This is a genomic window from Arthrobacter sp. MYb229, from assembly GCF_002975405.1.
In the GTDB taxonomy this organism is placed as follows: domain Bacteria; phylum Actinomycetota; class Actinomycetes; order Actinomycetales; family Micrococcaceae; genus Glutamicibacter.
The window spans coordinates 1-57,671 of record NZ_PCPS01000001.1; the positions used below are offsets into that span (position 1 = coordinate 1).

Below are 57,671 nucleotides of genomic sequence, written 5' to 3' on the forward strand. Positions count from 1 at the left end.
GCTGATGGTAATGCTGGTGTGTTGCCGGAGTTGAAGCAGCGTGTGCTGGATCTGGCGCAGGCTCACCCGCTCTACCCGGAACTCGCGAAGGTTTCCGAGTAGCAGCTTTTAAGTAAGGAAGGCCCGGAAAGCAAAAACATCGCGTTCCGGGCCTTTCGTCTCTTGTGCGAATGCCAAACAGGCCACTATCGTGCATCACCGGGGACGGGGATCATCCTATTCTCTGCCTCACCACACACATTAGGTGTGAGCATCACCTATTGCCCCAAGTTCTAAGGATGTGAACCGTCATGGCGGTTAGCGTATTCGATCTTTTCTCGGTTGGTATCGGACCTTCCTCCAGCCACACCGTGGGACCAATGCGTGCGGCGCACGCATTCATTGCCCAGGTAATTCGCGAGGGGAAGATTGAGGCACTCGAATCCCTGCGCATCGACGTGTACGGTTCGCTTGCAGCGACCGGACGCGGGCACGGGACCTTCACCGCAATCATGCTCGGGCTGGAGGGCTTCGAACCTGAAGCCATTCTCCCGGCACAGGTAGATGAGCGTCTGGCACAGATGGAATCCACCGGTATTCTTCGTCTCGGGTCTCAGCTGGAGGTGCGCAAGGACCTGAATTACAAGGTCAGTGACATGATTCAGCACCCATTGACCGTCCTGCCCCGGCACACCAATGGCGTGAAGTTCATAGCCTTGGATGCAGCAGGTGCAGAACTGCTCAACGAAACGTTCTTCTCCGTCGGCGGCGGTTTCATTGTCCGCGAAGGCACCGAAGAACGTATCGAGAAGAATATCGAAAAGAAGGTCAAGCAGCAGCCGTATCCCTTTACTACTGCTGCGCGCTTGATGGAACATACGCAGGATACCGGCAAGTCGATCGCCGAGATCATGATGGCCAATGAGGAGACCTTCCGTACCCGGGAGGAAATCCGCTCCGGCCTCGTCCATATCTACGAGGTCATGGAACAGTGCAAGGACGCGTCGCTCGAACGCACCGGCGTGCTTCCCGGAGGATTGAAGGTTCGCCGCCGCGCACCAGAATGGCACGAACGCTTGCGCAAGGAAGACAAGGATCGTGATCCGGTCTACTGGCAGGAATGGATCAACCTCGTGGCGCTGGCCGTCAATGAAGAAAACGCTTCGGGCGGTCGCGTCGTGACGGCTCCAACCAACGGCGCCGCGGGCATCATCCCTGCCGTCCTGTTCTACGCAACCCACTACGCACCAGGGGCCAAGTACTGGAACGAAGAGGAAAAGAACGACGCCGTGGTTCGCTTCCTGCTCACCGCCGGTGCCGTTGGCGTGCTGTACAAGGAACAGGCCTCGATCTCCGGTGCCGAGGTCGGCTGCCAGGGCGAAGTTGGTTCGGCTTCGTCGATGGCGGCCGGTGGGCTAGCCGAAATTCTTGGCGGTACCCCAGCCCAGGTTGAAAACGCCGCGGAAATCGCCATGGAACATAACCTTGGACTCACCTGCGACCCGATCGGCGGCCTCGTGCAGATTCCATGTATTGAACGCAACGCGATTGCCGCTTCCAAGGCGGTGAACGCGGCCAAGATGGCGTTGATGGGCGACGGCGAACACCACGTCACCTTGGACGAAGTCATCATCACCATGCGCGAGACGGGCAAGGATATGAGCGACAAGTACAAGGAAACCGCAATGGGCGGCCTGGCCGTCAACGTGGTTGAATGCTAATTCAGCACCCCGAAAAAGCGTGCGGCGGGCTCTTGCCCGCCGCACGCTTTTTCATCTGACGGATGTGATCTTGTCGCCTACGTGGCAACTATTGCCCAAGATGATGATAGAACTAAGGAGAAGGTTCTCGGGCGCACGCCCGAACGGATTCCAGGAGGTGAGCTACATGGACGACGGCTCTAGTCGATCTATGTCCACGCGACCTCCGCAAATCAGCCGCTGAGCTACACGACAATTCCTATGCAGCGGTGAGTGAGCTTTGGAGAGCCGCGCTTCAAGTCCCTCCTCCACGCATGATTCCCGCCAACGATCACTGTTGGACTTTTCACCTAGATTTCGCTAGGTGAACGCCTGCCGGTGATTCGCCCGCACCTCTGGAATGATGCGCCAATACACCGTTTGGGCTGATGACCTTGCACATTTCCAAAGAAGTAGACTTCTCTACTATTTCAACGCTGATCCAGGAGCATCTCGGCTCACCGGATTTCAACGAGCTTGCCTTCCTGCTGCGCGGGCTGAGCTTGCAGCAAACCCTCCAGCAGCTGCACCGGCTGCCGGCCAAAGACATGGCAATCGTCTACCGGCTGCTCGCCAAGGATCAAGCCCTTGGTGTTTTCCAACGCCTGGATCCTGCCATCCAGGCCGAACTTGTTGGCAGCTTGCAGCAAGACGCGGTCAGCGAAACCTTTGCCGGGATGGCAACCGATGATCGCGTGGCGCTGCTCGATGAACTACCGGCGCAGCTTGCGGCGAAACTGCTGCGAGGCCTAGCCCCGGAGCAGCGCGAGGCGGTCAACGTCCTGCTCGGGTATCGCGCTGGGGTGGTGGGGCATCTGATGAATCCTTACTTTGTCACGACCCGCCCAGAGCTGAGCGTTGCCGAAAGCTTGCAACGGGTACGAGGCCAATTGGATAGTGCAGAGAGTATCTACACGCTGGTAGTGACCGATGAAACGCGTCGCTTGCTCGGGGTAGTTTCACTGCGCGCACTGATGGCCGCCGACGAAGAACAGCGGGTATCGGAGCTGCTCACCGTTGGAGTAGGTCTGCGCGCCGAGCAGCCCGCAACCGAGGCGGCTCGCCAAGTGGTGCTTAGCAAGGAACTGCTGATCCCGGTGGTGGATTCCGAACAGCGGGTCGTCGGAGTCTTTAGCTCCACCGACGCGATCTCGATTCTGGCCGCAGCCGATGAGGAACGCGCTGCGCGCGGTTCCGGTGCCGAACCTCTGCGGCGTCCCTACCTGAGCACCGCGGTTGGTTCTCTGGTAAAAAGCCGCATTGTATGGCTGCTGGTGCTTGCCGTCGGGGCAAGCCTCACGGTCCAGGTGCTTTCGAGTTTCGAAGAAACCCTCGAGTCGATGGTGGTGCTCAGCTTATTCATTCCACTGATCGTCGGCATCGGCGGCAACACCGGAAACCAGGCGGCGACCACGGTCACCCGAGCAATTGCGATGGGCGATGTTCGCGTCGGGGACCTCGGGCGGGTCATGCTGCGTGAGCTCTGTGTGGGGCTCATCCTCGGATTATGCCTGGGAACCCTCGGATTTGCGCTGGCCGGATTCATCTTCGGCGGATCCATTGCGCTGATTATCGGGATCACGCTGGTGGCACTGTGCACGATAGCGGCAGGAGTCGGCGGCATCATGCCGATTATCGGCAAATGGCTGAAAGTCGATCCTGCGGTCTTCTCGAATCCATTCATCTCAACTTTTGTGGATGCCGCCGGGCTGATCGTGTACTTCAGCGTGGCAGTTGCCGTACTCGCAAACTAGCATGCCCCAGCTCATGGCAACTTGCCTGTTGGAATAATATCCGGGGCTACAGCGTCACACTAGATATGCCTCTAAGTAAATTGTTCACCCCAGTCACCATCCCTACGCGCAGCGGAGCGGGCCTGATGCTGCGCAACCGGGTCGTGCTGCCACCTATGTGCCAGTACGCCGTTGACAAGACAGACGGCGTGCCCACGGACTGGCAGCTAGTTCACCTCGGCTCGATGGCCCATGGCGGTTTTTCGCTGATCGTCACCGAAGCTTCGGCGGTGGTACCCGAAGGCCGGATCTCGGATCGTGACGCCGGAATCTGGAACGAGGAGCAGGTCCAATCATGGGCACGCGTCAACGAATACGTGCACGCGCACGGTGCCGCAACGGCCATCCAGCTGGCTCACGCCGGGGCGAAGGCCTCGACCTATAGCTGGCTCCAGGAGCTCGAAGCAGAGCAGAAGACCGGAAGCCTCGCCGTGTCCGAGGGAGGGTGGGACACCGTCACCTCCACGCCGAGCGAAATTTACGGTCTGAAACCAGCGAGCGGAATGACTCAAGAGCAGATCGCTGACTCCGTCCAAGCCTGGGCCGCGGCGGCGAAGCGTGCCGATGCTGCAGGTTTTGACATGATACAAATCCATGCGGCCCATGGATATTTGATTCACCAGTTCCTCTCGCCATTGTCGAATAAGCGAACCGATGAGTATGGCGGAAGCTGGGAAAACCGCACACGCTACCTTCGCGAGATCGTGCATGCGGTCGCGGCCAGCTGGCCCGAGAACAAGGCCCTGGGCATTCGCTTCTCTGGAGACGATTGGGTCGAAGCCGGCTGGCGCATCGCTGACACCATTAAATTGGCCGAGGAGCTCTACGCGGCAGGAGTGCGGGCCTTTGACCTTTCCAGCGCCGGAATCGGTGCCTTCCATGGCCCCAGCGGTCCCGGATACCAAGTCCCATTGGCCCAGGCGGTTAAGCAGGCACTGCCAGATGACGCCTTTGTGACCGCCGTGGGCGGAATTACCGAAGCCCATCAGGCCGAGCAGATATTGGTGACCGGACAGGCCGACGGCGTATGCATCGGACGGGCGGCATTGGGCGACCCGCAGTGGCCAAACCGCGCCGCGCAGGTCTTGGGGGCCAGTAAGTCGCACCCCTCGCATTACTGGCGTGGACGCTGGTAAAAAACTTAGGTCGGGTGGCTATTTGGGCTTTGCCCATGCGATCTTTTCGCTTTGCTCTTCCAGCTATCGACGCGCGGTGTTAGGTTAGTCACACGGAGCTAGTCGCACGGCGGCCAGGGGTCGCGTGCGGAAGGGAGTCAGCATGGCACTACGCGCGGATTCTAATGGAATCGACGCTTCGCTTTATCGGGAAAATGGTTCGTGGTGCACCGCTTTGGTGGATGCATCATTGGGAACCACCGCGGCGCACGAAGCAGCTGACCGATTGCCGGGGGAAGTGGCCAAACTACTGAAAAGCCAGCAGGCCAGCTCCAATGATATTGAAGCTGTGACCGGGGCTTTGGAACCGGCGAAGGGGCTTCGTGCACCGGTAGCTCGATTCATCGCAGTCCATGACGGGACGGTGGTACTCAACGAACTCATTCCCGGATTGAAGGTCGAATCCGCCGCCGTGGATGCGGGGCCATTTCCGAATTTCACCGCCCTAGCCAGGGCGCGGGGTGGGGCATTTTCCTATCTTGTGGCCGAGGTCGGGCGCGATGGCGGAGAGGTGCACCTGTACAACACCACGTCCCCGGAGCGAGTGGGCAGCCGCGGGATCGTGGGCTCACCGGAAGAAACCCACCATGCACGCAAGGTGCCAGGCGAGTATGACCAGCCGAAGAATCAGTCCGCGGCCGATGAGATGGCGCGACGCAACGCCGAGGAAGTTGCGGAACTGATCACCGAAATGTGCAAGGACACCTATATCAGGCTCATTGTGCTTTCCGGTGACGTGAAATCGCGAGAGGCCATCGCTGGGATGCTTCCGGTGGCGCTCAAGCCGTATGTCGAGGTCTTGGATGCGCACACGCGCACCGGCGGCGCGGATACCAAGCAGGTTGATGACCGCATTTCGCAGTTAGTCTCCGATACGCACGCCGAAGCGATAGCGGAGCTTGAGCAGCGGGTGTCGGCTCAGGCTGGCAACGGTCGCGCGCAACTGGCCGTAGGCCTCGCCGAGGTGGTGACAGCGCTTCAATCCGCTCAGGCAGAAGTGGTGCTCGTTGGACAGTATCAAGATGAACACACCCTGCGGGCGCTATCCGCCGAACCTTGGGTGGCCCATGAAGAGGGCGATGATCATTCGGACCTGGTCATGGGGCAGTGGCCGGCTCCAGAGGTGCTGCTTCGAGCGACGGCGTTGACGGATGCCACAATCCGTTACGTTCCCGACTCGATTCTTCCCGATGGCGTGGGCATCGCAGCCTTGCTGCGCTGGGCCAAGTCCTAAAACCGAGAAAGCTTCGCCGGTGAGAGCGCATGATGCGTGCTCACCGGCGAAGCTTTTTAGCGCCACCCTAGCTACGGGTTAGGTGCGTTATGGTCGTGGGGGTTCGCGTCCGGCTGGCTGGGATTGGGGTAGCCTTCCAGCGGTGGCTGCGCCGGAGGGTAGGCCGAACCGCTCTGCGGGGCGGGCGGAGCCCAATACGCCGGTGCCGGCGGAACCGCAGGATAGGCCGCCGGCCAAGGCTGCAACAGCTGTGGGGCACGGCGCTGCGGTGCCGGCCCGGCCGTTCTCTCGATATGCCGCCGCTTGGCCACCCAAAGCAGGATGTAGGTCACCAGCGCGGTGAATCCTATCGAAGTAAGCAGGCTAGAGAGCGACGATTGCGTGGCGTTGATATCGACCGCTCCGACGGCGGCCAGCAGGAACAAGCCCACATTGTTGATCACGTGTATTGCGATGGCCGCTTCCAAGCCGCCGGTGCGCCAGGTGAGGAATCCTGCGGCTATGGCGAAGAACGCCACATCAAGCAGCCCGTAAATATCGTATAAGTGGCCAAAGGTGAATAGCGGCACCGGAAGCAATATCGCGAACAACGGGTGTTTAAGCCAGCTGCCAATGGTTTGCATGAGCATCCCGCGGAATACGATTTCCTCCGCCGCTGCCTGGAACGGCACCAGCAGCACCACGAGCAAGGCGAAGAAGAGCGGATTCGCGGGGAGGTTCTCTGCGGGGACATTCGTCGGAGCCACGAGGCCGGCGGCCTCGATGCCTAAACTAATCCCAAAATAAATTGCGTAGAGCACGACCGCGATCCCGGTGCACAGGCCCAGCCATTTCCAGCGAATCCTGCCGGCCACGGAGATCAAGAGCCCCAGTGGTTTGGGGCCGAGCAGCAGGTAGGCGAAATACGCTACCGGGATCAATACGATCAGCGAGAGCATGGTGAAGAGGAAGACCGCAGGGTCGGCCATGTTCATGCTGTCGAAAGCCATCATCACCGGATCGGTCGGCTCGTCAAGCCGCGTCCCCAGCGAGCTGAAGAGCACGATCATGAGGCCTATGAGCAAGATGACAATTGCCACCAGGTAGAAACCCGTGGCCGTTCCCAGCAATGCCAACGGGCGCCACCACGCATATTTCGGATCCCGGCGCATCAGACGATGGAACTCGTATCGAGGTTCATCGGCGCTTGCTGCATTGGGTGTAGGCCCATTTATCTCTGGCTTGCTCATAATACAATTTTCGCCCCGAACAGGTTCTTTAGGTATGAACCTTGCGGAGGATTTGTTGGATCATCCTTTAGGGGTGTTCATTACCGGGTGTACAGGTTGGCTGACTAGACTTGGGCGCGACGAGTTCTGAAAATTCCTTTGAGGAGTACACCGCACGTGGGGCATCACCATCACGATCAGCCGATTTTGCAAGACCCGAGCCGCAGGCGCCGCGCTTCAATCATTCTGTGGGCCCTGCTCGCCCCCGTCGGGGCGCTCGCTTTGATCATGGTCATCGCGCTCTGGCCGCAGGGCAACTATGATCGCTTTGCCCTGAATGGCGCAATGGAGACAACCGGTGGCGCGAGCATGCAGGTCGGCACCGTGACCAGATCGGCGATTGAGGACTGCCCCTCGAGCATCGGGCTTGAAGATGTCGGAGGCAAGACGCTGGAATGCAACGTCACCTACCTGATGCCAGATAGTGGCGGCGCCGAAATTCAGCTGGAGATTCCGCCGGAGACGCTGCATTCCCGCGAAGCGCGTTCCGGTGACCAGATTCGATATTTGGACCTGTCAAGCGTTGACTCGGGCAGCGGCAGCCCCTATGTCTTTGTGGATTTCGTGCGCACCTTGCCGATGGCCCTGCTGGCGGTGGCTTATGGCCTGGTGGTGGTACTGGTAGCTGGCTGGCGTGGTGCTCGCGCGGTCATTGGGCTCGTTGGCGGCATCGCGTTCATGATCATCTTCATGGTGCCGGCGTTGTTGGAGGGCGGGAATCCCGTGCTGATTGCGCTGACGGGTTCGACCGCGATCATGTTCGTGGCGTTGTATTTCGCCCATGGGCTCAACGCGAAAACGTCCACCGCACTGCTCGGAACGCTCTTTGGCTTGGCGGTGACAGCCGGTTTGGCGGTGTGGCTGACCGACGCCGCGGCGCTCACCGGCGCCAATGATGAACATGCGATGACGCTCTCCACCGTGGTGCCGCAAATATCCCTGCCCGGCCTGCTGATCTGTGGCCTGCTGGTGGGCGGCATGGGTGTGTTGAACGACGTCACCATCACCCAGTCCGCAACGGTCTGGGAGTTGGCGGAGACCGCTCCGCATGCTTCGGCCAGGGAGTTGTTCTTCAAGGGCATGCGCATCGGTCGCGACCATATCGCCTCGACCGTGTATACGATTGCCTTCGCCTATGCCGGTGCGGCACTGCCGATCTTGGCCATCGCGGCATTGAGCGATCAAAGCTTCGGGACCACCCTGAGCTCGGGCTCGATGGCGGAGGAAGTCATCCGAATCCTCATAGGCTCCATCGGCTTGGTCCTCGCGATCCCGGTCACCACGGCTATCGCCGTGGTTGTCGTGAAGGCGACTGGTACCGGCGGTGCACACGGTAAAAGCAGTGTGCCGCTCGGACGGCGAGCAGCGCTAAGTGCGAATGGTTCTCAAAACTAATGTAGAATAGTTCTCAATAGCGTGATGGGTGAATGGAGACTAATAGATGAAAAACCGTGGAATGCTGGCCTCATTGGTGACGATCCCACTGACCGGCTTACTGCTGGCAGGATGCTCGGCAAATACAACCGCCGAGGCGCAGGGCACCGAGGAGCCAGCTGCCGGTGGCAAGGTTGAGGTTGTCACAACGATGAATGTGTACGGGCAGATTGCCCGGGCTGTCGGCGGCGAGCATGTAGAAGTCACCGAAATTATCACCTCCACGGCGCAGGATCCGCACTCTTACGAGCCAACCGCCCGGGACAAGCTCACCGTGTCCAAGGCCTCGATCGTCTTGGCCAACGGCGGCGGCTATGACCAATTCATGGACTCGCTGGTTTCCTCGTTGCCTGCCGAGCAAGCTGAACAGGTGCAGCTGATCCACGCTGTGGACTCCTCTCCGGTAGCGGCAGAGCACGAAGAAGGCGAAGCGCATGCCGAGCATGAGGGCGAGGAGCACGCCGAGCATGAGCATGAGGGCGAGGAGCATGCCGAGCACGAGCATGCAGAAGAAGCAGCCGATGACCATGCTGGACATGATCACGCGGAATACAACGAACATATTTGGTATGACCTGGATTCAATGGAAGCCCTCGCAGCCAGTTTGGCTACCGAGCTTGGCGAATCCGACCCAGAAAACGCCGAGACCTTCAAAGCCAACGCTGCAAGCTTCGCGGAGGGGATCGGTGGATTGCAGGAGCAGCTCGCATCCGCGAAGCTTGGCAAGCGCAGCTACGCCATGACCGAGCCGGTGCCATTCCATCTGCTCGAGGATGCAGGAATGGAAAATAAGACTCCCGCTGGACTGAGCGAAGCCGTCGAAGCCGGCGAAGGGATCGCGCCGCTGACGCTCAAGTCATTGAGCGACACACTGGATGCAGGCGAACTGGATGTGCTGGCTTATAACGTGCAGACCGAAGGGCCTGAAACTACGGCACTTCGTGCGAGCGCCGAATCCGGCAAGGTGGCGGTAGTGGACTTCCGCGAAACCATCACCGACGACTCCAGCTACCTTGAATGGATGGAGAAAAATATTAGCTCCTTGGCTTCCGCGATTGGCGAGTAGTTAAAACGTAGACTAGAGGCATGTCTCTGATTACCTCCCAAGTCAATCAAGTCGCAGGCCGTGCAAGGTCAATTTTCGCTGAACGTGCGGTGCGAACGCAGATTGCCGAGGCCAAGCAAGACTTGGATAAGGCGGAGAATGTCCTCTTTTTCGCCGAGGGTCCCGGACAGTTCTACCAACTTGGGGTTTGGCTGGAAACCTTCGAACGGTTGGCGGCGCAGGGGCAATCTGCCGGCGTAGTGGTCATGGATGCATTGACTGCCCGCGAAGTGCTCAAGGTCAGCAAATTGCCGGTTTACTTCACGCGGTCCATTGAGCAGATCGAGCGAAAGCTTACCGAGTTGGGAACCAGGACCATTTGCTACGTGAATAATTCACAGCGCAATTTCACCATGCTCCGTTTTAATGGACCGGCGCATATTCACCTGAACCACGGGGAGAGCGAAAAGGCCTCCATGGTTTCAAACCAGCTCAAGGCCTATGACTATGCCTGCGTTGCCGGCCCGGCCGCCGTGGCACGTATTTCCGAGTCAATAGCTCGTTTCGATATCAAGCACCTGGTGCAGATAGGCCGACCGCAACTGGACGCGTTGACTCCTGAAAGCCCGTCGACAAAAATTCGAGTGCTCTACGCGCCGACGTGGGAGGGCGACTCGGAGGCGATGGATTATTCCTCGGTGGTGCAGTTGGGTGAAAGCATCCTGACCCAGTTCGAGGGCGACCGCCGCTTCGAGGTGCGATTCCGTCCACATCCCAAAACCGGTGACAATTCTGCAGCGACCAAACGCGAAATCGCGGCACTACGCACCCGATTTGCCGCGGAACTTGATCCGCTGGCCGACCCGGGACAGTCATTGGTTTGGGCAGACGTCGCGATCTGCGACACCTCGGCGATGGCCTACGACGCGGTGGCGTTAAACGTTCCGCTGTTCCTGACCGGAAAACGCCCCTCGCAATTGCGTGATCGCCTACCGCAGGAGCAGCTATTGGGCTCGGCAAACGGGCTGGCGCAGCGTGTGGCCGAACTGGCCAAGGCCGGCGTATCTGGGCGACAAAAGCAACTGGCCCAGTATTTCTTCGCCACCACCTCTCCGGGAGACGCTACGAAAAAGTTGGGCCAGTTGCTGGGTTCCGTCTAGCGCTGCAGGAACACGGTATTCTGCCATTCGCGGTGAGTATCCGTGTCGTGCGAGATCAACACATGCTTGACGTTGGTGTATTCATCAAATGAATACTGGCTCATGTCCTTGCCCATGCCGGAGGACTTGTAGCCGCCGTGAGGCATCTCGGAGACGATGATGATGTGTTCATTGATCCACACGCATCCGGCCTGAATCTGCGCACTGGCACGCATGGCCCGGTTAAGGTCCTTAGTCCAAGCGCTGGCAGCCAGGCCGTACGGAGTATCGTTGGCTAGCTCGATCGCTTCCTCATCGGTTTCGAAAGGCAAGGCCACCAGCACCGGGCCAAAGACCTCGTGCTGTACGATCTCGGAATCTTGGCTGGCCCCAACAAGCAGCGTAGGACGATAGAAGTTCCCCGGGCCTTCGAGCCGGCGTCCACCGGCCAGGACGCTGGCACCGGAGCCAACCGCGCCCTGCACCATCGAGGAGACCTTCTGCAGATGGGCCGCGCTGATCAGTGCTCCCATATCGGTGTTCGGATCCTGCGGGTCACCGACCACCATGGCGTCCATCAGCTGGGCAACCCGCCGGGTGAATTTCTCGAATACCGACGAATGCACATAGGCGCGCGTGGCGGCGGTGCAGTCCTGCCCCGCATTGATCGTTGAACCGGCAACCGCCCCATGGGCTGCCGCCTCGATGTCCGCGTCGTCGAAGACCACAAATGGAGCCTTGCCACCGAGCTCCAGATGCACACGCTTTCCGGTCTCGGCCGCCATCGTCATGATCTTCAGGCCGACTTGGGTGGAACCGGTAAAGGAAGTCATGCGAACCTGCTTGTGCCTGACCAATGCCTCACCGACGCTTGCGCCGCTGCCAACCACAACGTTGATCACGCCGTCGGGCAGACCCGCATCCTTGGCGGCCTGAGCGAAGAGCAGGCTTGTTCCGGGAGTTAGCTCGCTGGGTTTGAGCACGATGGTGTTTCCGGCGGCGATGGCCGGCAGCACTTTCCAAGCGGCCATCTGCAAGGGGTAGTTCCACGGCGAGATAGAGCCAACCACGCCGATGGGCTCCCGGCGAATCATCGAGGTCGTATTACCCGCGTAATCTCCGGAAGCCAGACCCTGCAGGTTGCGTGCGGCTCCAGCAAAGAAGTTCACGTTGTCGATCGAACCGGGCACATCAAACTCGGTGGACATGCGCATGCTCTTGCCGGTCTGCGCGGTCTCCACTTCGGCCAGCACTTGTGCGTGGGATTGCAGCTCGCGGGCCAGCGCCAACAGATGATCGGACCGCTCCCCGGGAGTGAGGGCCGACCAGATCTCGAAGGCCTTCGCCGCCGCCTGGACCGCTTCGTCTACCTCGGCCACGCTCGCAGTATCAACTTCTTCGAGTTGCTCTCCGGTCGCCGGATTGATTCGAATAAGTAGCTCACCGGTACCGCGGCGCCAGGAGCCGTTGATGAATTGGTGTCCTTGTGAAAAATTGAAACCTGACATGTTCTATCGTTCCTTGGATTTGTGGATTCTTTGCGGGCTAGAGACTCAGATAGATCTTGCGCAGAGTTTTCGTGACGCGCCATTCGGTATGCATCTGGGCGTGCAGCCGCACCAGGGCACCGGGGAAAAGCTCAATTTCTTGCGCGGCGAAACCCGCGCTCTGCGCAATCTTGATATTTCCGGACCCGGAAAGCACCACGAAGTATTCGTCCGCTTCGATGTCGCGCATTGCGCCGATCGACATCTCCCAGATCCCGATGGACGTCCCGGCCAGGTCACCGACCTCGTGCACGGCGGTGCGGGTGCCGGCCGCGTCTAGTTCCAGATGCTGCGGAATTGGTTCGGCCGCTAGCGGGATGCTGGCAGCGTCAACAAGGGTGGCTAGCGGTCTGATTTCATCTGCCATTAGGAATCGAAGCCCATGCCGATCTTGTCCATGACCTTGAGGAAGGCCGGCCGTTTACCCTCATTGCGATCGGCGCTGATCAGCTGACTGGTCATGAGCTTAACCCCGACATACGCGGCGGGTTCCGGAGGGAAGGGAATCGGCTTGGTGCGAACCATTTCCAGCTCGGTGAGCTCGGTCTTTTCGCCCGAGAGCAGATCCAACATGACCTTCGCACCGAATCTTGTGGCGCCGACACCGAGTCCGGTGAATCCTGCGCAGTAGGCCACCTTGCCGCCGTGAGCCAGGTCAAAGAAGGAGAAGAAGCGTGAGCAGGTATCGATTGCCCCGCCCCAGGCGTGGGAGAACTTCACGTCCTTCAGCTGCGGGAAGTTTCCGAAAAAATGGGCTGCGAGCTTCTCGAATGTGGAGTTATTGGTGTCGTAGCTCGAGCGGACTTTGCCACCGAAATGGTAAATGGCATCGTAGCCCCCGTAGAGGATCCGGCAGTTGCCATTTTCATCTACGGTCGGTCTGGCGTAGTGGAATCTATTGTTCAGATCGGCCAGCCCGACTGGCTCTTTCCAACCCAGCGAACGGTGTTGCTCTTCGGTCAGCGGTTCGGTCATCAACGCGTAATCGTAGACGGGGATGACCCTTGCCCGGTGACGTTTGAGCAAGGAGGGGAAGACGTTGGTGGCTAAGGCCACGCGCTGGGCCCGAATGCGCCCGGCTGCCGTCAATACGAGTATTTGCCCATTGTCTTCTTTCAACTCGGCAGCGTGGGTGTGCTCGTAGATGCGCACTCCCAGCTCCCGGCAGACCCGGGCCAGTTCCCAAGCGAGTTTTGCTGGGTGCACCAGCGCCGTGGACGTTCGATCCAAGGAGCCCGCGAGGAAATCCGGGGAGTTGATGACTTCCTTGACTTGTTGGCCATCGAGATATTCGGTGCCTTCGGACTCGGCAGCTTCGGCAACCCAAGGGACCTGATGCGGCTCGGTGGCCACTTCGAGTACGCCAGCACGAGTGAACTCCACATCCATGCCATGGCGCTCGACGGTGGCTTGGAACTCATCGAGGTTTTGAGTTCCCAGCTTGCCGAGCAGAGCATTTTCCCGAGGCAAGTGGTTTTCGCCGTTGGCCTCACCGTGTACTAGTGAGGCTTCGCAGAAACCGCCATTGCGCCCCGAAGCAGCCCAGCCGATGCGTTGCCCTTCGATGAGGACCACATCCCGGTGGGGGTCTCGTTCTTTAGCTTGAAGCGCCGTCCAGAGACCGGTATATCCACCGCCGACAACGAGCAGGTCTGCCTCGATCGAACCGTCTAAAGCGTGCGTTGCATCGGGGCGGTGCTCGTTATCAAGCCAGTATGAGGTGTGCTTGGCACCGGACAGGGATTCTTTGATGTGCCCGGCCGCGGCATTTGCTTCGTGCCGGTCAAAGGTAAGGGGCAAATTCGTGCTCATTATTGGTCCTCGAGTCGTATCAGTGTGAAGTTTGCTGTGTTGGGCTACGACAGGGGAACCACGAGCGGGCACAGGATGGCAGCGGGGATCTGGTCCCCAGGGATTGCAGGCATGACGGATGCCGATTGCCGAAGGGCAGGATCGCGTTTTGCGGCAATGCGGTGCGCGGCATGATTCGATAGCCATTGGCTGGCCACGGATATCCCTCTTCTCGGAGTGCTTGCCTCGCAGTGAACGTCATTCATTACTTATCTAAGCCCGGTTTCTCGGGCAGGTCAAGGGAAAATTCAATTCTCTGTGCAGCGAAATGATGACATGAAACGGCTGAGGACCAGATCCATGATCTGATCCTCAGCGATTAATTTGCCGCGTATTGCGGTTTTGGCGTCCGACTTCGTGAACGGTTGAGTAACACGGCCGCGAAGAACATCAGCAGGAGCTCGGCGACTCCCACCACGAGCATTGGCACGGCGTGGGCAACATGTTCAGGCGCGGCGCCTGATGAGTGATGGGCGGCGCCTCCGGGGAGTCCTAGCACCATGATGATGTGCGCCAGCCCCATCAACGCGCTCATCAGCATCAGCGCCTGCGGTGACTCGCCTTTCGCCACCGCCAGCGCGCATTTTATGCACCATGCGGTCATGAGGAGCAGCACCAAGGACCAGCCAAGGTCATGCGGCGCCGCGATGAGCAGCACCAGATGGGTAGCTGACATGATGAGAGTCGCGGCCACCAGGACCCGGAGAGCCGCCGGCACGGGATTAGCTGTTCGTGGAGCAGCATCCACCGGCGGAGTCCGATGCGGTTGAGCAGCAACCGTGCTTGGCTGGTTCCGGGACGTCTAGTGCCGGTGAACGGTCAAAGAACCCTTCGGGGCGGATCTTGAATCCAACGGTGTCCACCGGCATGATTGGCCAGTCTTCGGTGCGTGGGAAATGGGTCAGCGCAAAGGTGTGCCAGAGGCTCACCGCCTCGCCGTCAATGTTCTTATCTTCCTCTATCCAAGAACCAATGCCGGCAACTCCCGGGTTCTGGTTGACGAAATCTCCGGTGGGGTAGCGCTGTGCCGCATTGCGCTGGGTAACCCAAAGGGCCTTGGAGGCAAATTCGGCACGCTTCTGCACCGAGGAGCCCTCGGCGGCAAGCAAGGTCGGCAGCCCCTGCGGCATGAGCTTGTAGCCTACCGGCTTGCCGAGGTAATTCTTCGACTCGGGATTGGTCACTACCCATGAACGTCCCGCGGCCATGTTCGCATCGCGGACCGCTTGCTGCTCGGTGGCCAGCACGGTGTGCGAACGGCTGAAGGCGTTGCCGCGCGGGTTCTCTGCGCTGATCGGCAGGCGGACGGCTTCCTCCTCGATGACCTGGCTGGGGCCGCCGTCGAGGGCGAAATCGAGGCGGGCGCCGAAGATGTGCTGGTGGAATGGTGCCCCTAGTCCCGGTGCCATTTCGGAGGCGAAGCGCTCATCGAGCATGGCGGAGGTGAAGACGACGCCGGTGGCCTTGGCCTCGAACTCGATGGTGCCGTCCAGGTAGAGGTACCAGTAGAAGCCGTAGTCGTAGTTGCCCACGGTGGTGAAGAAGCTGATCACCAGGCGACGGTTGCGCCGGGTGTACTTGACCCCCGACCAATCATCGGAGTGCTTTGCGAGAATCGAGGCATCCTCCTCGTGCATGCAAATTCCGTTGGTAATTGTTTGGGCCTCGCCGTTGGCGTCGGTGATCACCGGGGAGATGTAGTGGATCTCGCCGAGGCAGTCACAACCCAGTTCCAGCGAGTTGGCGAATCGGCCCACCAGGTATTCGCCGGTATCAAAATAGTTCTGCCAGCTGCGCACCGGAGAAGGGTCGCCGTAGGGGACCACCATTTCGGCGATGGAAGCGCGATCCAGGATGCGGCGGCGCTGCTCCTGGTCGTCAAAGGCGATGTTGTAGAGCACTAGGCCTTCGCGCATATCGAAGCCGATATCCAGCGACCATTTCTCCCACTCGACGTGGTTTCCCTCGGTTACCGTGAAGCTTGCGCCCTCGGGCTGCGTGATTTCGATCGGTCGTTGGGTGGTGCGGACCGGACCGGTGAGTTCCGGATCCGTGTAGTTTCCATGTGTTTCCGGCACCGGAACGATACCAAAATCCAGGAGCTGGTCCACGGTGCCGGCGATGGTGTCGAGGTAGACCACGAGCCCATCCACCGGGTGGGCCCAGGCGGAATCTTCGGCAAAGTCCTGGCGGAAGGCCAAGCCGCGCAGGATGCGGCGGCCGGATTCCTGCGGGTACTCGAAGACGCCGGCGGATAATGGCGCGACCCGAACCTGCTCGGGCTTCAGATTTCTTTTGGCTAGGGCCGCGGCCCACTCCTCGCTCTTGGCCAAGATCGCTTCGACCATTTCGAATTCTTCCACGAGCACCGGCAGCTGGCCGGTGGCCCCTGGATCCAGCTCCACGAGCGTTTCAATCTTCCCAGTGGAGAGGTCAAGGACTACATCCTTCGGCTCATTCTCCAGCCGGTCCATCAGCATGGCGCGGACCCTGCGCCCAGGGGCCTGCGGGTTTGGATCTTCAAGTCCCATGTAGGCAATGCGGGTGTTCTGTCCGTAAATCCCCGCGGTCACCAAGATCTTCTTGGCCGCGGCAATTTCTTCTGCAGAAAGCAGGGAGAAGTTAGTTTTTGTATCTTGCATGACAAACGCATCCTTTGGATTGATGTGAGTCGAACCACTTTTTATTCTCTGCTTGTAGAGAATACGGAAAATGGCGACTCGTGGCAATAGCGCGCCGAAGAAAACTTGTCTTAGCTAGGCTGGGTGCATGCCAAGAATTGTTGACCACAACCAGCGGCGCCGCGAGATTGTCGAAGTCACCTGGCGCTTTATTGCCAGGCAAGGCTTCGACAAGCTGAACCTGCGCGACCTGTCCGCCGCGGCTGGCTATGCCAACGGTGGATTGAAAACCTATTTTCCGAACCGCGATGCGATTCTGGTTGCGACATTCAATTACGTTGCCGACTCAACCAGTCGACGCATTGCCGAAAAGACCGCGACGCTCAAGGGCGTAGACGCGATTCGCGCCTTTGCGCTCGAGGTGCTCCCCTTGGATGAGGAGCGTCGGGACGAGGGGCGTGTTGCCGTGCATTTCTGGCATCTGGCACTCGGCGAGCCGGATTTGGCTGAGGTGAATGCGGTGGCGATGGATCGCTGGCGCACCATGCTGGACGGCTGGCTGGTCGATATCTTGGGTGATGGGCACCCGGGTGCGATGGTGGCACGTGACTCGCTGCTCAACTTCATGCTTGGTGCGCAGGGTGCGAGCGTGCTCGACGCCCGGACGAATACCGCTCAATCGCTGGTTGAGCAGCTCGAATACCAGCTGCGTGCGCTCGTGGCCCTGCCGCGATAAATATTCTTTATTCTCCGCCTGAAGAATAAAGGTGACTTTGGAGTAGAACTGCCGTACCCTCAAACGTGATGCCCGACACAACAGGGGTGCGTTCCAGAGAGGTCTCGATGTATCAGATTCAACATGTTGACTCGTTCAGCGCATGGTCCAGGCTGATCTCTGATGCCTTCGTGCAATTACGCAGCGAGCAGGTAACCGCCGGTCACTTCTCGGCCAGCCTCGGGGTCAATATGCTCGGCAACATCGGACTGATGCGAGTGAATTCCAAGGCGCACACCGTCTTGCGCACCGAGGACCTGACCTCCACCGGAGACGGGGAATTCTACAAAGTCTCTTATCAGCTCGCCGGGCACGGCCTGTTGATTCAAGATGGACGCGAAACCGTTTTAGCCCCCGGAGACTTGGCAATCTACGATACTCAGCGGCCCTACACGCTGAGCTTTGACCAGGCGGCCTCACTGATGGTGGTGCTCATTCCGCATCATCAGTTTCGGCTCTCGCGCCACCAGGTCGGCGAAATCACCGCTACTCGAATGGAAGCCGGGCATCCGCTCACCGGAACTGTTACGCCGCTGTTGCGGCATTTGGGCGAAAACCTGGCGCAGTGGGATCGATATGGTGGCGCGGGGCTTGCCCGCAATACCGTGGATCTGCTGGCGACCTCGCTGGGCGGTGTGCTATCCCATGCCCATGCGGTGGACCCACGGATTGCCCAGCGCGAACGCATTATCGAATTCATAGAGCAGCGCCTGGACGCTCCGGAGCTAACGCCCGCTTTTATTGCAGAAGCCCACTTCATCTCGGTGCGAACCCTGCATGCTCTCTTCGCGGAGGAGCCACGCAGCGTTGCCGCCCTCATCCGGCATTATCGGATGAAATACGCTGCCGAGCTTTTGAGCGACCCATTGCTGGCACAGGTGTCGGTCCAGAGCGTCGGCACGCGCGTAGGCATCGTCGATGCACCCGGATTCACCAGAGCCTTCGCCCGCGAATACGGGCTGACTCCCGGTAAATTCAGGCTCAAGGCGTTGGCCTGAGCCATCGTATGCGCGCATGGGCAAGAGCCCTGCACGCAACGGCAACGTGAATGTGAACCCCGTCATGGATCCTTGAGATATCGATAGATTGAGTGGGGAAACCAATGGGACTCGAACAACGCACCTTATCGGTGCCAGCACTGGTAGTCATGATTATCGCGGCCAGCGCACCGCTGACGGTTGTCGCCGGCGGCGTAACGACAAACTATGCGGTGACCGGCATGGATTCGGTGCCGCTGTCATTTGTCATTCTGGGAATTATCCTGTTGATCTTCAGCATCGGCTACACCGCGATGAGCCAGCATATACCTAACGCGGGCGCCTTCTACGCGTATATCGCCGGAGGCCTGGGCCAAGCCGCCGGCGTCGGCGCGGCTATGGTCGCGGTTGTCAGCTACAACCTCATGCAGATCGGCATCTATGGGCTCTTCGGGTTCGCGGCGGCTTCCTTCGCTTCCGGCCTCTTAGGCTCCACCATCCCTTGGTGGGTTATGGCGCTAGTCGCTTGGATTCTGGTCGGTGCGCTGGGTATGAACCGGGTCGATTTCTCCGTCAAAATTCTTGGATTCGTCGTCGCGCTGGAATTCCTCGTGGTCATTGTTTATGACGCGATGACCTTCGCGGTCGCTCCGGAAGCACCAGAATTCAACGCTGCATTCAACGTCGGTGACGCGATGGCGCCGGGCATGGGCGCGGTCATGGCGTTCAGCATCGCGGCATTCATGGGGTTCGAGTCTGGAACTATCTACAACGAAGAGGTCAAGGATCCAAAGCGCACGGCCCGCAGTGCCACGCTGATTGCCGTCACGATCATCGCAGTATTTTATGCCTTCTCCGCGTGGGCCGTTGCCGTGGGCGAGGGGCAGGGAAATGTCGCCGCGGCCTCGGCAGAATTCGGACCCGATCTGATCTTCGTATTCCTCGGTGCCCATGCGCCGGGCTGGTTCGTTGACATCGCTAACCTGCTGTTCATCACCAGCCTGTTCGCCGCGCTGCTTGCCTTCCACAACGTGGTGGCACGCTACTTTTACTCCATGGGCCGCGGTGGCGCCTTGCCGAAGTTCCTCGCGAAGACCTCACGCCGAACCCACGCGCCGGTCGCCGGTTCCCAGGCCCAGTCATTGCTTGCCTTGCTGGTGATCGTGGTATTTGCGGTGGTCTCCGCCGGCAAGGACCCGATATTTATCGTCTTCACCATGTTCACTTGGATGACAAACTCCGCCGCCTTCGGGCTGGTGCTGCTGATGGCGCTGACTTCATTCGCGGTGTGCGGATACTTCGCCAGGAACCGTACGGCAGATTCGGTGCTCACCCGTGTTATCGCCCCAATTGCTGCCGGGCTGGCGCTGAGCTTTGTCTTTGTCCAGATCGTCATCAACTTCGATGTTCTGATCGGCTTGGAGGAACCAGGGGCGTTGCCCTATATCTTGCAAGCAATAGTCATTGTGCCCGGTATCCTCGGCTTCCTGCTTTCTTGGTGGGTGCGAAAGATCCGGAATAAGTCTGCTCAATCTAAAATCCATGAAACAACTCTGAACTAACCAAGGGAGATCTCAATGTCATACTCCAACGCACAGGAACTGCTGTCCGCTATTCAGCCGGCTTCCGGCGGCACCGAAATCTTTGACCCGGCCACCGGAGAGCTCGTCGGCCGGGTAGCCCAAAGCAGCGTGGCAGATTTGGACGCCGCGGTGAGCGCCGCCCGAACTGCGCAGCCTGCATGGGATGCACTCGGCCACGAAGAGCGCAATCGTCTGCTGAACCTGGCCGCGGATCGCATCGAAGCCAACGCCGAGGCCTTGGCCGAGCTGCTTTCCCGGGAACAGGGCAAACCGCTAAACGGTCCCAACGCTCGCTTCGAAATTGGAGGATGCGCGGCTTGGCTGCGCGCCGCCACCGCCTATGAGGTGGAGCCGGAGGTCGTGGTGGACGACGGGGAAACCTACGCCGCCAAACACTACCGTGCCCTAGGCGTGGTCGGCGCCATTGGACCGTGGAACTGGCCGATGATGATCTCCATCTGGCAGCTGGCGCCTTCGCTGCGCATGGGCAACACCGTGGTCATGAAGCCAAGCGAATACACCCCGTTGTCGGTGCTGGCCTTGGGGCATGTCCTCAACGAGGTCTTGCCAGCGGATGTGCTGCATGTAGTGGCCGGTGGCCGTGAAGTAGGAGAGAAGCTCTCCGCCCACCCAGAGATCAATAAGATCATGTTCACCGGGTCCACCCCGACAGGAAAGGCGATCATTCGCTCTTCGGCCGACACCGTCAAGCGGCTGACCCTCGAGCTGGGTGGAAACGATGCGGGAATCGTCATGGAGGACGCCGATCCGAAGGCCTTCGCCGAGGATCTGTTCTGGGGCGCATTCATCAACACCGGCCAAACCTGTGCCGCCTTGAAGCGCCTGTACGTCCCGGAATCCATCTACGCGCAGGTCTGCCAGGCCTTGACCGAGGTGGCCGCCAAGATGCCAATGGGCGTGGGCCTTGATGAGAACAACGTCCTCGGCCCGCTGCAGAATAAGGCCCAGTATAAGATCGTCGCCGACCTGGTCCAGAGTGCGGTGGACTCCGGTGCGACGGTGCTGCTGGGGGCCGACCCGGACAGCGAAGCTGCCGGATACTTCTACCCAACCACCCTGGTGGCAGATATCGATCCGCAAAATCCTCTGGTCACCGAGGAGCAGTTCGGTCCGGCCTTGCCGATTGTCAAGGTTAAGAACGTGGAAGAAGCCATAACCCACGCTAACTCGTTGGAGACCGGACTGGGCGCTTCGGTCTGGGGCTCGGATCGCGAGCAGGCTCTTGCCGTAGCGGCACGGATCCAGGCCGGTACGGTCTGGATCAATTCGCACGGCACTATCGATCCGCGCATTCCGTTCGGCGGGGCCAAGCAGTCCGGCTATGGTTTGGAATTCGGGTTGGATGGGCTCAAGGCACTGGCTCAGCCGCAGCTGATCAAGGGCTGATAAAAAGCGCAAAGGGTCCGCAACTCCGGCAAGGAGCTGCGGACCCTTTGAAGCATGGTGCCTGCCCGCTAGCCGCGCAAGACGACCTCAACCGGTTCCATGTCTTGGCCGGACTTGTACTGGCCGTTGAACAGGGCCGAGCCCTGTTCCGTCAGTGATGCCGCGAAGCGGGTTTTGACCAGACCGAAGGCATTGGACACGGCGGTTTCGACCAGTTCGGCGATGGGCAGGCGCTCGCCGTTTTCGTTGGCGACGCTGAGCAGGACCAAATCATCGTGTTCTTCGATGCGCGGTTCGATGAGGTCCAGCTTCATCATTCCGCCATGGCCCACGAAGGAGACACGGCCGTTGAAGCGCAGCTCGCCTTCGGGGGATTCGGCGTCCACGGCGACCGGGAACGCGAGGTTATTGCCAACCTGCCACACCCCGTTGGATGCTTCGATACGGCCGTCGGGAAGCGACGAAATATAGCCCACGAAGGAAGCCTTCAGGCCCCACTCGAGGTGAGGCTGGAACGGATCACCCGCCGGTGCACCATTCATACCCATCATCGTGTTCATTCCCCTTTGCGGCTTGACGTCGCGCGCGGTGCGCAAATTAGATCCGGGGATCAGTATTGCATATACATTAGCTTGAAAGAGACTACTGGTTACCTTGTTTGCGCTCGTGGTACCAAATCTCCTCGATAAATGGTTCCCCGGCCTCACGAACCTCGACGACGACGTCGCTGAACGACGTGCCGTCGGGCAGCACCAAGCTGGTGGTAGCCCAGGAACCATTCCAATAGCCCAGATCCAGGCTTGTCGGCTCGTACTTCAGCGCAATGTTCGCCTCGAGGTGCTTCATGGCGGTGAAATAGCCGCTGGCGGCGACGATCGTGCACACGATGGCAAGCAAGCCGGAGGCACCGGCAACGATCAGTTCGGTGCGGATCGAAGACTTCAAGGCATAGGTTTGCAGCCCGTCGGGCTTCCGCTGGAAGTCGCCGCGGCGGATCAGCCCGTGGATGAGCGTGGGGAAGCAGATCAGCACCAAGGTCACCGCGACACCAAAATAAACCAGTGGCCGCAGAAAATCTATCGGTTCGTATCCCAGCATCTCCATGGTCCGATCCTAGCCAAAGATACGCTAGCTGACCAGAGGTATTAAACACCAGTAGATCGTCCAATGAGTGGGGACCGGTCCCTTGTGGGCGCCGGGCAGCACGCGCCTAGATCCCCTTGCCGGGGTTGAGGATTCCCTGCGGATCGAATACCTGCCTGATGGAATGCTGCAGCCGCAGCGAACGCGACCCGATTTCTTCCTCGAGCCAATCCTGCTTGAGCAGGCCGATGCCGTGCTCGCCGGTCAGCGTGCCGCCCAAGCGTTGGGCCAGATGGAACATGTCGGCCAGTGCCGCCTTGGGCGCCCCTGAGGTGATGGACTGCCCCGGATCCACCACGATGACCGGGTGCAGATTGCCGTCTGCGGCATGGGCGATGGTGAAGATGCGCACGCCGCGCCGCTCGCCGATTTCGGCCAGGCCGGCCAGCGCCTCGGCGAGTTTGCTGCGTGGCACCCCGATGTCGCAGATCGATACCGTACCTAGCTGCTCCATGCTGGGGATCGCCTGGCGCCGTGCTTCCATCAGCTGAGCCGCCTGCGCTTCATCCTCGGCGCGGTCGATGCGCGAGGCCAGCGGCATAATGGCCTCCACCAGCGCCTGCATTTCCAGTTCGGCGCCGAACCCGTCGGTTTGCGCCAGGAGCAGGGCGCCACCTAGCTCCCGGTGCCCGGTGCCCAGGGCGCCATCGATGGCCCAGAGGCTGGGCCCGTCCATGAGTTCCAAAACCGAAGGCTGCAGCCGAGCGGAAATAATCGCCGCCGCGGCCTGCGCGGCGCGGGACTCATCGGGGAAATAGGCGGCGGCGGTCGCGGTGCGAATCGGCTTGGGGCGCAGGCGCAGCACGGCTTCCACCACAATGCCCAAGGTTCCCTCGGAGCCGATGAAGAGGGCATTCATGTCGTAGCCGGCCACGCCCTTGATGGTGCGGCGCCCGGTGCGCAGCAGCTGCCCATCGGGGAGCACCACGGTCAGGGCCAAAACCGATTCGCGGGTCACCCCGTACTTGGCGCACCACATGCCCCCGGCGTTGGTGGCAATATTTCCACCGATGGAGCAGATGGCGGTGCTTGCCGGATCCGGGGCATAGAACAGGCCGAGCTCACCGGCGGCGGCATTAACCGCCGCATTGATGACGCCGGGCTGAACCACCGCGATCTGCTCGACGGGATCGATGGAGATGATCCGATCCATTTTCGAGACGTCCAGGACCACTTCGCCGCGCCGGGCCGTTGCGCCGGCCGCCAAACCGGTTCCGGCGCCACGCGGCACGATCTTCACCCCGAACTTGCTGGCCAGCTCCATGGCCAGCACCACGTCCGCGGTGCTCCGGGCAAAAACCACGCCGTCCGCGAAGGATTCCGGGAGATATCCCGAGCGGTCGATGCTTGCCCGTTGGCAGTCTTCCGGACGTATCGAGGCCTGTGGATGCGCGTCTAATAGCTGCTTGCTGGACTGGTTGGCTTCTCCGGGGATCACTGGGACGTCCTTGGCTCGAGAGGGGGTGGGAGGTGTTAAAAAGGCCCGGCGGGAGCGCATAATGCTCTCCCGCCGGGCCCGATACAACTCATGGCTAGCCGGTCACGAACTTGTCGGCGACAACCAGCGCCTGCTCCAGCCGGTCCAGGGCTTCGACCAGGACATCGTCCGGGATGTTCAGTGCCGGAACCACATGCAGCCGGTTGAAGTTGGCGAAGGGCAGCAGCCCGGCAGCCTTGGCCGCGGCCACCACCTCGTTCATCTCGGGGGAAGAGCCGCCGTAGGCCGCCAGCGGCTCGCGGGTTTCACGGTTCTTGACCAACTCGATGGCCCAGAACACCCCGGCTCCGCGGACCTCGCCCACCGAGGGGTGCTGCGCGGCGAACTGCGCCAGCCGCGGGCCGATGATCTCATCGCCCAGGCGCTTGGCATTGGCCACCATGGACTCGTCCTCCATCGCGTGGATGGTAGCGACCGCCGCCGCGCAGGCCAGCGGGTGGCCCGAGTAGGTCAAGCCGCCAGGGTAGGGGCGTTCGCGGAAGGTCTCGAAGATCTCGTCGTTGATCGCCACGCCGCCCAGCGGCACGTAGCCCGAGTTCACCCCCTTGGCGAAGGTCAGCAGATCCGGGGTGACGCCCCAGTGGTTGACCGAGAACCACTGGCCGCTGCGCCCGAATCCCGCCATCACCTCGTCGGCGATGTACACGATCCCGTACTTGCGGGTCAGCTCGCGCACCCCGGCCAGGTAGCCGGCCGGCGGCATATAGATGCCGGCGGTGCCCGGAATGGATTCGAGGATCAACGCGCCGATGGTCGAGGCGCCCTCCAGGACGATGGTGTCTTCCAGGTGCTTCAGCGCCCGCTCGGTTTCCTCCGCTTCGCTGGTTGAGCCGAAGTAGGACCGGTAGGGGTAGGCGGGGAAGAAATGCACTACCCCGTCGGTGGCATGGTCCGAGGCGAAGCGCCGCGGGTCGCCGGTCGCATTGATCGCCAGCTGCGTGCCGCCGTGGTAGGAACGGTAGGCGGAGAGCACCTTGTGCTTTCCGGTGTGCAGCCGAGCCATGCGGATGGCATGCTCCACCGCGTCGGCCCCGCCGTTGGTGAAGAAGATCCGATTCAGGTCTCCCGGGGTGCGCTCGGCGATGAGCCGGGCCGCCTCGGAACGCGCATCGTTGACATGCTGCGGGGCGATGGTCGCGATCTTCGCGGCCTGCTCCTGGATGGCCGCGATCACCTTGGGGTGCTGATGGCCGATATTCGTGTTGACCAGCTGGCTGGAAATGTCGATCAGCTTCCGGCCTTCGCCATCCCAGACGTAGGAGTCCTGCGTCTTCAGAATGGTCATCGGGTTGAACGGTCCCTGCGCCTGCCACGAATGGAAGACGTGGTCGCGGTCCAGCTGGTAGGCGCGCTTGCCTGCTTCGATCTCTTCCGCCGAGATGTCGGCGGTGAGCTGTTCGGTCATGAATCTAGATCCTTCTACTCAAACCACGTGGGCACGCGGGGAAAATTAGTCGTTCTGCGGGAAGCCGAGGTTGATTCCGCCGTGGCTCGGGTCCAGCCAGCGCTTGGTGATCACCTTGTTGCGGGTGAAGAACTTGAATCCCTCCGGGCCGTAGGCATGCTGGTCGCCGAACAGCGAGGCCTTCCAGCCGCCGAAGGAGTGGTAGCCCACCGGGACCGGGATGGGCACGTTCACGCCCACCATGCCGACCTGGATTTCGTTCTCGAAGCGGCGCGCGGCGCCGCCGTCGTTGGTGAAGATCGCGGTGCCGTTGCCGTACTTCGAGGCGTTGATCAGCTCGATGCCCTCGTTGAAGGTATCCACGCGGACCACCGAGAGCACCGGGCCGAAGATCTCATCGGTGTAGATGGACATGTCGGTGCCGACGTTGTCGAACAAGGTGGGGTGCAGGAAGAAGCCGTTGCCGTCCGCGTCCAGCGCCCCGGTGCGGCCGTCGACCACCAGCGAGGCGCCGGACTCGATGCCCGCCTCGATGTAGCCGGCGACCTTGTCGCGGTGCTCGCCGGTGATCAGCGGGCCCATATCGCAGCCGCGGGTGCCGTCGCCCACGCGCAGGTTCTTGGCGCGCTCGGCGATCTTGGCGACCAGCTCGTCGGCGATGTTCTCCAACGCCACCACCACGCTGATCGCCATGCAGCGCTCGCCGGCCGCGCCGAAGCCGGCGTTGATGGCCATGTCCGCGGCCAGGTCCAGATCGGCGTCGGGCAGCACGAGCATGTGGTTCTTGGCGCCGCCGAAGGCCTGGACACGCTTGCCGTTGGCGGTGCCGGTGGAGTAGACGTACTGGGCAATGGGGGTGGAGCCGACGAAGGACACCGAAGCGATGCGCGGATCGTTCAGCAGCGTGTCTACGGACTCCTTGTCACCGTGCACCACATTGAGCACGCCCTCTGGCAGGCCCGCCTCGGCGAACAGCTCGGCCATCCACTGGGCCGCGGAGGGATCCTTCTCCGAAGGCTTGAGCACTACCGCGTTGCCCGAGGCGATGGCGACCGGGAAGAACCACAGCGGCACCATGGCCGGGAAGTTGAAGGGGGAGATGATGGCGGAAACCCCGACCGGCTGGCGCTGGGACTGCACGTCCACACCGGTGGAGGCGTTCTCCGAGTATTCGCCCTTGAGCAGGTAGGGGGCGTTGCAGCACAGCTCGACAACTTCCATGCCGCGGGCCACTTCACCCAGTGCGTCATCGAGCACCTTGCCGTGCTCCGCGGTGATGATGGCTGCCAGCTCGCCCTTGCGCTCGGCGAGCAGCTGGCGGAAGTTGAACATGATCGCGGTGCGGCGGGCCAGCGAAGTATCGCGCCACTTGGGGAATGCTGTGTGGGCTGCGGCGATGGCGGCTTCGGTGGTGTTCTTGGACGCCAAGGCGACTTCGCGGGCAATCTCGCCGGTGGCAGGGTTGTAGACCTTGCCGGTGCGGGTGTCGCCTTCGCCGGAGAACGGTGCGTTATTGACCCAGTGCTGCAGAGTTTCGGTCATCGTAGTCGTCATGAGAAAGTCCCTTCAAGTGCGTTCGTGGTTATCTGATTCCATCTTGCGCCACCAATATGACAAGTAACACAAGCGATGTGTCATGATTTAGGCGGAAGGTCTTACGCTTTGTAAAGGTTGACGGATGAGTGCTGAAACAACTGGTTCCCTGACCATGGCCGACGTGCTGGCGCTGAAGGTCGTGCAGAACGCCGAACCGCTGGTCCTTTCGGGGGAGAAGAACCTCGATGTGCGCCTGCGCTGGGTGCATGTCACCGAGTCGGCAGAGAACGTCGATCTGCTCTTCGGCCGCGAAGTCGTGCTCACCACCTTGCGGAATGTGGAGCCCAGCGTGCAGCGGCTGCGTGCGTTCATGACCAAGCTGGAGGATTCCGGAGCGGCCGGGGTGGTGGTGGAACTGCTGGAGGATCCCGGCGGCGCGGATGCCGGCATCGGCGCACGCCTGGCCGAAGCGGTGAATGCCCTGGCGCTGCCGGTGATCCGGTTGCGCAAGAAAGTGCGTTTCGTGGAGATTACCGAGGTCATCCACGAGCGTCTCGTGGCGGAACAACTGGCCGCGGTGCAATTTTCCCGAAACGTCCACGAGATCTATACCGAGCTTTCGCTGCATGAAGCCGATGAACAGCGCATCGTTGAGCGCACGGCGGAGCTTTTGCAGGCTCCGGTGGTCTTGGAAGATGTCCGCCACCATGTGCTCGCCCACGCCGGTGCCGGATACGGGGCCGAATCGGTGCTGGAACACTGGATCAATCGCTCGAAATTCGTCGGATACGCCGAACAGACCGGGCGTGGCCACGGCGCCGAAAGCTGGCTGCAAACCCCGGTCGGCGCGGTCCGCAGCCGATGGGGCAGGCTGGTGGTTCCGGCCGAGCTCGAGGACGAGCACAACGCCGCCCTGGTCTTGGAGCGGGCGGGCCAAACCTTGACCATCGCCCGATTAGCCGGCCGCGACCAGCGCGAACTTCTCTACCAGGCCCGCACCTCGATGCTGCACGAGCTGCAGCAGCACCACTCCTACACCGACAAGGAAGTGGCCGTACGCGCCGAGTCTCTTGGCCTGGATGCCGGAGCGCACTATGTCCCGCTGGTGGTCTCGCTGGCCGTGGGGGAGGCCCACAGCCCCACGGACATCCAGCTCCGCGAACGAGAAGTGCTGGAAGTCGTAGACCAGGTGGCCGAGAATATGCGTCTGGGAGTGCTCGCCGGATCGCTGCGCTCCGGATACCTCGGGGTCATTCTCCCCGTCGCGGCGAAGCAGCTGGTGGAAAACTCGCTGCAGCGGTTCACCCGACAGCTGACCGAGATGCTCTCCGCCCAGGTCGCCGTCGGGGTGGCGGCCGAAGAAACGAGCATCAGCGCGAGCGCTCGCCGGTTGGAAGAGGCGGCCCTCGTCGCGGAGATCGTTCCCAACCTCCCGACCCGAGCCCGGCCCTACTACCGCTTCGCGGACCTGCGCTTGCGCGGGGTGCTCTCGGCCATGGGCCAGGATGCGCGCATGCGCAGCTTCGCGCTGACCGAACTATCCGGGCTGCTGAACCCGCCAGATGAATCCGGCCTGGAGCTGCTTCAGCTATATCTGGAGCATGCTGGCAACAAAAGCGCGTTGGCCAAACAGGGCTATCTCTCGCGGCCAACCCTGTATGCCCGATTGGCGAAGCTCGAAGAGAAGCTTGGGGTATCGCTGGATTCTGCAGAATCCCGAGCCAGCTTGCAGGTAGCGTTGCTTTGGTATCGAATGCACGGATAACTGGATCCGGCAGTTGCACCCACCACGAGGCCAGCGGAGAAACGGAGCACCCATGCCCATACTGAACAAAGATATGACCCTGTGCATTTCGCTCTCGGAGCGTCCCTCGAATCTCGGCACGAGATTCCACAACTACCTCTACGAGGAACTCGGGCTGAACTTCATCTACAAGGCGTTTGCTACCCAGGATCTGGACGGTGCCATCGCCGGGGTTCGGGCCTTGGGCATCCGCGGTTGTGCCGTCTCAATGCCGTTTAAAGAAGATGTGATGGAGCTCGTGGACGTCATCGAGCCCTCGGCAGCGTCCATAGAATCGGTGAACACCATCGTCAATGACCAGGGTGTGCTTCGCGCGTCGAATACCGACTACGAAGCCATAGCGAAGTTGATAACCCACCACGGGCTGAACCCGAACGCCTCGGTGCTGGTCCGGGGATCCGGAGGCATGGCGAAGGCGGTCATCGCAGCATTCCGCGACGCGGGATTCGAAAACTTGACGGTGCTGGCCCGCAACGCAGCTAGTGGAAAGGAACTGGCCACGAAGTATGGCTACCGCCATCAGGTTGGCGACCCCGAACCAGGGCACGATATTTTGGTGAATGTGACCCCGCTGGGCATGGACGGGCCACACCAGCAGGAGTTGGCCTTCGAATTACCCCAGCTAGCGGCCGCAGAAACCGTCTTCGACGTGGTAGCTTTTCCGGCGCAGACACCGTTGATCCGCGCCGCAGAACAGCTGGGGAAACAGGTCATTACCGGTGCCGAGGTCATCGCCTTGCAGGCGGCGGCGCAATTTGAGAAGTACACCGGAATTCGGCTCAGCGAGGACCAGGTGCGACGCGCTTCGGAGTTCTCCCGCAGCTAGTCCGCGCTGGGGCGCCGCGCGGCGGCGCCGTAGGGTCTGCGGACATCCTCGCGAGGTTCCGCGGACCATTCGGCGATCCACGGGCCGGTGCCTTCCGAGACGTCACGCACGCCTTCTTCGAGCCATTGGAAGTCACCATCCAATAGCTTGGCGGCAACCTGTTCGTCACGGTGCGTGGTATTGCTCCACAGGTGGCTGAAGTGCTCTTCGCAGCGTTTGGTCGCCTGTTCGCAGAATGCCTGGGCCAGGGTTTCGGCAGAGAATCTTTGGGCGGCGCCCGAATCGTGGAGCGACAAGGTCTTGGTGATCGTTGCGGACATGGCGAACAGCTCGGCGCCGATGTCCACGATGCGTCCCAGGAATACCTGCTGTTTCTCCATGCCGGACTGCCACCTCGCCATTCCGGCAAAGGTCTGGCGTGCCAGGCGGCGTGAACTGCGTTCGATATACCGCAAGTGCTTGGCCAGCGGCCCCCGGTCCGAAAAGGACCCCGGCACGGTACCGGCTCCGACCATCAGCTTTGGCAGCCAGCGGGCATAGAAGCCGGAGGCCTCCATGGCGGCTCGGGCCTTTTCCTCCAGCGTGGCATCGCTCTGCGCCAATGCCCCGGCGGCTTGGAGGTGAGCGTCAACCGCCTCGCGGGCGATCAACAGGTGCATGATTTCGGTGGAGCCCTCGAAGATGCGGTTGATGCGCAGGTCGCGCAGCAGCTGCTCGGCCGGGACCGCCCGTTCGCCCCGGGCGGCCTGGGAAGCGGCGGTTTCGAAGCCACGCCCCCCGCGGATCTGAATGAGCTCATCGGCGATCTTGCAGGCGGCTTCGGAACTGTAGAGCTTGGCGAGCGCCGCTTCGATGCGGACATCTTTCATTCCCGCATCGGCGAGGCTCGCGCTCAGTTCAAAGACCGCCTCCAGCGCGTAGGTGCTTGCCGCCATATAGGAGAGCTTGGCGACCACCGCCTGGTGCTTGCCCACGGGGTGGCCCCATTGCACCCTGGCTGCGGACCATTCGCGAGCAATTTTTGTTGCCCATTTCCCGGCGCCCGCGCACATCGCGGGAATTGACAACCGTCCGGTGTTCAAGGTGCTCAGCGCGATTCTCAGCCCCGAGCCCTCTTTGCTCAGCCGATTCTCCACCGGTACCTTGACGGCGGAGAAACGGGTGACACCGTTTTCAATCCCGCGTAGCCCCATAAATGCGTTGCGGTTTTCCACCGTGATGCCCGCAGAGTTCGCCTCGAGGACAAACGCGGTGATCCCGCCTCGTCCTGCCGGCTCGGTTCCGCAGACTTCGTGGGGCTTCACCGCTGCCATCACCACCAGCAGGTCTGCCACTACGCCATTGGTGGTCCAGAGCTTCGAACCTTCCAGAAGATAATGCGTACCGTCCTCGCTCAACGTCGCGTGGGTGCCCAAGCGCGCCGGATCGGAGCCGACATCGTTCTCGGTCAGGAGAAAGGCGCTGATTTCCCCTGCCGCGCAGCGTGGCAGGTATTCGCGTTTCTGGGCATCCGTGCCGAAGCGCTTCACGGGCTCTGGGACGCCGATGGATTGGTGCGCCGAAAGCAGCGCGCCGAGTGCGGGGGACACCGAACCGACGCGCATCAAGGCGCGCCCATAATCCAGCAAGCTCAGTTCCAACCCGCCGTATTCCTCAGGGATTTTCATGCCGAACGCGCCCACATCCCGTAGCGCGGCTATGTATTCATCCGGTACGCGTGCGTCTTCTTCAATACCGGAAACGTTGAAGCCATCCAGCACGGTTTTCAGCTCGGCAAGGAATTTTTCTCCGCGTGCCGCGGCCTTCGGGTCCGGAACTGGCATCGGGGTGATCAGCGAGAAATCAACCTCACCCATATAGAGGCCCTTGGCGAAACTAGGCCGTTCCCAGCCTTGCTCGCGAGATGTCTCGGCAACTTCTCGGGCTTGGGCCGCGTCGATGCTTGCGCTTGATGGTTCCGGATTCGGGCACATGGCAGATCCTTTGCACTCCAGGCGCGTTTTGCCCTGGTGGCATCTGCGCCTGTCCTTTGGTTGGCCCAAGCCTAACCCTGAACTAGCAGACAAGAAAGGGGGCGTGCCTTGGCGTGCAGAAGAGGAACCGCCACTCGATGAAGAAGTCGAACAGCACCGATGGCTGCTGGCCGGCGAGCACCACGGAGCATGAAGCGAAAATGCTGCAAGACCTAGCCCTAGCATTGCCTCTCGCTAGGTCAGCGGGTCCAAACGTACACAGCAATGCCCGGTTTCTGGTGTGACCGGACAGGCACGATAAGGGGCATCGCCGGATTCGAGGAGCGCCGCTAAGAGCTCGCGGTTCATCAGGCATACGGTGTCCCGGTGCTGTGCCGAAAGCTGGTGGAAGGGACAATCGGTGAGGTGAATCGAGCCTGCGGTATCCGTCTGTGGCAGATAGCCGCCATTGGCCAGGGTCTGTTGCAGGGAGTCTTTGGAGGCCGCGATACCCCGTCCGGTTTCGCGCGAGACTTCGGCGAGCAATTCATTGACCGGCCGTTGTTCCAGTGTCGCCCGTTCGATGGCTTTAGCCATAATTTGAGCGGCCAGCGTGTATTCGCGGTGCGGGACGCTCGCCTCGATCTCCCGTGCAACGGGTGAATACAGTTTTGCGGGACGTCCCGAGCCGGGGCCGGTGTTTTCGCGCAGCTTGCGAAACTCATAGCTCAGCAGGCCCTCCTTGACCAGCCGTTCAAGCTGAAATGACACCGTATTTCGCGGTAGTTCCAGCGCTTGCGCCACCGCATCGCGGCTGGCCGGCTCCGCGGAGCGGGAGAGGAATTCGTAGATTCTCGCGCGGAGCGGGTCGGCTAATGCGGAGACCGCCTGGACCGAACGTTTGCGGGGAAAGAACTGCATAAGTTAAGTGTAAATCTAAAATTGGTTTTTGTTGACTTAGAGAGTACGGGGTTCTAAAATAAGATTATCTGATTTTAGAAAGGAGGGGTGGACATGGCTTCGACGGCTATGAGCGCAGCGGAAGTCCGCTCGCGCGCACTGGAGCATCAGGCGTTCGTGCTGCTGCGCACAATCTTTACGGTGGCCCCGATCTTGTTCGGCTTGGACAAGTTCTTCAACTTGCTCACCGACTGGACGGTTTACCTCGCACCATTGGCCACCGACATCATTCCGGTGTCGGCCCAACAATTCATGTACGCCGTCGGTATCGTGGAAATTGCCGCCGGCATCTTGGTGGCTCTGCGGCCAAAACTGGGTTCTCTCGTGGTGAGCCTCTGGCTGCTGGGAATCATCGTGAACCTGCTGATCCTGCCCGGGTACTTTGACGTTGCCTTGCGCGACTTCGGACTGCTAGTCGGCGCACTGGCGCTCAATCGGTTGGCTGCGGCACGAGCGGCGGCGCACCGATAGAGCTGACTTCCAGATGAATGTAGCGACCGGCTCCTTGACGGAACCGATCGCTATATCCAGTTTGGAGCCTATTGTCCTGGGGTCGACTAGATCTTGTTGGAGGCCTCAGAAAGTACCGCACGCAAGATCGATTCAATTTCATCGAATTCCGGTTGCGCGATGGTTAGCGGGGGCGCAAGCTGGATGACTGGGTCTCCTCGGTCATCGGCGCGGCAGTACAGCCCGGCCTCCCACAACGCAGGGGAGAGATACTGGCGGAGCAGCCGTTCGGATTCCTCATCGTTGAAGGTCTCCTTGGTGCTCTTGTCCTTGACCAGTTCGATCCCGTAGAAGTACCCGGCACCGCGAACGTCACCGACGATATCCAGGTCCTTGAGTTTGTCCAGCGTCGACTTGAAGTTCTCGGCATTGTTCTTGACATTGTCGTTGAGTCCCTCGCGCTCGAAAATGTCGAGGTTTGCCATAGCAACGGCTGCCGCCACCGGGTGACCGCCAAAGGTATAACCGTGATAGAACGTGGTGTCGCCCTTGGTGAATGGCTCGAAGAGCTTGTCCGAAACCACCATGACGCCCAGGGGTGCGTAACCGCTGGTGAGCGCCTTCGCCGAGGTGATGATGTCCGGAACGTAGCCGAAGTCATTGCAAGCGAACATCGAGCCGATGCGGCCGAATGCGCAGATGGTTTCGTCTGAAACGAGTAGCACATCGTGCTCATCGCAGATTTCGCGTACGCGATCGAAGTACCCCGGAGGCGGTGGGAAGCAACCGCCGGAGTTCTGGACCGGTTCCAGGAAAACCGCCGCGACGGTGTCGGGGCCCTCGAACTCGATAGCCTCGCGGATTCTTTCCGCCGCCCACAGCCCGAAGTCCTTTTCATTGTCGGCAAACATTTCGGGTGCTCGGTAGAAGTTGGTATTCGGAACCCTGAAGGTTCCCGGAACCAGCGGTTCGAAGGGTGTCTTCATATCCGGCAAGGAAGTAATCGCCAACGCACCTTGCGGTGTGCCGTGGTAGGCCAAGGCCCGCGAAATGACCTTGGTTTTTCCCGGCAGGCCCTTCATCTTGAAATGTTGCTTGGCAAGCTTGAAAGCCGACTCCACCGCTTCACCGCCACCGGTGGTGAAGAAGACCCTGTTCAGATCTCCCGGTGCATAATGCGCTAGCCGCTCGGCCAGGTCGATTGCCGGTTCGTGCGCGTAGGACCAAAGCGGCATAAACGCCAACTTTTCGGCCTGTTTGGCGGCCGCTTGCGCAAGCTCGGCGCGCCCGTGTCCGGCGTTGACCACGAACAGTCCCGAGAGCCCGTCAATATACTCCTTGCCCTGATCGTCATAGATCTTATGCCCGTCGCCGCGGGAAATAATTGGCACATTGCCACCGTTGTGAAGGCCTGAGTGGCGGGCCATATGCATCCAAAGATGATCGCGAGCTGCCTGCTGGCGATCGGTACCGCGTGGAGTTGTACTCATCGTGTTCCCCAGTTGTATTCCTGTTTTTTCAAAGAAAGGTACGTGTACGTATTCGTGCTGACGACGCCTTCGGTGCCGCGGATCTTGCTGATGACGCGGAGGAGGTCTTCATCGCTGGAACAAATGACTTCGGCCAGGATGTCGGCGCTTCCTGCGGTCACCACGCAGTAGTCCACTTCTTGAACTGCTGCGATGCGGTCCGCGGTCCCGTTGATGTCGCTTGAAGCGGTAATTCCGATCATTGCTTGCCGGGTGAAACCCAGCTCCAATGGGTTGGTTACCGCCACAATTTGCATGGCTCGACTGTCCACCAATTTCTGCACGCGTTGACGGACTGCTGCTTCGCTCAGGCCCACGGCCTTGCCTATCGCCGCGTAGGATCGGCGACCGTCTTCTTGCAGCTGTTCGATGATTTCCTTGGAAATCTCATCGATTATCGCCGTCGCGTGGCCATTCGGTGGCATGGTCATTCGGTATCGACCTCCCAGGTCTTTCGATGCGTATTCGCCACCCAAAAGCATCAAGCGTTTGGGTATAGCACCGACCCTACAGCTACTGATCCAGTTGCGAAAGGGGGAAATTTTGTTTGTTTCCAGCATTGGAAACACGAAATTAACAAGGATTCTTGCGTCCACCCCTTGTTTCGCCAGCAAGGAACTGACATTATGAACGTCATTGATATGTTGTGTGGCACATCACAGTCACCCGATAATTTGGACAATTCAAGTTAGGACAGATCCATGTCTCACTCGCGAGGACAACTTCCTGAAGATCCAAAGATCCGAGCTCTCGTGCAAGCGATGAGCCAGCGATCGATGTCTCGACGCGGCGTGCTGGGGGCAGCCGGCGCCTTGGGGCTAACCGGTTTGCTGGCAGCCTGCGGCACCGGCGGATCCGGCGGTGGCTCCAACGGGCCAGCGGCCGCCGTCAAAGACATTTCGGAAACCGACCCCACGGTCAATTGGGCCAACTGGACCTTGTATCTGGATTATGACGACAAGGAGAAGACCTACCCCACCCTTGACCAGTTCACGAAGCAGACCGGAATCAGCGTCAATTATGTCGAGGACATCGACGGCAACGACACCTATTACGGGAAGGTGCAAGGCCAGCTCAATGCCGGTCAGGACATTGGACAGGACCTGATTACGCTCACCGACTGGATGGCTGGACGCATCATCCGCCAGGGATACACCCAAGAGCTGGATCACGCGAACATCCCAAATATGGCCAATTTGCTTCCGAACCTCCAAAATGTCGACTTCGACCCAGGGCGAAAGAATTCGCTGACCTGGCAGACCGGCTACGCCGGAATCGCTTGGAACAAGAAGAAGTTCCCGAAGGGGCTGAAGAACGTCTCGGATCTTTGGGATCCTGCGCTCAAAGGTCGCATCACGGTGCTCGATGAAATGCGCGACACCATGGGCCTGCTGATGTTGGAAAACGGCGTCGACATCACCGGTTCGTGGGGCGAAGCGGAATTCGGTGCGGCACTAGATGACCTGCGCAAAAACATCGGCAACGGCCAGATTCGACAGGTTAAGGGCAACTCCTACAAGGAGGACTTCATCTCCGGCGACGCGGTGGCAGGCGTTGTCTGGTCCGGGGACATAGTGCAGATGAACTTCGAAAACGATGACCAATGGGAATTCATCATCCCGGAAGCAGGCGGAGCCCTGTGGAGCGATAACTTGATGGTTCCCATCGCTTCACCGCGAAAGAGCAATGCCGAAGAGCTCATGAACTTCTACTATGACCCGAAGGTTGCCGCGGAAGTTGCAGCCTATGTGAACTTCATTTGCCCGGTTGTCGGCGCCAAGGAAGAAATGGAAAAGATCGATCCTAGTTTGGTGGACAACCCGCTGATCTTCCCGACAGACGAAGACCTGAGCCACGCACACGTCTTTCGTTCGTTGAGTGCTGAGGAGGAAAACACCCTCGGCAGTGAATTCCAAAGCGCGATTGGAGCCTAGGGATAAATATATGTCACGCCAACGAGCCATTAACGAACAACGAGGCCGACTTTCCCAAGCCATCGGGCAGGCACAAGCGAGCCGACGCGGAGTGCTTGCCGGGGCGGCAGGCCTTGCGCTCGCTGGACTGCTCGGCGCCTGCGGAACCAAAGGGGCCAGCAGCGGTCCGGCGCAAGCATTAACCCCGGGAATAGATATTTCGGATACCGAAGAACTCGTGCGATGGGCAAACTGGACCCTGTACTTGGACTATGACGACAAGGCCAAGCACTATCCAACGTTGGAACAGTTCAAGAAATCCAGTGGTTTGGAGGTGCGGTACGTAGAAGACATCGACTCCAATGATTCCTACTACGGAAAGGTGCAGTCGCAGCTGGCATCCGGACAAGATATCGGCCAAGACCTGATGGTTCTCACCGACTGGATGACCGAACGCGTGATTCGGCTGGGATACGTACAGGAGCTTGAGCATGCAAATATTCCGAACCTGAAGAATTTGCTTCCCAGCCTGAACGATGTCCGGTTCGACCCTGGACGCACCAAGTCACTGACCTGGCAGTCCGGTTACACCGGTCTGGTATGGAACAAGGAAGCGTTCCCTAAGGGGCTACGCAACGTGGAAGACCTCTGGGCTCCTGAGCTCAAGGGGCGGGTGACGCTACTCGACGAGATGCGCGATACCATCCCGATTCTGCTCCTTGACCAAGGTATCGATATCACGGGCCAATGGGGTCAAGACGAATTTTCCGGCGCGATCGAAATCGTGGAGAAGAACATCCAAAACGGACAGATCCGCCAAGTTAAAGGCAACTCCTATAAGCAGGACCTCATCTCAGGCGATGCATTGGCCGGGATCGCTTATTCCGGCGATATCACGCAGCTGAACTATGAAGAGGGCAACAAATGGGAGTTCATCATGCCCGAGCGGGGTGGATTGATCTGGTCAGATAATTTCATGGTTCCCTTCGGAGCGACGCATAAGAAAAATGCCGAAAAGCTGATGGACTTCTACTACCAGCCAGATGTCGCGGCAGAGGTCGCAGCCTACGTTAACTATCTGTGCCCGGTGGTTGGGGCACAGGAAGAAATGGAAAAAATTGACCCGGATCTGGTCAACGATCCGCTGATATTCCCAACCGAAGAATTCCTGAACAAAGCAAGCACGGAACGAGAACTGTCGGTCGAAGAAGAAAACGACTTCCAAAACCAGTTCCAAGAAGTAATTGGGGTATAGAACGTGATGAATACCAACACCGCAGAGCCATCGATCAAGCAGGTGGACCTGCCGCGCAGCGACGGCGCGGACCTGAATCTTAAAGGCGTCACCAAACGCTTCGCGGAATTTATTGCGGTCAAAGACCTGGACCTCATGGTTCCCTCCGGGACATTTTTCGCTCTGCTCGGGCCTTCGGGCTGCGGCAAATCAACCACTTTGCGCATGATCGCCGGATTGGAAGCGCCAAGCGAAGGCCAAATTTCGATTGGCGGCAAGGACGTTACCGCGCTGCCAAGTCATCAACGCGAAGTCAACACGGTCTTCCAGTCCTATGCGCTCTTCCCGCACATGACGGTGCTGGAAAACGTGGCTTTCGGGCTAAAACGCAAAAAAGATAAACAGGCCATGGAAAAAGCCAGGGCCGGGCTCGAAATGGTGGAATTGGCGCACCTGGCAAACCGCCGCCCCGAACAGCTCTCTGGCGGACAGCAACAGCGCGTCGCCCTGGCGCGGGCACTGGTGAACCGACCCCAGGTGTTATTGCTTGACGAGCCGCTCGGCGCCCTCGATATGAAGCTGCGCCGGCAGATGCAAATGGAACTGAAATCCATTCAAACCGAAGTCGGCCTGACCTTCATCCACGTGACGCACGACCAGGAAGAAGCCATGACCATGGCGGATGTCGTCGCGGTGATGAACGAGGGCCGAATCGAACAGATGGGCGCGCCGCGCGACCTATACGAACTTCCTAAAACAGCCTTTGTGGCAAACTTCCTGGGTAAATCAAACCTCATGCGCGGAACGGTTACCGGGGAACGCGACGGACTGCTGGAAGTTGCGGCCTCCGGGCACAAAATAGTCGTCGCCGTGGACCGGGCAGTGCAACACGAAGGCGAGATCGTTGTTGGAGTGCGCCCGGAGAAGCTGCACTTGAACCGTGAAGCGCCCGCCGAGGCGACGGGGTACAACGAGCTCAGCGGTGAGGTTATCGATGTTTCGTTCACCGGAACCACAACCGAATACCTGATCGAAGTCGCTGGCATTGGCCGAATCGGAACTTTTGCGCAAAACCGTGGACAACAATCGGCCGAAGTGGGGGAGACCGTATATCTCAGCTGGGATAGCGCACACTCCTTCGGACTAGCCGGCGATGAACTTGTCGATGCCGGAGTTGATAAGACATGAGCAATACGGTGATGACCAAGAAAGGAAAGATTGCGGATCTGCGCAGCCGCGACGAGATCAAGGCCGAACGACGCAAGGAGCGAACCGGTGTATATCTGGTGGTGCCCGGCCTGCTGCTGCTTTTGTTGTTCTTCGCAGTTCCGGTCATGGTGTTGCTTTCGATGTCGCTGTACGCGAGACCAGAAGGGGCCAGCATCGGTGAATTCGTCCCGGCACTTGAATTCCGCAATTATGCGACGGTGCTCGGATCGTACTGGCCCGACTTATTGCGCTCCTTCGGTTTTGCGCTCATCGCTACGGTGCTGGCACTGCTGATCGGCTATCCGATGGCGTACCTCGTCGCTGTGCGCTTGCGCCAGCATGGGCTGCTTCAAGGAATCTTGCTGGTCCTGCTGATCGCACCTTTTTTCTCCAGCTTCATTCTGCGCACCCAGGCGTGGAAGCAAATCCTGGCTGATGAAGGATTCGTGGCGCAAACGATGAAATTCCTTGCGATCCTGCCCGCGGATGGGCACCTGACCGCCACCCCATTTGCTGTGGTGGCCGGTTTGACCTATAACTTCCTGCCGTTCATGGTGCTTCCCATCTATGCGAACCTTGGCCGTTTAGATACGAGACTGCTAGAGGCCTCCGGAGATCTATATGCCGGGCCAATGACCTCGTTCTTTAGGGTGACGCTGCCGTTGTCTGCGCCAGGTGTTTTTGCCGGCACGCTCTTGACCTTCATCCCGGCGGCCGGCGACTACGTGAACGCTGCGCTGCTGGGCAACAACCGCAACACCACGATGATCGGACAAGTCATCGATTCACGATTCTTCAAGGTCATCGACTACCCGGGAGCCGCGGCGCTGAGCTTCGTGTTGATGCTCTCGATCTTGGTACTGGTCACGATCTATATCCGACGATTCGGAACCAAGGAATTGATGTAGGAGACCATGATGAAACAAAAAATAGGGCGCTGGATCATTCCCGCCATTGCTGGACTGGCTTTCATCTACCTGCTGGTACCGATCGCGTATATCTTCGTCTTCTCATTCAACGATGCAGGACGTACAAATCTTGAATGGCGCGGCTTTACCTTGGACAACTGGCAGAACCCCTGCGGTGCGCCGGCTGTTTGCGAATCCTTGGTCAATTCCTTGCAGGTCGGCGTGGTTGCCACGATCGTGTCCACCGCGCTGGGCACCTGTATTGCTATCGGCCTGGTCCGCTACAAGTTCCGCTTCCGCAAGCTGACCGATGTGCTGATCATCCTTCCCCTGGCAACTCCAGAGGTTGTTCTCGGTGCTTCGCTCCTGGCCCAGTTCCTGAACCTCGGGTGGGAATTGGGGTACACCACGATTGTGATCGCGCATTCGGTGTTCTGCATGTCCTTCGTCATCGTGACAGTTCGGGCTCGAGTCTCTTCGCTGGATCCGCGCCTGGAAGAAGCAGCAGCCGACCTGTACTCCACCCCGCGGGCAGCATTCTTGAAGGTCACCTTCCCGCTGTTGGTGCCCGGCATCGTTGCCGCAGCGTTGCTGTCCTTCGCGATGAGTTTTGACGATTTCATCATCACGAACTTCAACTCCGGAACCTTCCAGACCTTCCCGAAGTTCATCTATGTTGCGGCGACACGTGGCATTCCGGCTCAAGCCAACGTCATCGGTTCGGCCATGTTCATCACTGCGTTGCTGGTGGTAGTCATTGGACAGGTGATGGCCTATCGAAAGCGCAAACGCCTAGAGCAGGTCTAGGGCAGCATAACCATTGCTCGGGGTCCGCCCGTTCCTCCACGTTGAGGAGCCGGCGGGCTCTGCCAGTTGGAGCAGATAATTGGGACTAGTTATTTGAGAACCCCGGGGCAAGGTACTGGTCGCGGGTTCCGCTTCGGCACTCGATGATATTCTCCGATTAGCTGTCGAACTGTGGCTCGAAGCATTGAGACCCTGAATATCTTGCGACGTTCGCCGAGCCCAACCCTCGGGAACATCGTGGCCTTTCAGCTGCGGGTCGGCAGCTCGGGGTCGCTTACCTGCAGTACTGCAGGAGCGGAGCTGGCCTCAGTATCCGGCAGGCGACAGGGTAGGATTCAACCGATTAGAATATTCCCACAATGTGGTAACGACTTACTGCGTGTGCGGTAGAGGAATGGTGTGAAAATACATGGGTGAACAGGTCATCTGGCTTTCTGCTGAAGAGCGAAAGGCCTGGCTGGGGCTGAACACAATGATGTCCTTGCTGCCCGCCGCATTAGATTCAGACCTTCAAGGCCTCGAAGGGATCACTCTCTTCGACTACCATATGCTGGCCATGCTTTCCGAAACGCCGGACCGTGAACTGACCATGACCGATTTGGCCGCTCGCACCAGCGCTTCACTGTCGCGCTTGTCTCATGTGGTGAAGAAGCTGGAGAAGCGCGGATGGGTAGTTCGTGCTCAATCTGCCGGAGACGCACGTGTGAAGATCGCCTCATTAACCAAGGAAGGTTGGGACGCGGTGGTCAAGATGGCGCCGCATCATGTCTCCACCGTCCGTGCGCTTCTCCTTGAAACCTTGGATGACAAGGACGTTAAGGATCTTGCGAGGATTTCGCGCAAGGTCGTGAAGGTTTTGGACGCGGATCACTGGGTCTTAGCGGATTCCACCTCCGATTTGGCTCCCTGAGCAATCCCAGATATTCTTATAGCGCGTTAATCGCGTGTTTCGTTGTGCCGCCATTTCGGTGGAGCAGCGGGTACGCGTAGCCCGTAATACCGAATATTGCGACCATCTGAGTACGGGGAAATTGCTCACCCGGTTGCGAAGTTCACCGACTTACATACTTTAAGGCTCTTCGGTTGGTTCTCACCCAGCCTGGTTACCTTCCTAGTGTGCAGTATTAACGGTGTTTCACTGGTTGGCGGGGCTCATAACGCACTAAGTGGTGTCGTTATTTCGGTAAAGACACTGCGCGCGAGAACCGCCGAATTTTACTACTAACTAACTAAGGAGTGATCATGGCAGCTGTTTGCCAGGTAACCGGTACTACCCCGGGCTTCGGACATAGCATCTCCCACTCGCACCGTCGCAACAAGCGTCGTTTCGATCCGAATATCCAGAAGAAGCGCTACTGGGTTCCGTCCCTGCGCCGCAACGTGACCTTGACCCTTTCGGTTAAGGGCATCAAGCTCATTGACGTTCGTGGCATCGACGCTGTTGTTGCCGACATGCTTGCGAAGGGTGTGAAGCTCTAATATGGCAAAGAAGGATAAGGACGTACGTCCTATCATCAAGCTGAAGTCGACCGCCGGTACCGGATTCACTTACGTGACCCGCAAGAACCGTCGTAACGATCCAGACCGCATGGTTCTGAAGAAGTACGACCCAGTTGTCCGTAAGCACGTTGAATTCCGAGAGGAGCGCTAAGACATGGCCAAGAAGTCCAAAATCGCAAAGAACGAACAGCGCAAGGTCATTGTCGAGCGTTATGCTGAAAAGCGCCTCGAACTGAAGAAGACCTTGGTTGACCCGAACGCAACCGATGAAGCCCGCGAGGCTGCACGCGTTGGTCTGCAGAAGCTTCCACGCGATGCTTCGCCGATCCGCGTCCGCAACCGCGACTCCATCGACGGCCGTCCACGTGGTACCTTCCAGAAGTTCGGTATCTCCCGTGTTCGCTTCCGCGACATGGCACACCGTGGTGAGCTTCCGGGCATCACCAAGTCTTCCTGGTAAGCCACAAAGTCTTACGGCTTTAGCTTTCTAGCACGAATGCCGCCTCAATCCCGCAAGGGTGTGAGGCGGCCTTCGTCGTTTAATCCGCCAGCTACTTGCGACGCGACCACCAGCGGCGCCTCGGCGTAGGCGCTTGCTGCGTCGGTTCAACATTCTGGACGGTCCGGCGTGCTGTCCAGGCCCGCACCTCGGCCTCGATATCGCGCAGTTTGGTGACCACCGGTGGACCGCCGAGTAACTGGCGGCGAGCGTCGACGATGCGCTGATTAAAATTGGCGAGGTGCTCGCGTACCGCGGCGGTAGTGGGCAGGCGATCTAGGGTCTGGTGTAGCTGCTCGTCTTCAACCCGCAAGGTCAAGGCCGGCGGACCGAGACCGGAGAGCTGCTCTCGCTGCATCATGGATTTTAACCACCAATCTGGATCGGTAGTGGCCGTGATGTGGTCAATATTCTTGCCAGCCAAGGGCAGGTTATCGAAATCTCCTCGGGCGAAAGCCTCATCCAAGGCGCTATTTGCCACTTCCCAGGCTTCATCTTGGGCATGATATTGCAGGGGTGTACGCGCCGGTCCGGTGACGCTTGGCTTACCCGTTTTCTCGGCATACTCGTCTACCGGAACCGGTGCATCGGAGCCGGCGGCCATTTGATAGCGGGCGGCATTCAACGCTGCGTTCTGGGCCGATTTCTCCGGTTTGTTGCTCACCTGTTAATGGTGGCATCCCGAGCACAGACCGGCAATAGGGCACGGTAAGGAGGGCTAGTGGCATCGCGATCTGCAGAGCAAGGCATAGTAGCGTTGAGCCATGAGCATTGAAGCCCGTGCCGGAACCCTGGACCGCTTAGGCTATGGAACGCCGCACCACGACGTATACGCCAATCGAGCCCGTTGGGCAGGCCTCGGCGAGGGGAAAGCCGCCGTCGTAACCGGCGCTAATTCCGGCCTTGGATTCTTCACGAGCCTCGCACTGGCGGAAAGCGGCGCCCATGTGGTGCTCGCCTGTCGCAATGAGGCGAAGGCCGAAGCGGCCATGAAAGAGATCCAACGGCGTGTACCCCAGGCGAAATTAGAGTATCTTCCCTTCGAAGCCTCGTCCCTAGAATCTGCAACGGCGCTTGGGAACATTTTGCGTCACCGGGAACTTGATATCTTGATCGCCAATGCCGGGATGATTCGCACGCCGGCAACCCGAGTGGTCGGCAGTCTGGGATACGAGTCAACAATGAGCACAAACTTTTTGGGACACGCCCGACTAGTAGGGGAGCTCGCCGAAAATTTCCGCAGCCGGCCGATGCGCTTCATCGGCCTCGGATCGGTGTCCACGCTGTTGCTGAAAACAGACCCAAATAACTTGGCGCTGGATCACGGCTACCACGCCTATCGGGCCTACGCCCAATCCAAGGCCGCGGTTCAAGCATTCACTCTAGCCATGGACCACCGCTTGAAGCAGCTTTCGTGGCCTTCGCGCGCCATCGCGGTACACCCCGGATATTCCATTTCGGGATTGACCCTCCAGGTGCCCGGAATCAACGAACCACCCTATTTCAAGCGGGTCCGGGACCAAATGCAGGCCAGTTTCGCGCAGGGCAAACATGAAGGTTCGGTGTCCCTCGTGGAGGCGGCGCTTAACCCCGGGATATCCGCAAGTCCCCGGGGGACCTATCTTGGCCCGCGATTCCTCTCAAAAGGCGAATCTTCGCTGGCCAGACCGGCAAAAGTCACTCGACAGAAGCGACTTATGGACCCCGTTTGGAAGATCTTTATTGAAGCGAATCAAGGGATGGATCCATTCAAAATCTGAGCTTCAGTGAACTTTCACACCATGTAACTTGACCGAATATCGGTAAAAACCGCGGATCCGTGCGCCTTCTGTCGGTAATTGCTGGTAAGTTCTCTCAAGTAAGCCCGTGCGAGCGTGCGGCATCCGGCCCCCGGATTGGGGCGGCGGATCACTAGTCCAGGAGGACCACACATTGGCTATGAACCGTAGCGAACTTGTTGCCGCTGTTGCAGCTAAGACCGAAAACTCCCAGGTAGCCGTCAACGGTGTGCTGGATGCGCTGTTCGAAGTTTTCGTTGACCAGATCTCCCAGGGTGAGAAGGTTTCGATCCCAGGTTGGTTGGCAGTGGAGCGCACCGATCGTGCAGCTCGCACCGGACGTAACCCACAGACCGGTGAAGCTATCCAGATCCCAGCTGGCCACTCGGTCAAGCTGACCGCTGGTTCGAAGCTGAAGGCTGCTGTCTCCAAGAAGTAATGCCACGGCGCACTTTGTGCATTTCATTGACCCGTTACCCGAATTTATTTCGCGGTGGCGGGTCGATGTCGTTAACTACCAGATTCTCGGTATTTGCTTCCCCTCAACCTAAAAAATAGACCGTCTGGCGTTTTGAACCGTAAATAGTTGAAAAAATCCCCAGAATTCGCACGTTTTCGTCGGTTTCGGGGTCAAAGATTTGATATGTTCTCACTGATAAGTCCGCACGAACGTGCGGCACCGTGGCCCGCCGGGTCATGGACCACTAGTCCAGGAGGACCACACATTGGCTATGAACCGTAGCGAACTTGTTGCCGCTGTTGCAGCTAAGACCGAAAACTCCCAGGTAGCCGTCAACGGTGTGCTGGATGCGCTGTTCGAAGTTTTCGTTGACCAGATCTCCCAGGGTGAGAAGGTTTCGATCCCAGGTTGGTTGGCAGTGGAGCGCACCGATCGTGCAGCTCGCACCGGACGTAACCCACAGACCGGTGAAGCTATCCAGATCCCAGCTGGCCACTCGGTCAAGCTGACCGCTGGTTCGAAGCTGAAGGCTGCTGTCTCCAAGAAGTAAGTCCCCCAGACTTTTGCCGAGGGCCCGATTCTCTTCAAGGAATCGGGCCCTCGCATTCTTTAACGGTGAATGACGCCAACCCCTTTGGGACATTGTTCTACCTAGCGTAGAATCGATCTGCAGGGTCAAACACTCCAACTGAACGGTAGCTCTTCGTGCTCAAGGACTTCGGCGCAGCTCGCGTAATGCGCGGTTGGCTAGCTGCGAGCCTGTGCACCTGGACGGCATTTGCTGCGCACGCGCACAGTGCGCCAACGCGAGCTTCGCTCGTGGTGATGGTTTTGATTACCTGCGTCTCGGCGGTCATTGCTATCGCCATGCTTGGCAAGAAATTCAGTTTGCTAGCTACCAGCATCGTGGTGCTGCTCAGCCAAGGGCTCTATCACCTAGCACTGTCCGTCATGACGCACCATGCGCCGGCCGCATTGCCGATGGCTCAACAACATGCCGGGCACCATCACGGTGTTGAGCTTGCAGGAAATATTGCTTCCCAGTACGGTGCGGTGCAATCCGATTCGATGCTTTACGCCCACATCTTGGCCGCGGTGACCAGCATTGTCGTATTGCATACCGGCGAACAGCTCTTGGCGATCATTGGCGGCCTGCTGACGTTGAGCACGGTGCGCCATATTCTGGCCCGCGCCCGAAAGCTCGTTCCAGAATTCCCGCAGGTACCAGCGACATTCATCGAACCGGTACTGAACCAAATCTCTGTCCTGCTCCGACTTCCGGCCCGGCGCGGGCCACCTTCCAACGTATTGACCCTCTTCGCCTAAACGAATCAATACGCTTCGATCGTGCACCGTGGTGCACCGATCATTGGAAGGAAAAATCTTGAAAACCCTCACTAGCCAGCAGTCATCCCGTACGCATCTCGCGCGAATTTCGGCCGCCATTCTCGTGGCATTCTTCGCGGTGTTCAGCAGCGTTAGCGCCGCTTCGGCCCACGACCAATTGATCTCCTCGGATCCAGCCAGCGGTTCGACAGTGACCGAATCACCGGAACAGATCGTCCTGGAATTCTCCGGAGTTCTGCAGCAGCTTGCTGGAGCGGAAACCAGCGTGGTGGCCTTGAGCTCCGAGGACGGGACAAAGATCGCCAGCGAAGCCACGACCAAGGGCACCAACGTCACAGTGGTACCAGAAGCGAATCTGAGCTCGGGAACTTACACATTGACCTACCGTGTTGCCTCCTCTGACGGTCATCCAATCGAGGACAGCATCTCCTTCACCGTGGACGTGGCAGCGGAAGCCCGCGAGTCCGCTAGCGCCTCAGCGAACAACGCGCCGGTTGAATCGGAACCAGCAGACCAGCAGCCTGAGCCGATCCAGGAACTTGGCTCACAGGTGAACCCGATTATTTGGGTCGTGATTGGCGTGGTTATCCTCGGTGCTGCCATTGCGGTACTGGTGAAATTCACTCGCCAGAATAAGTAGGCCGTAGCGCCCCACGCGCAACAGCATCCTCCCTTATGAGATCTTCGCAAGGCGACGTGAGCCAGATTAATACAGGCTGACCTATCGCGCGCATTTGCGCGCCCGATTCGCCGGCCCTGCTGGATCAGCCTTGCGAGCTAGCGAAAGCTGACACACCAATGAAGTATTTCAAGCTCACCGCCGCTCTTGCCGCGGCCACCACGCTACTGTTGACCGGCTGCGCCCAAGAACCTTCGGCGGTAGCACCACAAAGCTCCACCGACCAGATGCAGGGTACCCAGGCAGAAGATCTGCGCACGAACGAGACCTGGGCTAAAGCCGCCGAGCATGGAATGAGCGCCGCGTTCGGCGAATTGCGCAATGAAGGCGCATCAACGCTGGAACTTGAATCTGTCACCGATAAAACTCACGGCACGGTGATCGAAATCCATGACACGCAGGGCCAAGGAGCCGAAGCGCGGATGGCGCAGCACGAAGGTGCATTGCTCATCAAGCCAGCCGAAGAAGTTGTTTTGACTCCCGGCGGCACGCACTTCATGTACATGGATCTGAAGACCGAGCTGGTGGCTTCGCAAACCTCGACGCTGCAACTGAACTTTAGCGACGGTTCCAGCGCTGAAGTGCAGTTCCCGATACGCAACTTCAGCGGCGCCAACGAAAGCTACCACGGGTCGCCCGAAGAGCATGCTGATCACGAGGGCCACTAGATGGCAGCGGCTAATGTCCAACCGACTAGGCGCGTAGTACTCGGTGGTTCGGCCGCCGCGGCCATTGGCGGCGTCTTTGCGGGCTTCGGAGCTGGGCGCGCTACCGCCGCCGAGAACGGTGGTGCCGCGCCAAAGGCAACCACGGCTGCGCACAACCCGCGATTCCAACCTTTCCACGGCAAATATCAAGCGGGTATCCTCACCGAACCGCAGGCTCATGCGGAATTCCTCGGATTCAACGTGCATTTTGAAGAGCTGGCTCGCTCCGAAGGGATCGAAAGGATTCGTTCGATCCTCAAAATGCTGTCCACGGATGCCCAGAGGCTGATGTCCGGTAGGGGAGTGCTTGCGGATACCGAACCGGAAATGTCGCATGCGGCATCCGATTTGACCGTGACGGTGGGAGTCGGCCAAGGCCTCTTGGACGTTCTCGGGTATAAATCCGCGTTCTTGGGAAAGCTTCCGGCATTCGCGGGAGAGAAACTCGACGCGCGCTATGGCCAGAGCGATTTGATCATTCAATGCTGTGCTCAAGATCCGACCGTGCTGCACCATGCGGTACGTGCGCTGCGTAAGAATCTACGTGGAATTACCGAACCCGCCTTTGCCCAAAGCGGTTTCCTGCACGCGGCTCACCCCGTACTCCAGGGTCCGGGATTCCGAAACCTGTTCGGGCAACTCGACGGGATCAACAATCCCACCGGGGAGGCGCGCGAATTAGCGGTGTTTGGCGATGCCCAGGAGCCGAGTTGGATCGCTGGCGGCACCACCTTGGTGCTTCGCCGCATCGAAATGAATCTGGACAAGTGGGACGAGGTGGATCGGGCCGGACGCGACTTCGCCTTGGGTCGACGGCAAAGCGACGGCTCCCCGCTGTCCGGGACGAAGCCAACGGATCCGGTGGATCTGCAAGCGGTCGACGGTCTGGGGCTGCCTGCTATTGCCGCTCATGCCCATGTCGCCAGGGCGAAACCGGAAACGGCTGATGAGGTACTGTGGCGCCGCGGCTATAACTACCACGAGACCCAGAGCTCGGGGTTGTTATTCGCTTCGTACCAGCGCGATCCGAGGAGCAGTTTTGTGCCGGTCCAACGCCGCCTGGCGCAAGTGGATGCGCTCAACGAATGGATCACACACGCGGGCTCGGCGTTGTACGCGATCCTCCCAGGGGTCGCGGAAGGCAAATATTTGGGGGAAGAACTATTCTCCCAAAATAAGCAGTAGGAGCGTTACCAAGCGGTGAGGCGGTGTGAGATGCACCGCCTCACCGGCCTAAAACCACTACCCGATTCAAAGCCGGGTAAATGCAAGTGAGATGATGGAGAGGTTATGGCCACTCAAACTCCAAAGCCACCGGCGACCAGGTCGGCACCGCAGCAACCCTCCATATCGCGATATCTGCTACCGGCAATCCCGGTTATGGCGCTGGTCTTCCTCGGCGCGGCGCTATTCACCGGAATCGCCGCTCCCAGCCAGCTCGCAGACCCCGGGGCTTTCGTGCGTTGGGCGTTGCCCATCTCCCGAGCGATCCACCACAGCTCCATGGCAATCACCATCGCTGCGCTGATCTTTGCCGCGGTCATACTTCCCCGCAGCACCAAGATCCGGCGCCCCAGCGTCGACGACGCGCGCGTAGAGGTGGGCCAGAGCCATCCGGCTTTCAACCGCGCCATGAACATTGCCGCCGGCGCCGGTGTGGTGTGGACCCTCGCGGCAGCTACCGTGCTGCTGCTGACCTTCTGGGACCTGGCCGGTGTCCCGATGAACCTCGACGCGAGCTATACCGCGGCAATTCTTGACTACATTCTGCAGTTGGCCACCGGCCGGGCCTGGGCTTGGATGATCGTCATTGCTGCGATCACTAGTTCTCTGGCCCTGGCCATCCGTTCCCACACCGGGGTGGGACTGGCCGCGGTGTTTTCGCTATTCGGCATTGTCCCCATGGCATTTATCGGCCACGCTGCCGGCGGAGATGACCACTACGGCGCGGTGAATTCCATTGCCCTGCACCTGTTGGCCGTGGTCATCTGGTTCGGCGGCATCGTGGTGCTGGCCTTGCTTTCGCCGACGCTGACTTCCGCGGCCCCCGGACGCTTCGAATCCCGTCCGGTGCTTGCCGGGCTGGTGCTCAAGCGTTTCTCCGCCTTGGCAACCGTCGCCATTGTCTTGATGGTGGGATCCGGTCTGGCCTCTGCAACGATCCGCATCACCGAGCTGGACCAATGGCTTTCGAGCTACGGGCTAGTGGTGATCGCCAAGGTGGTCCTGACTCTGGCGCTGGGTTTCCTAGGCTTCATGCACCGCCGCCACGTCATTCCGCAACTGCTGGCCGGGAAACTCACGACACTCAATGCGGCTTGGCGTGTGGTGCTGGCCGAACTCATCCTGATGGGCGCCACGATGTCGCTGGCTACGGTGCTGGCACGGACCGCGCCGCCCACCGATGACCAGCCCCCGGTGGAGGCCACCCCCGCGCGTCTGCTGACCGGCTATGAACTTCCGGCGCCGCCGACCACTGCCAGCTGGTTCACCGTCTGGCGCCTGGATTGGCTATGGGTTGCGGTGTGCTTCTTCCTGCTGGCCTTCTACCTCTGGGCGTTTATCATCCTGCGTCGACGCGGAGATAAGCCAAGCTTCCCGCGGCTCTTCAGCTGGATCATCGGCTTGGTGGTGCTGTTCTACATCACCAGTGGTGCGCTGGCCGTCTATGGCAAGGTGCAGTTCTCGGTCCATATGGTCGACCACATGTCGCTGACCATGATTGCGCCGATCTTCTTGGTGCTCGGAACCCCGATCACCCTGGCCCTGCAGGTGCTTGGCTCACGAACCGATGGAACGCGTGGACCACGCGAATGGATCTTGTGGGCGGTGCACTCGAAGTATTCGGCTGTGGTTACCCATCCGATCTTCGCCGCGGTGATGTTCGCCGGATCGATTGTCGTTTTCTATTTCACCCCGATCCTGGAAATCGCGATGAAGTACCACGCGGGGCACGAACTGATGAACGTGCATTTCCTGCTCACCGGCTATATCTTCGCGCTGTCGCTGGTCGATGCGGACCCGATCCCTAAACGCTACCCGTACCCGATGCGACTGATCGTGCTCCTAGCCACCGTCGCCTTCCACGCCTTCTTCGGGGTGGCGCTAATGGGCAACGAAAACCTGTTGGCTCCGGACTGGTACGGCAATATGGGGCGCACCTGGGGCGGCACCGCGATGGAGGATCAAGTGGTGGGCGCCGGGGCGATGTGGGCCATTGGAGAGGTGCCAACCTTGGTTTTGGCCATGCTCGTGGTGGTTTCCTGGCTGCGCCAAGATAAGAAGGACACCAAGCGATATGACCGCCAGGCTGACCGTGATGGAGATGCCGAGCTGGCAGCCTACAACGAGATGTTTGCGAAGATGAAGCAGCAAGATGCAAAGGGAGAATATCGTGGCCGCTAAGGTATGGAAGCTGACCGCCGGAATGCTGGCCGGGGCACTGCTGTTTTCCTCCTGCTCGGCCCAAGAAGCTGGCACTGAAATGCCTGATGACCTCACGCACCAAAAGGCCACCGAGCCACCGAGCGAATCGGCCAAGGATCCAGCGCCATCAGGCTCCGCGGAAGCCGAACTGACTAAGGCGCAGGTGGTTGCCTCCACCGGTGCGGTGATGGCAGCGACCCTGGGTTTCCCCAACTCACGTCAGATCACCGCGGAGGAGCTCGAAGGCCTCGCGGTTGCCCCGACCGACACGCTGAAGGGTGTGGTCGTGCTGCCCGCGCAGTGCTCGGAACCGGTCGAAGAGCTGAATTGGTCCCCGGCGCAGCTGGGTACCGAGGTTGCGCGCACCGACTTCACCAATGAGGCGCAGAACATTGCCGGTTCCATCGAAGTCGCCGAGGTGAAAAACCGCGAGAAGCTCGAGGATCACTACCGCACCGTGTTGGAGATCCGCACCGAATGCAAGAGCGTGAAACTCAACGGACCGGAATACACCGAGACGCTGAAGTTCTCCAGCCCCGGAATATCCGAGGTCGAGTCTCAGTTGTACTACACACGCACCGGAGATTCCGCGAACGCCCGCGAATCGCTGGTGTTATTGCAGAGCAAGGGAGACTATGTGGTGATGGTTTCATTCATGTCCACCGCTTCGCTGGCCGAGCAAGAGTTCAACGACGTAGCCAAGACCATCATGGACACCGCAATCGCTCAGCTCTAAACGGCTTAGCATCGCTTCATACTGTTCTGCGGTGCAGGGCTAGTGGCAGATAATTGAAATCTCACTGTCGCATCTAGATAGTGAAGTCGCCTTGAAAGGACAATCATGAGTGCAACTTCCGACTCGGTACGCGCAAACTACAAGGTCAGGGCCAGCGAACTGGTGGGCCGCAACTGGCTGAATACCGGCGGTGAACAACTGAATCTCGAGGCCCTGCGCGGCAAGATTGTCCTTCTGGATTTTTGGACCTTCTGCTGCATCAACTGCCTGCATGTGCTGGACGAACTGCGTCCGTTGGAAGCGGAGTACTCCGATGTCCTAGTCACCGTAGGCGTGCACTCGCCAAAATTCGAGCACGAGGCAGACCCGGAGGCGCTCGCCGCCGCCGTGGAACGCTACGAAATCCACCACCCGGTGCTTGACGATCCAGAGCTTGTCACCTGGCAGGCCTACGGCGCTCGCGCCTGGCCGACGCTGGTGGTGCTCGATCCCGAAGGCTACATCGTGGCGCACCTTTCCGGCGAGGGCCATGCCCAGGGGCTGGGCTCCCTGGTCGACGAACTCGTGGCAGAGCATGAGGCCAAGGGAACCCTGCACCGCGGCGACGGACCCTACGTGGCGCCCGAGGCCCGCGAAGGGGATCTGCGCTTCCCGGGCAAGGCAATCGCCTTGGAGAACGGGAACTTCCTGGTCGGCGATTCCGGCCACCACCGCCTCGTGGAGCTGGGCAATGACCTGAGCACCGTGGTGCGCACCATCGGTGCAGGGGTCAAGGGCTATGCCGATGGCGACGCGGATACCGCACAGTTCAACGAGCTGCAGGGCCTGGCCATACTGCCGACGGAACTTGCCGCGAAGGTCGGCTACGACGTGATCGTCGCAGATACCGTCAACCACCGGCTGCGCTCGGTCAAGTTGAGCACCGGGGCGGTCGGAACCGTGGCAGGCAATGGAGTGCAGCGCCTCCTGGACGCGGAGAACGCCCGCCAAGAACAGCAGCCAACCGAGCTTGGCACCGACGCGTTGAACATCTCGCTGTCCTCGCCCTGGGACGTGCTCTACCACCCTTCGGGCAAGGTCATCATCGCAATGGCCGGCACGCACCAGATCTTCTCCTTCGACCCGGTCACCAGCGCGGTTAATGTCTTTGCCGGCAGCGGCCTGGAAGGCCTGGCCGACGGCAAGCCGCTCGAAGCGTGGTTTGCCCAGTCCTCGGGTTTGGGCCTGGACACCAATGACGATGTGTGGATCGCCGACTCTGAGACCAGCGCCCTGCGCCGGTTGGAAATCGACGCGCAGGGCAATGCGGTCGCGGTGCACACCGCGATTGGCGCGGGACTCTTCGACTTCGGTTTCCGCGATGGCGAAGCCGAGCAGGCTCGCCTGCAGCACCCGCTGGGCGTGACCGCATTGCCAGATGGTTCAATCGCGGTGGCCGACTCCTACAATGGTGCGGTGCGCCGGTTCGACCCGGTGACCGGTATGGTTTCGACCTTGGCCAAGGGGCTGAAGGAACCTGCAGACGTGTTGCTGGACGATTCAGTCGATGGGGCCCCGGTGCTGCTGGTTGTGGAGACCAACACCCACCAGCTGATCCGTATCCCGGTTCCTGCCGAGGCACTAGTGGTGGACGAGGGTGCGAGCCAGACCCAGCGTCCGAAGACCAAGGTGCAGTCCGGCAACCACGAGATCCTGGTGCGTTTCGCCGCACCGAAGGGCCAGAAGCTCGATGACCGCTGGGGCGACCCGACACAGCTGAAGATCTCGGCCAGCCCCGAGGAACTGATCCTCGAAGGTTCCGGTACCTCGGTGGGGCTGACGCGTACCTTGGTGCTGAACCCTGAAATCACCGACGGCGTCCTGCATATCACCGCACGCGCGGCGGCCTGCGATGGCGAGCCAGGCGGCGAGATCCCAGATCATGCCGCGTGCCACCTGTACCAGCAGGATTGGGGCATCCCGGTAGAACTCGATGCCGGCGGCGACAACGAATTATTGCTTGATCTGCGTGGCGTGAACTAGCAGTCACGCACTCAGCTCGGGGCGCACCAAGTACGACTTGGTGCGCCCCGAGTATTTAAGTGACAGGAAATTGAGGAAACCTCACCAATTTTGCGTTGCCCGGTCGCTAGACTGGATGCCGACGGGAGGAGCCGAAACATCTGGTGTTCGGCTAATTAATTCGTGGCAAACAAGATGTTCCGGGCACTGGAAGTGCCGAACTATCGTTTATGGGTTATCGGTGCGCTCGTTTCAAATATCGGAACCTGGATGCAACGCGTGGCCCAAGACTGGCTGGTGCTCACCGAGCTGACAGATCATGACGGGGTGGCCACCGGCATCACCACCGGCCTGCAGTTCCTGCCCATCTTGCTCCTCGGCCCCTACGCCGGCCTGGTTGCCGATCGGTATGACAAACGCAAGGTCCTGCTCGCAACCCAGACCTTTATGGGCCTCTGCGCGCTGGTGCTGGGCACCTTGGTCATCACCGGAACGGTCCAGCTGTGGCATGTCTATGTCCTTGCCACCCTGCTAGGCATCGGATCGGCCTTTGACGCCCCCGCCCGTCAGGCATTCGTCTCCGAGATTGTGCCCGGCACTCATCTGACAAACGCGGTGGCGTTGAACAGCGCCAACTTCAACCTTGCCAGGCTCGCGGGACCTGGAATTGCCGGTGCGGTGATCGCCTTGGTCGGGACCGGCCCGGCCTTCCTGCTCAACGGTTTGTCCTTCCTGGCGGTGCTGTTCTCGCTGAGCACCATGAAAGTCTCCGAACTGAGCCAGTCCAAACCCGTGGCGCGCTCCAAGGGGCAGGTGCGTGAGGGATTCAGCTACGTTAAAAACCGCAAGGACCTGCTGCTGATCTTTGCCATGGCATTTGTCATTGGCACCTTCGGGCTGAACTTCCAGATGACCAACGCGATGATGGCCGCCGAAGTGTTTGGGGTGGGCGCCGCAGAATACGGAATCCTGGGCAGCATCATGGCGGTCGGCACCTTTGCCGGCGCCTTGCTGGCGGCACGTCGCTCGAGGCCACGCTGGCGATTCGTGATCGGTGGCGGCATCGCCTTCGGTGCGACCGCATTGCTCTCGGCGTTCATGCCGCACTATCTGCTCTTCGCGGCGAGCCTGGTCCTCGTCGGGCTGAGCGCGCTGACCTTCCTCAACAGCTGCAACACCATGGTGCAGACCTCTGTCTCGCCACAGTACCGGGCCAGAGTTCTGGCGCTTTATCTGATGGTGGTGCAAGGGGGAACACCCTTGGGCGCGCCGCTGGTGGGCTGGCTCGCCGAGCTGCTGGGGGTGCGCGCCGCGGTGGCATTCGGCGCGGTGCTTTCGCTGCTGGTCAGCGTCGTGGCTCTGCTGGTTTGGCAGCGCTTTCGTCCCGATGCGGTGCCATTGCGTACCCAGTTCAGAGAACTCGTACCGCTTCGCAAACGACGAGGCTAAGCCGGGCTTATTCCTCGGTGCCTGCTACCGGAACCACGCTGACTTCGGAGGTGCTGGTGGTCAGCTGCGCGGTGAAGGAGAACTGCTCATTCACGGTCTTCTTTTCCAGCGTACCGGTACGCAGGTCCTGCTCGGTCAACGACAGCTTTGCCGTCACTTTCAACGGGCTGAGCACCCACGCGCCATTGTAGTAATTGACTTCAATGGTCGGGTATTTCGCGATGGACCATTCGATGGTCTCGGGGTTCACCCGTGAGGGGGTGTGATAGGCGAAGGGGCAGCCCGAAGGCATCAGTACCTGCTGCGCGGCGCATTCATTGAGGTAGGTGCGTACCTTGGAATTGACCTGTGCAATAAATTCCTTGGTCGGCTGCGTCTTCAAGGAAATTTCCACCGGTTCCTTGGCCGGACCGGTCACTACTACTCCACGGGTGTCGGCTTCGAAGTTCTTGGTGCTGAAGCTCGCGTCGGTAATCGAGGGGTAGAACACCGGCAGGGTGCTCACCCCCTTGACCAGAGGGATCTTTTGATCATTGACGGCAACCTCGTTGACGGTATTGGCCTTGACCCGAACGGTAGGGAGCATCACCGGTTCAAAGGACCACTGGTCGAAGAACAGCCAGGACTTGCCGGTGCGGCGCAGCGTATAGGTGGATTCTTGTTCGACACCGTCGGCCTTGTACGTGGCGGTGACCGTATGCAAATCCGGGTCGTTCTCGGAAGAGTCGGCCTTCTGCGCGTCGAATTCCGTAATCCCCGCTTGGGTGCGTTTGAGCACCTCGCCGTCGAGTGCTACGGCGTCGCCCTGGGGGACTTGGGCACCCATCAGGCCAAGCGCCTCGGCGCCTTCACCGGCAAGCAGATGCTTGTGCAACGACTCGACCGCATGCTCTGCTGAGAACAGCGTGCGGTTGGCAACAAGGGCGCTAGTTACCGCCAGTGCAACGATGATGATGGCCGCAGTTGCCCAGCGCAGGGCAAGGCGCGGCACGGAGATACGAGATTTCATTATTAATCAGGCTAGCGGGTTTCCGTTCAGAGGTTGTAACTCAACGTCGGCGTCGTCGGCGTTTTGTGCCGAACATGCCGCGGAGCATTTCGCGCCCCACCATCTTCGCCGCGTCCATCGCGAAGTCCATCAGCGGGTTGACTTGATTGTTTGAAGAATCGTTGGAGCGTTGTGGGGGCGCGGAGGATGACGACGGTGATTCTGTACGTGACGAAGACGGCGGCGTGGATTCAACCGGTGGCTGTTCGGCCGGGCTCTGCGAACTGGGCGGTACCGAAGTGGGCTTGCCAAGAATTGAATCCGCGATCCGGCGTGCTTCGGCATCGACATCTTGCGCATCCGAAGTACCGGAGCCCGGCGCCGCAGCCGGTGTTGCCGGCTCTGTGGCCGCCGGTTGGCCGTTGAGCATCTCCATGGCCGAACGCCTATCGACCGCCGTGGCGTATTTTGCTGCCAGCTCAGAAGTCTCGATCAGCGAAGCCTGGGTTTCCGGGGACGGCGGACCAATGTGTGAGCCCGGCGAGGTGAGCTTGGTCCAAGCCACCGGCGTCGGCGCACCGCGCTCATTGAGCACGGTAATGACCGCTTCGCCAACCCCGGCTTGGGTGAGAGCCTGGCGCAGGTCCAGAGGACCAGCAGGGAAGGTCTTGATAATTGCCTTGAGTGCTTCGCCGTCCTTAGGCGTGAAGACGCGTACCGCATGCTGTATCCGGTTGCCGAGCTGGCCGAGCACCTCGTCGGGCAGGTCCGCGGGCGATTGCGTGACGAAGAACAGCCCAACACCCTTGGAGCGAATGAGGCGAACGGTCGAAATGATCGCATCAATGAATGCCTTGGAAGCGTCTTTGAACAGCAGGTGCGCCTCGTCGAGGAAGAAGACGAGCTTTGGCTTGTCCAGATCGCCGGCTTCTGGCAAGTCATCAAAGAGGTCGGCAAGCAACCACATCATAAATGTGGAGAACAGCAACGGCTGGCGATTCAGTGAGGGCAGTTCCAGACAGCTGATGATGCCGTTCCCGGCCTCGTCGAAACGTAAAAAGTCGTCGGTATCAAATTCGGGCTGGCCGAAGAATTTATCTAGGCCTTGTGACTGCATGATGGTCAGTCCGCGCAAGATGACTGCGGCCGTTGCGGCAGGAACTCCGCCGAGACCTTCGAGATCCTGCTTGCCTTCATCGGAGAGCAAGAAATTAAAGACCGCTTTGAGATCCTTGAGATCATCCATGGGCAGCTCACGCTGGTCGGCGTAGTGGAAAACCAGCTGGAGGCATTCCTCCTGCGTCTCGTTGAGTTCCAAAACGCGTGCAAGCAAGATCGGGCCGAAAGAATCAATGGTGGC

At 59.8% G+C, this 57,671-nt stretch carries 52 protein-coding genes (1 of these 52 running past the window's edge); 34 read left to right on the forward strand and 18 right to left on the reverse strand.

From position 1 onward, the window contains the following. The first annotated feature begins 290 nt into the window (after positions 1-290). From CQ019_RS00005 to CQ019_RS00020, 4 genes are all read left to right on the forward strand, one after another. Positions 291-1,700 carry an L-serine ammonia-lyase gene (locus CQ019_RS00005; protein ID WP_105568667.1) on the forward strand — a complete coding sequence of 470 codons (1,410 nt, stop codon included), beginning with the start codon at positions 291-293 and terminating at the stop codon, positions 1,698-1,700. A 407-nt stretch (positions 1,701-2,107) separates the two neighbouring features. Then, the gene (gene mgtE, locus CQ019_RS00010) at positions 2,108-3,472 is read left to right on the forward strand and encodes a magnesium transporter (RefSeq protein WP_105568668.1); all 1,365 of its coding nucleotides are present in this window, start codon (positions 2,108-2,110) and stop codon (positions 3,470-3,472) included. 65 nt (positions 3,473-3,537) lie between these two features. Continuing rightward, positions 3,538-4,647 carry a tRNA-dihydrouridine synthase gene (locus CQ019_RS00015; protein ID WP_105553328.1) on the forward strand — a complete coding sequence of 370 codons (1,110 nt, stop codon included), beginning with the start codon at positions 3,538-3,540 and terminating at the stop codon, positions 4,645-4,647. 142 nt (positions 4,648-4,789) lie between these two features. Continuing rightward, positions 4,790-5,920 (forward strand): hypothetical protein, encoded by a 1,131-nt coding sequence (locus CQ019_RS00020; protein ID WP_258133549.1) that lies wholly within the window; start codon positions 4,790-4,792, stop codon positions 5,918-5,920. Between the two features lie 71 nt (positions 5,921-5,991). Here CQ019_RS00020 and CQ019_RS00025 read toward each other — a convergent pair whose 3' ends face one another. Further along, positions 5,992-7,149: a CPBP family intramembrane glutamic endopeptidase gene (locus CQ019_RS00025; RefSeq protein ID WP_105553327.1), complete on the reverse strand. Its 1,158-nt coding sequence runs from the start codon at positions 7,147-7,149 to the stop codon at positions 5,992-5,994. A gap of 156 nt (positions 7,150-7,305) precedes the next feature. Here CQ019_RS00025 and CQ019_RS00030 point away from each other — a divergent pair, with 156 nt between their 5' ends. Genes CQ019_RS00030 through CQ019_RS00040 form a run of 3 tightly spaced genes read left to right on the forward strand, consistent with a single transcriptional unit; the run spans position 7,306 to position 10,827 of the window. Beyond that, positions 7,306-8,583, forward strand: coding sequence for a YibE/F family protein (locus tag CQ019_RS00030; RefSeq protein WP_105553326.1), 1,278 nt, complete (start codon positions 7,306-7,308; stop codon positions 8,581-8,583). A 46-nt stretch (positions 8,584-8,629) separates the two neighbouring features. Continuing rightward, positions 8,630-9,688 carry a metal ABC transporter solute-binding protein, Zn/Mn family gene (locus CQ019_RS00035; RefSeq protein WP_105553325.1) on the forward strand — a complete coding sequence of 353 codons (1,059 nt, stop codon included), beginning with the start codon at positions 8,630-8,632 and terminating at the stop codon, positions 9,686-9,688. Between the two features lie 20 nt (positions 9,689-9,708). Next, positions 9,709-10,827 carry a CDP-glycerol glycerophosphotransferase family protein gene (locus CQ019_RS00040; RefSeq protein ID WP_105568669.1) on the forward strand — a complete coding sequence of 373 codons (1,119 nt, stop codon included), beginning with the start codon at positions 9,709-9,711 and terminating at the stop codon, positions 10,825-10,827. Here CQ019_RS00040 and CQ019_RS00045 read toward each other — a convergent pair. The 5 genes from CQ019_RS00045 to CQ019_RS00065 all read right to left on the reverse strand — a co-directional run bounded on the left by CQ019_RS00045 (position 10,824) and on the right by CQ019_RS00065 (position 16,846). Further along, complete coding sequence (locus CQ019_RS00045; protein ID WP_105568670.1) at positions 10,824-12,314, reverse strand: gamma-aminobutyraldehyde dehydrogenase; 1,491 nt, start codon at positions 12,312-12,314, stop codon at positions 10,824-10,826. The two genes, CQ019_RS00040 and CQ019_RS00045, sit on opposite strands and share 4 nt — an antisense overlap. A 37-nt stretch (positions 12,315-12,351) precedes the next feature. Further along, positions 12,352-12,720, reverse strand: a complete 369-nt coding sequence (locus tag CQ019_RS00050; protein WP_105568671.1) for a cupin domain-containing protein — start codon at positions 12,718-12,720, stop codon at positions 12,352-12,354. Beyond that, positions 12,720-14,165: an FAD-binding oxidoreductase gene (locus CQ019_RS00055; RefSeq protein WP_105568672.1), complete on the reverse strand. Its 1,446-nt coding sequence runs from the start codon at positions 14,163-14,165 to the stop codon at positions 12,720-12,722. The genes CQ019_RS00050 and CQ019_RS00055 overlap by 1 nt, the downstream gene beginning before the upstream one ends. A gap of 358 nt (positions 14,166-14,523) precedes the next feature. Continuing rightward, the gene (locus tag CQ019_RS00060; protein ID WP_146113292.1) at positions 14,524-14,880 is read right to left on the reverse strand and encodes a hypothetical protein; all 357 of its coding nucleotides are present in this window, start codon (positions 14,878-14,880) and stop codon (positions 14,524-14,526) included. Between the two features lie 46 nt (positions 14,881-14,926). Continuing rightward, positions 14,927-16,846: a primary-amine oxidase gene (locus tag CQ019_RS00065; protein WP_105553319.1), complete on the reverse strand. Its 1,920-nt coding sequence runs from the start codon at positions 16,844-16,846 to the stop codon at positions 14,927-14,929. A 127-nt stretch (positions 16,847-16,973) separates the two neighbouring features. On the opposite strand from CQ019_RS00065, the gene CQ019_RS00070 reads away from it, so the two are divergent. The 4 genes from CQ019_RS00070 to CQ019_RS00085 all read left to right on the forward strand — a co-directional run bounded on the left by CQ019_RS00070 (position 16,974) and on the right by CQ019_RS00085 (position 21,567). Next, the gene (locus CQ019_RS00070) at positions 16,974-17,561 is read left to right on the forward strand and encodes a TetR/AcrR family transcriptional regulator (RefSeq protein WP_105553318.1); all 588 of its coding nucleotides are present in this window, start codon (positions 16,974-16,976) and stop codon (positions 17,559-17,561) included. Positions 17,562-17,668: 107 nt separating this feature from the next. Then, on the forward strand, positions 17,669-18,598 hold the full coding sequence (locus tag CQ019_RS00075) for a helix-turn-helix domain-containing protein (protein ID WP_181148203.1): 930 nt from the start codon (positions 17,669-17,671) through the stop codon (positions 18,596-18,598). Positions 18,599-18,702: 104 nt separating this feature from the next. Then, a complete protein-coding gene (locus tag CQ019_RS00080; protein ID WP_105568675.1) occupies positions 18,703-20,139 on the forward strand; it encodes an APC family permease in 1,437 nt (478 codons plus the stop codon). 15 nt (positions 20,140-20,154) lie between these two features. Continuing rightward, complete coding sequence (locus CQ019_RS00085) at positions 20,155-21,567, forward strand: aldehyde dehydrogenase family protein (RefSeq protein ID WP_105553315.1); 1,413 nt, start codon at positions 20,155-20,157, stop codon at positions 21,565-21,567. Between the two features lie 68 nt (positions 21,568-21,635). Here CQ019_RS00085 and CQ019_RS00090 read toward each other — a convergent pair whose 3' ends face one another. The 5 genes from CQ019_RS00090 to CQ019_RS00105 form a co-directional block, all read right to left on the reverse strand. After that, positions 21,636-22,109 carry an HtaA domain-containing protein gene (locus CQ019_RS00090; RefSeq protein ID WP_181148204.1) on the reverse strand — a complete coding sequence of 158 codons (474 nt, stop codon included), beginning with the start codon at positions 22,107-22,109 and terminating at the stop codon, positions 21,636-21,638. Between the two features lie 100 nt (positions 22,110-22,209). After that, the gene (locus tag CQ019_RS18390; RefSeq protein ID WP_181148205.1) at positions 22,210-22,671 is read right to left on the reverse strand and encodes a hypothetical protein; all 462 of its coding nucleotides are present in this window, start codon (positions 22,669-22,671) and stop codon (positions 22,210-22,212) included. Between the two features lie 106 nt (positions 22,672-22,777). Beyond that, a complete protein-coding gene (locus CQ019_RS00095; protein ID WP_258133802.1) occupies positions 22,778-24,148 on the reverse strand; it encodes an FAD-binding oxidoreductase in 1,371 nt (456 codons plus the stop codon). 94 nt (positions 24,149-24,242) lie between these two features. Next, positions 24,243-25,613 (reverse strand): aspartate aminotransferase family protein, encoded by a 1,371-nt coding sequence (locus CQ019_RS00100; RefSeq protein ID WP_105553312.1) that lies wholly within the window; start codon positions 25,611-25,613, stop codon positions 24,243-24,245. Between the two features lie 45 nt (positions 25,614-25,658). Beyond that, positions 25,659-27,167 (reverse strand): CoA-acylating methylmalonate-semialdehyde dehydrogenase, encoded by a 1,509-nt coding sequence (locus tag CQ019_RS00105; protein WP_105553311.1) that lies wholly within the window; start codon positions 27,165-27,167, stop codon positions 25,659-25,661. Between the two features lie 124 nt (positions 27,168-27,291). On the opposite strand from CQ019_RS00105, the gene CQ019_RS00110 reads away from it, so the two are divergent. Both CQ019_RS00110 and CQ019_RS00115 read left to right on the forward strand, forming a co-directional pair. Beyond that, a complete protein-coding gene (locus CQ019_RS00110) occupies positions 27,292-28,914 on the forward strand; it encodes a PucR family transcriptional regulator (RefSeq protein ID WP_105553310.1) in 1,623 nt (540 codons plus the stop codon). 52 nt (positions 28,915-28,966) lie between these two features. Continuing rightward, positions 28,967-29,779: a shikimate 5-dehydrogenase gene (locus CQ019_RS00115; protein WP_105553309.1), complete on the forward strand. Its 813-nt coding sequence runs from the start codon at positions 28,967-28,969 to the stop codon at positions 29,777-29,779. Here CQ019_RS00115 and CQ019_RS00120 read toward each other — a convergent pair. Both CQ019_RS00120 and CQ019_RS00125 read right to left on the reverse strand, forming a co-directional pair. Beyond that, positions 29,776-31,752, reverse strand: a complete 1,977-nt coding sequence (locus CQ019_RS00120) for an acyl-CoA dehydrogenase family protein (protein ID WP_105568678.1) — start codon at positions 31,750-31,752, stop codon at positions 29,776-29,778. The two genes, CQ019_RS00115 and CQ019_RS00120, sit on opposite strands and share 4 nt — an antisense overlap. Positions 31,753-31,986: 234 nt before the next feature. Then, the gene (locus CQ019_RS00125; protein ID WP_105553307.1) at positions 31,987-32,652 is read right to left on the reverse strand and encodes a metalloregulator ArsR/SmtB family transcription factor; all 666 of its coding nucleotides are present in this window, start codon (positions 32,650-32,652) and stop codon (positions 31,987-31,989) included. Between the two features lie 93 nt (positions 32,653-32,745). Here CQ019_RS00125 and CQ019_RS00130 point away from each other — a divergent pair, with 93 nt between their 5' ends. Continuing rightward, positions 32,746-33,162 (forward strand): hypothetical protein, encoded by a 417-nt coding sequence (locus CQ019_RS00130; protein WP_105568679.1) that lies wholly within the window; start codon positions 32,746-32,748, stop codon positions 33,160-33,162. Between the two features lie 86 nt (positions 33,163-33,248). Here CQ019_RS00130 and CQ019_RS00135 read toward each other — a convergent pair whose 3' ends face one another. Together CQ019_RS00135 and CQ019_RS00140 are read right to left on the reverse strand one after the other, a co-directional pair. Then, the gene (locus tag CQ019_RS00135) at positions 33,249-34,631 is read right to left on the reverse strand and encodes an aspartate aminotransferase family protein (protein WP_105568680.1); all 1,383 of its coding nucleotides are present in this window, start codon (positions 34,629-34,631) and stop codon (positions 33,249-33,251) included. After that, on the reverse strand, positions 34,628-35,101 hold the full coding sequence (locus CQ019_RS00140) for an Lrp/AsnC family transcriptional regulator (RefSeq protein WP_105553304.1): 474 nt from the start codon (positions 35,099-35,101) through the stop codon (positions 34,628-34,630). The genes CQ019_RS00135 and CQ019_RS00140 overlap by 4 nt, the downstream gene beginning before the upstream one ends. A 270-nt stretch (positions 35,102-35,371) precedes the next feature. Between CQ019_RS00140 and CQ019_RS00145 the strand changes: the two genes are divergently transcribed. The 9 genes from CQ019_RS00145 (at position 35,372) to rpsN (ending at position 42,701) form a co-directional block, all read left to right on the forward strand. Next, positions 35,372-36,604 (forward strand): PotD/PotF family extracellular solute-binding protein, encoded by a 1,233-nt coding sequence (locus CQ019_RS00145; RefSeq protein ID WP_105553303.1) that lies wholly within the window; start codon positions 35,372-35,374, stop codon positions 36,602-36,604. 10 nt (positions 36,605-36,614) lie between these two features. Further along, a complete protein-coding gene (locus CQ019_RS00150) occupies positions 36,615-37,838 on the forward strand; it encodes a PotD/PotF family extracellular solute-binding protein (RefSeq protein WP_105568681.1) in 1,224 nt (407 codons plus the stop codon). 6 nt (positions 37,839-37,844) lie between these two features. Beyond that, positions 37,845-39,005 (forward strand): ABC transporter ATP-binding protein, encoded by a 1,161-nt coding sequence (locus CQ019_RS00155; protein ID WP_105568682.1) that lies wholly within the window; start codon positions 37,845-37,847, stop codon positions 39,003-39,005. Beyond that, entirely contained in the window at positions 39,002-39,934 is a 933-nt protein-coding gene (locus CQ019_RS00160) for an ABC transporter permease (protein ID WP_105568683.1), read from the forward strand. Before CQ019_RS00155 ends, CQ019_RS00160 begins: the two co-directional genes overlap by 4 nt. A gap of 9 nt (positions 39,935-39,943) precedes the next feature. Continuing rightward, positions 39,944-40,741, forward strand: coding sequence for an ABC transporter permease (locus CQ019_RS00165; RefSeq protein ID WP_105553366.1), 798 nt, complete (start codon positions 39,944-39,946; stop codon positions 40,739-40,741). A gap of 409 nt (positions 40,742-41,150) precedes the next feature. Beyond that, positions 41,151-41,651: a MarR family winged helix-turn-helix transcriptional regulator gene (locus CQ019_RS00170; RefSeq protein ID WP_105553299.1), complete on the forward strand. Its 501-nt coding sequence runs from the start codon at positions 41,151-41,153 to the stop codon at positions 41,649-41,651. A 332-nt stretch (positions 41,652-41,983) separates the two neighbouring features. After that, positions 41,984-42,220: a 50S ribosomal protein L28 gene (rpmB, locus tag CQ019_RS00175; protein ID WP_096283268.1), complete on the forward strand. Its 237-nt coding sequence runs from the start codon at positions 41,984-41,986 to the stop codon at positions 42,218-42,220. 1 nt (position 42,221) lies between these two features. After that, positions 42,222-42,392, forward strand: a complete 171-nt coding sequence (rpmG, locus tag CQ019_RS00180; RefSeq protein WP_022874359.1) for a 50S ribosomal protein L33 — start codon at positions 42,222-42,224, stop codon at positions 42,390-42,392. Positions 42,393-42,395: 3 nt separating this feature from the next. After that, the gene (gene rpsN, locus CQ019_RS00185) at positions 42,396-42,701 is read left to right on the forward strand and encodes a 30S ribosomal protein S14 (RefSeq protein WP_060702423.1); all 306 of its coding nucleotides are present in this window, start codon (positions 42,396-42,398) and stop codon (positions 42,699-42,701) included. A 91-nt stretch (positions 42,702-42,792) separates the two neighbouring features. Here the strand turns inward: rpsN and CQ019_RS00190 are convergent, their stop codons facing one another. Beyond that, positions 42,793-43,404 (reverse strand): DUF1992 domain-containing protein, encoded by a 612-nt coding sequence (locus tag CQ019_RS00190; RefSeq protein ID WP_105553298.1) that lies wholly within the window; start codon positions 43,402-43,404, stop codon positions 42,793-42,795. A 100-nt stretch (positions 43,405-43,504) separates the two neighbouring features. Between CQ019_RS00190 and CQ019_RS00195 the strand changes: the two genes are divergently transcribed. From CQ019_RS00195 to CQ019_RS00245, 11 genes are all read left to right on the forward strand, one after another. Continuing rightward, the gene (locus CQ019_RS00195; RefSeq protein ID WP_105568684.1) at positions 43,505-44,500 is read left to right on the forward strand and encodes an SDR family NAD(P)-dependent oxidoreductase; all 996 of its coding nucleotides are present in this window, start codon (positions 43,505-43,507) and stop codon (positions 44,498-44,500) included. Positions 44,501-44,672: 172 nt separating this feature from the next. Next, positions 44,673-44,957, forward strand: coding sequence for an HU family DNA-binding protein (locus CQ019_RS00200; RefSeq protein ID WP_096255549.1), 285 nt, complete (start codon positions 44,673-44,675; stop codon positions 44,955-44,957). A 286-nt stretch (positions 44,958-45,243) separates the two neighbouring features. Next, entirely contained in the window at positions 45,244-45,528 is a 285-nt protein-coding gene (locus tag CQ019_RS00205; RefSeq protein WP_096255549.1) for an HU family DNA-binding protein, read from the forward strand. Positions 45,529-45,713: 185 nt separating this feature from the next. Next, the gene (locus tag CQ019_RS00210) at positions 45,714-46,304 is read left to right on the forward strand and encodes a hypothetical protein (RefSeq protein ID WP_105719003.1); all 591 of its coding nucleotides are present in this window, start codon (positions 45,714-45,716) and stop codon (positions 46,302-46,304) included. A 58-nt stretch (positions 46,305-46,362) separates the two neighbouring features. Next, entirely contained in the window at positions 46,363-46,965 is a 603-nt protein-coding gene (locus CQ019_RS00215; RefSeq protein WP_181148206.1) for a copper resistance protein CopC, read from the forward strand. 158 nt (positions 46,966-47,123) lie between these two features. Next, entirely contained in the window at positions 47,124-47,672 is a 549-nt protein-coding gene (locus tag CQ019_RS00220) for a copper chaperone PCu(A)C (protein ID WP_105568685.1), read from the forward strand. Further along, a complete protein-coding gene (locus CQ019_RS00225; RefSeq protein ID WP_105568686.1) occupies positions 47,673-48,896 on the forward strand; it encodes a Dyp-type peroxidase in 1,224 nt (407 codons plus the stop codon). 105 nt (positions 48,897-49,001) lie between these two features. Continuing rightward, the gene (locus CQ019_RS00230; protein WP_105568687.1) at positions 49,002-51,116 is read left to right on the forward strand and encodes a cytochrome c oxidase assembly protein; all 2,115 of its coding nucleotides are present in this window, start codon (positions 49,002-49,004) and stop codon (positions 51,114-51,116) included. Further along, the gene (locus tag CQ019_RS00235) at positions 51,106-51,873 is read left to right on the forward strand and encodes a hypothetical protein (protein ID WP_105553291.1); all 768 of its coding nucleotides are present in this window, start codon (positions 51,106-51,108) and stop codon (positions 51,871-51,873) included. Before CQ019_RS00230 ends, CQ019_RS00235 begins: the two co-directional genes overlap by 11 nt. Positions 51,874-51,978: 105 nt before the next feature. After that, positions 51,979-53,895 (forward strand): NHL domain-containing thioredoxin family protein, encoded by a 1,917-nt coding sequence (locus CQ019_RS00240; protein ID WP_105568688.1) that lies wholly within the window; start codon positions 51,979-51,981, stop codon positions 53,893-53,895. 162 nt (positions 53,896-54,057) lie between these two features. Beyond that, positions 54,058-55,323 (forward strand): MFS transporter, encoded by a 1,266-nt coding sequence (locus CQ019_RS00245; RefSeq protein WP_374954770.1) that lies wholly within the window; start codon positions 54,058-54,060, stop codon positions 55,321-55,323. A 7-nt stretch (positions 55,324-55,330) separates the two neighbouring features. On the opposite strand, the gene CQ019_RS00250 is transcribed toward CQ019_RS00245, so the two are convergent. Next, complete coding sequence (locus CQ019_RS00250) at positions 55,331-56,332, reverse strand: hypothetical protein (protein WP_105650086.1); 1,002 nt, start codon at positions 56,330-56,332, stop codon at positions 55,331-55,333. A gap of 40 nt (positions 56,333-56,372) precedes the next feature. After that, positions 56,373-57,671, reverse strand: the 3' portion of a protein-coding gene (locus tag CQ019_RS00255; RefSeq protein WP_105568689.1) for a helicase HerA-like domain-containing protein. It continues 405 nt past the right edge of the window; the window shows 1,299 of its 1,704 coding nt (coding positions 406-1,704); its start codon lies beyond the right edge, outside the window; it ends in the stop codon at positions 56,373-56,375.

Bases quoted from the DNA above. Each gene is read 5' to 3' on its own strand.
- CQ019_RS00005 (WP_105568667.1), top strand. From the start codon at position 291: ATGGCGGTTAGCGTATTCGATCTTTTCTCGGTTGGTATCGGACCTTCC.
- mgtE (WP_105568668.1), top strand. From the start codon at position 2,108: ATGACCTTGCACATTTCCAAAGAAGTAGACTTCTCTACTATTTCAACG.
- CQ019_RS00015 (WP_105553328.1), top strand. From the start codon at position 3,538: ATGCCTCTAAGTAAATTGTTCACCCCAGTCACCATCCCTACGCGCAGC.
- CQ019_RS00020 (WP_258133549.1), top strand. From the start codon at position 4,790: ATGGCACTACGCGCGGATTCTAATGGAATCGACGCTTCGCTTTATCGG.
- CQ019_RS00025 (WP_105553327.1), bottom strand. From the start codon at position 7,149: ATGAGCAAGCCAGAGATAAATGGGCCTACACCCAATGCAGCAAGCGCC.
- CQ019_RS00035 (WP_105553325.1), top strand. From the start codon at position 8,630: ATGAAAAACCGTGGAATGCTGGCCTCATTGGTGACGATCCCACTGACC.
- CQ019_RS00040 (WP_105568669.1), top strand. From the start codon at position 9,709: ATGTCTCTGATTACCTCCCAAGTCAATCAAGTCGCAGGCCGTGCAAGG.
- CQ019_RS00045 (WP_105568670.1), bottom strand. From the start codon at position 12,314: ATGTCAGGTTTCAATTTTTCACAAGGACACCAATTCATCAACGGCTCC.
- CQ019_RS00050 (WP_105568671.1), bottom strand. From the start codon at position 12,720: ATGGCAGATGAAATCAGACCGCTAGCCACCCTTGTTGACGCTGCCAGC.
- CQ019_RS00055 (WP_105568672.1), bottom strand. From the start codon at position 14,165: ATGAGCACGAATTTGCCCCTTACCTTTGACCGGCACGAAGCAAATGCC.
- CQ019_RS00060 (WP_146113292.1), bottom strand. From the start codon at position 14,880: ATGTCAGCTACCCATCTGGTGCTGCTCATCGCGGCGCCGCATGACCTT.
- CQ019_RS00065 (WP_105553319.1), bottom strand. From the start codon at position 16,846: ATGCAAGATACAAAAACTAACTTCTCCCTGCTTTCTGCAGAAGAAATT.
- CQ019_RS00070 (WP_105553318.1), top strand. From the start codon at position 16,974: ATGCCAAGAATTGTTGACCACAACCAGCGGCGCCGCGAGATTGTCGAA.
- CQ019_RS00075 (WP_181148203.1), top strand. From the start codon at position 17,669: ATGTATCAGATTCAACATGTTGACTCGTTCAGCGCATGGTCCAGGCTG.
- CQ019_RS00080 (WP_105568675.1), top strand. From the start codon at position 18,703: ATGGGACTCGAACAACGCACCTTATCGGTGCCAGCACTGGTAGTCATG.
- CQ019_RS00085 (WP_105553315.1), top strand. From the start codon at position 20,155: ATGTCATACTCCAACGCACAGGAACTGCTGTCCGCTATTCAGCCGGCT.
- CQ019_RS00090 (WP_181148204.1), bottom strand. From the start codon at position 22,109: ATGAATGGTGCACCGGCGGGTGATCCGTTCCAGCCTCACCTCGAGTGG.
- CQ019_RS18390 (WP_181148205.1), bottom strand. From the start codon at position 22,671: ATGGAGATGCTGGGATACGAACCGATAGATTTTCTGCGGCCACTGGTT.
- CQ019_RS00100 (WP_105553312.1), bottom strand. From the start codon at position 25,613: ATGACCGAACAGCTCACCGCCGACATCTCGGCGGAAGAGATCGAAGCA.
- CQ019_RS00105 (WP_105553311.1), bottom strand. From the start codon at position 27,167: ATGACGACTACGATGACCGAAACTCTGCAGCACTGGGTCAATAACGCA.
- CQ019_RS00110 (WP_105553310.1), top strand. From the start codon at position 27,292: ATGAGTGCTGAAACAACTGGTTCCCTGACCATGGCCGACGTGCTGGCG.
- CQ019_RS00115 (WP_105553309.1), top strand. From the start codon at position 28,967: ATGCCCATACTGAACAAAGATATGACCCTGTGCATTTCGCTCTCGGAG.
- CQ019_RS00120 (WP_105568678.1), bottom strand. From the start codon at position 31,752: ATGTGCCCGAATCCGGAACCATCAAGCGCAAGCATCGACGCGGCCCAA.
- CQ019_RS00125 (WP_105553307.1), bottom strand. From the start codon at position 32,652: ATGCAGTTCTTTCCCCGCAAACGTTCGGTCCAGGCGGTCTCCGCATTA.
- CQ019_RS00130 (WP_105568679.1), top strand. From the start codon at position 32,746: ATGGCTTCGACGGCTATGAGCGCAGCGGAAGTCCGCTCGCGCGCACTG.
- CQ019_RS00135 (WP_105568680.1), bottom strand. From the start codon at position 34,631: ATGAGTACAACTCCACGCGGTACCGATCGCCAGCAGGCAGCTCGCGAT.
- CQ019_RS00140 (WP_105553304.1), bottom strand. From the start codon at position 35,101: ATGACCATGCCACCGAATGGCCACGCGACGGCGATAATCGATGAGATT.
- CQ019_RS00145 (WP_105553303.1), top strand. From the start codon at position 35,372: ATGTCTCACTCGCGAGGACAACTTCCTGAAGATCCAAAGATCCGAGCT.
- CQ019_RS00150 (WP_105568681.1), top strand. From the start codon at position 36,615: ATGTCACGCCAACGAGCCATTAACGAACAACGAGGCCGACTTTCCCAA.
- CQ019_RS00155 (WP_105568682.1), top strand. From the start codon at position 37,845: ATGAATACCAACACCGCAGAGCCATCGATCAAGCAGGTGGACCTGCCG.
- CQ019_RS00160 (WP_105568683.1), top strand. From the start codon at position 39,002: ATGAGCAATACGGTGATGACCAAGAAAGGAAAGATTGCGGATCTGCGC.
- CQ019_RS00165 (WP_105553366.1), top strand. From the start codon at position 39,944: ATGAAACAAAAAATAGGGCGCTGGATCATTCCCGCCATTGCTGGACTG.
- CQ019_RS00170 (WP_105553299.1), top strand. From the start codon at position 41,151: ATGGGTGAACAGGTCATCTGGCTTTCTGCTGAAGAGCGAAAGGCCTGG.
- rpmB (WP_096283268.1), top strand. From the start codon at position 41,984: ATGGCAGCTGTTTGCCAGGTAACCGGTACTACCCCGGGCTTCGGACAT.
- rpmG (WP_022874359.1), top strand. From the start codon at position 42,222: ATGGCAAAGAAGGATAAGGACGTACGTCCTATCATCAAGCTGAAGTCG.
- rpsN (WP_060702423.1), top strand. From the start codon at position 42,396: ATGGCCAAGAAGTCCAAAATCGCAAAGAACGAACAGCGCAAGGTCATT.
- CQ019_RS00195 (WP_105568684.1), top strand. From the start codon at position 43,505: ATGAGCATTGAAGCCCGTGCCGGAACCCTGGACCGCTTAGGCTATGGA.
- CQ019_RS00210 (WP_105719003.1), top strand. From the start codon at position 45,714: ATGCGCGGTTGGCTAGCTGCGAGCCTGTGCACCTGGACGGCATTTGCT.
- CQ019_RS00220 (WP_105568685.1), top strand. From the start codon at position 47,124: ATGAAGTATTTCAAGCTCACCGCCGCTCTTGCCGCGGCCACCACGCTA.
- CQ019_RS00225 (WP_105568686.1), top strand. From the start codon at position 47,673: ATGGCAGCGGCTAATGTCCAACCGACTAGGCGCGTAGTACTCGGTGGT.
- CQ019_RS00230 (WP_105568687.1), top strand. From the start codon at position 49,002: ATGGCCACTCAAACTCCAAAGCCACCGGCGACCAGGTCGGCACCGCAG.
- CQ019_RS00240 (WP_105568688.1), top strand. From the start codon at position 51,979: ATGAGTGCAACTTCCGACTCGGTACGCGCAAACTACAAGGTCAGGGCC.
- CQ019_RS00250 (WP_105650086.1), bottom strand. From the start codon at position 56,332: ATGAAATCTCGTATCTCCGTGCCGCGCCTTGCCCTGCGCTGGGCAACT.